General features: G+C 60.6%; 48 protein-coding genes and 1 pseudogene (1 of these 49 running past the window's edge). 21 read left to right on the top strand and 28 right to left on the bottom strand.

Going from position 1 to position 57671, the window contains the following annotated elements:
- The 3 genes in view from thiM to ETC27_RS14945 are tightly spaced (at most 43 nt apart) and all read left to right on the top strand, a layout consistent with a single transcriptional unit that may run on beyond the window.
- Nucleotides 1-298 carry the 3' portion of a hydroxyethylthiazole kinase gene (gene thiM, locus ETC27_RS14955; protein ID WP_240724939.1) on the top strand. Its footprint begins 515 nt before the window's first position, so 298 of the gene's 813 nt are visible here — the last part of the coding sequence; the start codon falls outside the window, past its left edge; the stop codon is at nt 296-298.
- The gene (gene thiE / locus ETC27_RS14950; protein ID WP_136255802.1) at nt 291-935 is read left to right on the top strand and encodes a thiamine phosphate synthase; all 645 of its coding nucleotides are present in this window, start codon (nt 291-293) and stop codon (nt 933-935) included. The genes thiM and thiE overlap by 8 nt, the downstream gene beginning before the upstream one ends.
- 43 nt (nt 936-978) lie before the next feature.
- Nucleotides 979-1449 carry a DUF4399 domain-containing protein gene (locus ETC27_RS14945; protein WP_240724938.1) on the top strand — a complete coding sequence of 157 codons (471 nt, stop codon included), beginning with the start codon at nt 979-981 and terminating at the stop codon, nt 1447-1449.
- Between the two features lie 157 nt (nt 1450-1606).
- Here the strand turns inward: ETC27_RS14945 and ETC27_RS14940 are convergent, their stop codons facing one another.
- The 4 genes from ETC27_RS14940 to ETC27_RS14925 all read right to left on the bottom strand — a co-directional run bounded on the left by ETC27_RS14940 (nt 1607) and on the right by ETC27_RS14925 (nt 5666).
- Entirely contained in the window at nt 1607-2752 is a 1146-nt protein-coding gene (locus ETC27_RS14940) for a glycosyltransferase (protein WP_240724937.1), read from the bottom strand.
- A complete protein-coding gene (locus ETC27_RS14935; protein WP_136255801.1) occupies nt 2749-4095 on the bottom strand; it encodes a UDP-glucose dehydrogenase family protein in 1347 nt (448 codons plus the stop codon). The genes ETC27_RS14940 and ETC27_RS14935 overlap by 4 nt, the downstream gene beginning before the upstream one ends.
- 364 nt (nt 4096-4459) lie before the next feature.
- Nucleotides 4460-4663, bottom strand: a complete 204-nt coding sequence (locus ETC27_RS14930; protein ID WP_092523673.1) for a cold-shock protein — start codon at nt 4661-4663, stop codon at nt 4460-4462.
- A gap of 211 nt (nt 4664-4874) precedes the next feature.
- Complete coding sequence (locus tag ETC27_RS14925; protein ID WP_205742750.1) at nt 4875-5666, bottom strand: ZIP family metal transporter; 792 nt, start codon at nt 5664-5666, stop codon at nt 4875-4877.
- A gap of 241 nt (nt 5667-5907) precedes the next feature.
- Between ETC27_RS14925 and ETC27_RS14920 the strand changes: the two genes are divergently transcribed.
- A complete protein-coding gene (locus ETC27_RS14920; RefSeq protein WP_136255800.1) occupies nt 5908-7224 on the top strand; it encodes a pyridoxal phosphate-dependent aminotransferase in 1317 nt (438 codons plus the stop codon).
- Nucleotides 7225-7232: 8 nt separating this feature from the next.
- Here ETC27_RS14920 and hrpB read toward each other — a convergent pair whose 3' ends face one another.
- A complete protein-coding gene (hrpB, locus tag ETC27_RS14915; RefSeq protein ID WP_136255799.1) occupies nt 7233-9677 on the bottom strand; it encodes an ATP-dependent helicase HrpB in 2445 nt (814 codons plus the stop codon).
- Between the two features lie 32 nt (nt 9678-9709).
- On the bottom strand, nt 9710-10750 hold the full coding sequence (gene pyrC / locus ETC27_RS14910; protein ID WP_136255798.1) for a dihydroorotase: 1041 nt from the start codon (nt 10748-10750) through the stop codon (nt 9710-9712).
- A gap of 258 nt (nt 10751-11008) precedes the next feature.
- Between pyrC and ETC27_RS14905 the strand changes: the two genes are divergently transcribed.
- A complete protein-coding gene (locus ETC27_RS14905; RefSeq protein WP_205742749.1) occupies nt 11009-11434 on the top strand; it encodes a hypothetical protein in 426 nt (141 codons plus the stop codon).
- Nucleotides 11435-11529: 95 nt separating this feature from the next.
- Complete coding sequence (locus ETC27_RS14900; protein WP_136255797.1) at nt 11530-12117, top strand: outer membrane beta-barrel protein; 588 nt, start codon at nt 11530-11532, stop codon at nt 12115-12117.
- A gap of 199 nt (nt 12118-12316) precedes the next feature.
- On the opposite strand, the gene ETC27_RS14895 is transcribed toward ETC27_RS14900, so the two are convergent.
- Together ETC27_RS14895 and ETC27_RS14890 are read right to left on the bottom strand one after the other, a co-directional pair.
- Nucleotides 12317-13018 (bottom strand): pseudouridine synthase, encoded by a 702-nt coding sequence (locus tag ETC27_RS14895; RefSeq protein WP_136255796.1) that lies wholly within the window; start codon nt 13016-13018, stop codon nt 12317-12319.
- Nucleotides 13018-13821, bottom strand: a complete 804-nt coding sequence (locus ETC27_RS14890; RefSeq protein WP_136255795.1) for an amidohydrolase — start codon at nt 13819-13821, stop codon at nt 13018-13020. Before ETC27_RS14890 ends, ETC27_RS14895 begins: the two co-directional genes overlap by 1 nt.
- A gap of 159 nt (nt 13822-13980) precedes the next feature.
- Between ETC27_RS14890 and rarD the strand changes: the two genes are divergently transcribed.
- Both rarD and ETC27_RS14880 read left to right on the top strand, forming a co-directional pair.
- Nucleotides 13981-14913: an EamA family transporter RarD gene (rarD, locus tag ETC27_RS14885; protein ID WP_136255794.1), complete on the top strand. Its 933-nt coding sequence runs from the start codon at nt 13981-13983 to the stop codon at nt 14911-14913.
- 6 nt (nt 14914-14919) lie between these two features.
- On the top strand, nt 14920-16632 hold the full coding sequence (locus tag ETC27_RS14880; RefSeq protein ID WP_136255793.1) for a SulP family inorganic anion transporter: 1713 nt from the start codon (nt 14920-14922) through the stop codon (nt 16630-16632).
- Nucleotides 16633-16785: 153 nt separating this feature from the next.
- On the opposite strand, the gene lhgD is transcribed toward ETC27_RS14880, so the two are convergent.
- Nucleotides 16786-17988 carry an L-2-hydroxyglutarate dehydrogenase gene (gene lhgD / locus ETC27_RS14875; RefSeq protein WP_136255792.1) on the bottom strand — a complete coding sequence of 401 codons (1203 nt, stop codon included), beginning with the start codon at nt 17986-17988 and terminating at the stop codon, nt 16786-16788.
- A gap of 205 nt (nt 17989-18193) precedes the next feature.
- Here lhgD and csiR point away from each other — a divergent pair, with 205 nt between their 5' ends.
- A complete protein-coding gene (gene csiR / locus ETC27_RS14870) occupies nt 18194-18928 on the top strand; it encodes a DNA-binding transcriptional regulator CsiR (protein WP_136255791.1) in 735 nt (244 codons plus the stop codon).
- 7 nt (nt 18929-18935) lie between these two features.
- Here the strand turns inward: csiR and ETC27_RS14865 are convergent, their stop codons facing one another.
- From ETC27_RS14865 to ETC27_RS14855, 3 genes are read right to left on the bottom strand one after another with little or no spacing between them, the layout of a single operon-like run.
- Nucleotides 18936-19880, bottom strand: coding sequence for a 5-oxoprolinase subunit C family protein (locus ETC27_RS14865; protein ID WP_136255790.1), 945 nt, complete (start codon nt 19878-19880; stop codon nt 18936-18938).
- Nucleotides 19877-20599 carry a 5-oxoprolinase subunit PxpB gene (pxpB, locus tag ETC27_RS14860; protein ID WP_136255789.1) on the bottom strand — a complete coding sequence of 241 codons (723 nt, stop codon included), beginning with the start codon at nt 20597-20599 and terminating at the stop codon, nt 19877-19879. Before pxpB ends, ETC27_RS14865 begins: the two co-directional genes overlap by 4 nt.
- Nucleotides 20596-21351, bottom strand: coding sequence for a 5-oxoprolinase subunit PxpA (locus ETC27_RS14855; protein WP_136255788.1), 756 nt, complete (start codon nt 21349-21351; stop codon nt 20596-20598). The genes pxpB and ETC27_RS14855 overlap by 4 nt, the downstream gene beginning before the upstream one ends.
- Nucleotides 21352-21568: 217 nt before the next feature.
- Here ETC27_RS14855 and ETC27_RS14850 point away from each other — a divergent pair, with 217 nt between their 5' ends.
- The 4 genes from ETC27_RS14850 to ETC27_RS14835 all read left to right on the top strand — a co-directional run bounded on the left by ETC27_RS14850 (nt 21569) and on the right by ETC27_RS14835 (nt 25091).
- The gene (locus ETC27_RS14850; RefSeq protein WP_136255787.1) at nt 21569-22567 is read left to right on the top strand and encodes a TRAP transporter substrate-binding protein; all 999 of its coding nucleotides are present in this window, start codon (nt 21569-21571) and stop codon (nt 22565-22567) included.
- Nucleotides 22568-22671: 104 nt separating this feature from the next.
- The gene (locus ETC27_RS14845; RefSeq protein WP_136255786.1) at nt 22672-23223 is read left to right on the top strand and encodes a TRAP transporter small permease; all 552 of its coding nucleotides are present in this window, start codon (nt 22672-22674) and stop codon (nt 23221-23223) included.
- Nucleotides 23224-23239: 16 nt separating this feature from the next.
- Complete coding sequence (locus tag ETC27_RS14840) at nt 23240-24538, top strand: TRAP transporter large permease (protein WP_136255785.1); 1299 nt, start codon at nt 23240-23242, stop codon at nt 24536-24538.
- 13 nt (nt 24539-24551) lie between these two features.
- Nucleotides 24552-25091 (top strand): winged helix DNA-binding protein, encoded by a 540-nt coding sequence (locus tag ETC27_RS14835; RefSeq protein ID WP_136255784.1) that lies wholly within the window; start codon nt 24552-24554, stop codon nt 25089-25091.
- Between the two features lie 202 nt (nt 25092-25293).
- On the opposite strand, the gene ETC27_RS14830 is transcribed toward ETC27_RS14835, so the two are convergent.
- The 12 genes and pseudogenes from ETC27_RS14830 to osmF all read right to left on the bottom strand — a co-directional run bounded on the left by ETC27_RS14830 (nt 25294) and on the right by osmF (nt 41257).
- Complete coding sequence (locus ETC27_RS14830) at nt 25294-26547, bottom strand: DUF445 domain-containing protein (RefSeq protein ID WP_136255783.1); 1254 nt, start codon at nt 26545-26547, stop codon at nt 25294-25296.
- Entirely contained in the window at nt 26544-27170 is a 627-nt protein-coding gene (locus tag ETC27_RS14825; protein ID WP_136255782.1) for a condensin complex protein MksE, read from the bottom strand. Before ETC27_RS14825 ends, ETC27_RS14830 begins: the two co-directional genes overlap by 4 nt.
- Nucleotides 27167-30859 carry an ATP-binding protein gene (locus ETC27_RS14820; RefSeq protein ID WP_136255781.1) on the bottom strand — a complete coding sequence of 1231 codons (3693 nt, stop codon included), beginning with the start codon at nt 30857-30859 and terminating at the stop codon, nt 27167-27169. Before ETC27_RS14820 ends, ETC27_RS14825 begins: the two co-directional genes overlap by 4 nt.
- Before the next feature lie 164 nt (nt 30860-31023).
- Nucleotides 31024-32901, bottom strand: a complete 1878-nt coding sequence (locus tag ETC27_RS14815) for a protein kinase domain-containing protein (RefSeq protein WP_136255780.1) — start codon at nt 32899-32901, stop codon at nt 31024-31026.
- Between the two features lie 51 nt (nt 32902-32952).
- Nucleotides 32953-34281 carry a 2-oxo acid dehydrogenase subunit E2 gene (locus tag ETC27_RS14810; RefSeq protein WP_439331813.1) on the bottom strand — a complete coding sequence of 443 codons (1329 nt, stop codon included), beginning with the start codon at nt 34279-34281 and terminating at the stop codon, nt 32953-32955.
- A 240-nt stretch (nt 34282-34521) separates the two neighbouring features.
- A pseudogene (locus ETC27_RS18440) lies at nt 34522-34671 on the bottom strand (biotin/lipoyl-containing protein); the annotation flags it as partial.
- A 40-nt stretch (nt 34672-34711) separates the two neighbouring features.
- A complete protein-coding gene (locus ETC27_RS14805) occupies nt 34712-35689 on the bottom strand; it encodes an alpha-ketoacid dehydrogenase subunit beta (protein WP_136255778.1) in 978 nt (325 codons plus the stop codon).
- A 1-nt stretch (nt 35690) separates the two neighbouring features.
- Nucleotides 35691-36929 (bottom strand): thiamine pyrophosphate-dependent dehydrogenase E1 component subunit alpha, encoded by a 1239-nt coding sequence (locus tag ETC27_RS14800; protein WP_136255777.1) that lies wholly within the window; start codon nt 36927-36929, stop codon nt 35691-35693.
- A gap of 358 nt (nt 36930-37287) precedes the next feature.
- Nucleotides 37288-38043, bottom strand: a complete 756-nt coding sequence (locus ETC27_RS14795; protein ID WP_205742748.1) for an ABC transporter permease — start codon at nt 38041-38043, stop codon at nt 37288-37290.
- Nucleotides 38033-39151 (bottom strand): ABC transporter ATP-binding protein, encoded by a 1119-nt coding sequence (locus ETC27_RS14790; RefSeq protein WP_136255776.1) that lies wholly within the window; start codon nt 39149-39151, stop codon nt 38033-38035. The genes ETC27_RS14795 and ETC27_RS14790 overlap by 11 nt, the downstream gene beginning before the upstream one ends.
- On the bottom strand, nt 39144-40316 hold the full coding sequence (locus ETC27_RS14785; RefSeq protein WP_240724936.1) for an ABC transporter permease: 1173 nt from the start codon (nt 40314-40316) through the stop codon (nt 39144-39146). The genes ETC27_RS14790 and ETC27_RS14785 overlap by 8 nt, the downstream gene beginning before the upstream one ends.
- A 44-nt stretch (nt 40317-40360) precedes the next feature.
- Complete coding sequence (gene osmF / locus ETC27_RS14780) at nt 40361-41257, bottom strand: glycine betaine ABC transporter substrate-binding protein OsmF (protein ID WP_439331812.1); 897 nt, start codon at nt 41255-41257, stop codon at nt 40361-40363.
- Nucleotides 41258-41393: 136 nt separating this feature from the next.
- Here osmF and ETC27_RS14775 point away from each other — a divergent pair, with 136 nt between their 5' ends.
- Nucleotides 41394-42455 carry a DUF1853 family protein gene (locus tag ETC27_RS14775; protein WP_240724935.1) on the top strand — a complete coding sequence of 354 codons (1062 nt, stop codon included), beginning with the start codon at nt 41394-41396 and terminating at the stop codon, nt 42453-42455.
- A 17-nt stretch (nt 42456-42472) separates the two neighbouring features.
- On the opposite strand, the gene cysS is transcribed toward ETC27_RS14775, so the two are convergent.
- Both cysS and ETC27_RS14765 read right to left on the bottom strand, forming a co-directional pair.
- Complete coding sequence (cysS, locus tag ETC27_RS14770) at nt 42473-43858, bottom strand: cysteine--tRNA ligase (protein WP_136255774.1); 1386 nt, start codon at nt 43856-43858, stop codon at nt 42473-42475.
- Between the two features lies 1 nt (nt 43859).
- The gene (locus ETC27_RS14765) at nt 43860-45539 is read right to left on the bottom strand and encodes a glutamine--tRNA ligase/YqeY domain fusion protein (RefSeq protein WP_136255773.1); all 1680 of its coding nucleotides are present in this window, start codon (nt 45537-45539) and stop codon (nt 43860-43862) included.
- 176 nt (nt 45540-45715) lie between these two features.
- Between ETC27_RS14765 and ETC27_RS14760 the strand changes: the two genes are divergently transcribed.
- The 7 genes from ETC27_RS14760 to ETC27_RS14730 all read left to right on the top strand — a co-directional run bounded on the left by ETC27_RS14760 (nt 45716) and on the right by ETC27_RS14730 (nt 53420).
- On the top strand, nt 45716-46228 hold the full coding sequence (locus tag ETC27_RS14760) for a peptidylprolyl isomerase (RefSeq protein ID WP_136255772.1): 513 nt from the start codon (nt 45716-45718) through the stop codon (nt 46226-46228).
- A gap of 146 nt (nt 46229-46374) precedes the next feature.
- The gene (locus ETC27_RS14755) at nt 46375-47151 is read left to right on the top strand and encodes a UDP-2,3-diacylglucosamine diphosphatase (protein ID WP_136255771.1); all 777 of its coding nucleotides are present in this window, start codon (nt 46375-46377) and stop codon (nt 47149-47151) included.
- Nucleotides 47152-47246: 95 nt separating this feature from the next.
- Nucleotides 47247-48173 (top strand): recombination-associated protein RdgC, encoded by a 927-nt coding sequence (locus tag ETC27_RS14750; protein WP_136255770.1) that lies wholly within the window; start codon nt 47247-47249, stop codon nt 48171-48173.
- A gap of 49 nt (nt 48174-48222) precedes the next feature.
- On the top strand, nt 48223-49383 hold the full coding sequence (locus ETC27_RS14745; protein ID WP_240724934.1) for a 1-acyl-sn-glycerol-3-phosphate acyltransferase: 1161 nt from the start codon (nt 48223-48225) through the stop codon (nt 49381-49383).
- A gap of 144 nt (nt 49384-49527) precedes the next feature.
- Nucleotides 49528-50712 (top strand): cation diffusion facilitator family transporter, encoded by a 1185-nt coding sequence (locus ETC27_RS14740; protein WP_136255768.1) that lies wholly within the window; start codon nt 49528-49530, stop codon nt 50710-50712.
- A 55-nt stretch (nt 50713-50767) separates the two neighbouring features.
- On the top strand, nt 50768-51475 hold the full coding sequence (locus ETC27_RS14735) for a transglutaminase-like cysteine peptidase (RefSeq protein WP_136255767.1): 708 nt from the start codon (nt 50768-50770) through the stop codon (nt 51473-51475).
- A gap of 40 nt (nt 51476-51515) precedes the next feature.
- On the top strand, nt 51516-53420 hold the full coding sequence (locus ETC27_RS14730; protein ID WP_136255766.1) for a bifunctional diguanylate cyclase/phosphodiesterase: 1905 nt from the start codon (nt 51516-51518) through the stop codon (nt 53418-53420).
- Nucleotides 53421-53542: 122 nt separating this feature from the next.
- Here the strand turns inward: ETC27_RS14730 and ETC27_RS14725 are convergent, their stop codons facing one another.
- Both ETC27_RS14725 and ETC27_RS14720 read right to left on the bottom strand, forming a co-directional pair.
- Nucleotides 53543-53875, bottom strand: a complete 333-nt coding sequence (locus ETC27_RS14725) for a tryptophan synthase subunit beta like protein (RefSeq protein WP_136255765.1) — start codon at nt 53873-53875, stop codon at nt 53543-53545.
- Nucleotides 53876-53956: 81 nt separating this feature from the next.
- The coding region (locus ETC27_RS14720) for an Ig-like domain-containing protein (RefSeq protein ID WP_136255764.1) at nt 53957-57671 on the bottom strand (3715 nt) is incomplete at its 5' end.

The following is a 57671-nucleotide window of genomic DNA, read 5'->3' as shown; positions in this document are numbered from 1 at the left end:
ACAGGATCTGGTCACCGATGGCCAACGCCTGGTGAGAGTCGAAGGGGGATATCCGCTGATGCCCAAGGTCACGACCCTGGGGTGCTCGTTAACCGGTGTCGTCGCCGCCTTCATCGCCGCTGCCGAGGATACCTTGACGGCCACCGTTGCCGCCCTTTGCTGCTATGCCACAGCTGGGGAACTGGCGGGCCGTGAAGCCAAGGGGCCCGGCAGTTTCGCCGTGGCCTTCATCGATGCCTTGCATGCACTTGATGCACAGGCACTGGAAGGCCGTCATCTGGACATTGAAGATGCCTGATCGTCGCCCAGCCAAGTCATTCGATCTGTCCTTGTACCTCGTCACCGATACCAGACTATGTGCCGGTACAGGCATCATAGACACGGTGCTTGCCGCTGTTCGCGGTGGCGTCACGATGGTCCAGCTGCGTGACAAAGAAGCCAGCGACACCGAGCTTATCGCTCAAGCTCAAACGCTGATGAAGGCACTTCGTGGCAGCGGCGTTCCCCTGATCATCAACGATCGACTGGAGGTCGCCCTCGCCGCCAAGGCGGATGGCTTACATATCGGCCAGGGAGACGGCGATGTCTCCGAGGCACGGCGAAAGCTGGGGCCAGACGCCATCCTGGGACTCTCAGTTGAAAATCGCACCCAACTTCGAGCCCTAAACAAGCAAGAGCTAGACTACATCGGCCTTGGCCCGGTGTTTGCCACCACCAGCAAGCAGGATCATGCACTCCCGCTAGGAGTGGAAGGCCTCACTGAACTGGTCACGGCCAGCCCCTTGCCAACGGTCGCCATCGGCGGTTTGAAGGTCGAGCATGCAGAGGCAATTTTGGCAACGGGTGCCGATGGGCTGGCGGTGATCTCGGCGATTTGCGGTCAAGTCGATCCCCAGGCGGCCGCACGCGCCTTTGGCATGAAACGACTACACTGAACTGAGTCGTGGTAGGCCTAGTCATATCCCGCAGCGAGACGTCATGATGGGCGCTCGTGAACGAAAAGGTGTTCGGATACAGAATCAAGGAGACATTGATATGAAGATGCTGACGCAAAGTACCGGCCGCTGGTTAACGGCTCTAGCGCTAACAGTGCTTGCCATGCCGGCCATGGCCATGGAGGGAGTCGGTTTTGCGGCACCGGAGGACGGTGCAGAGGTATCGAATCCGATAGAGGTCGAAATGGAGGTCATGGGCATGCAGGTCGAGCCTGCGGGCACCATGAAGGAAGGCACAGGCCATCATCATCTGATCATTGATGCCGGGCCGGTGGCCAAAGGAGAAATCATTCCCGCCGATGATAGCCATATCCACTTCGGCGGCGGTCAAACCAGCCATGAATTAAGCCTGAAACCGGGCGAACACACCCTGACGCTTCAGTTCGCCGATGGCGAGCACAAGTCCTATGGGCAAGACTGGTCACGCACCATCACGATAAACGTCGTCGAATAACCCCTTCCAGGCTCACCATTGCTATCTCTGCTGGTGAGCCTTACCCCCTAGCTTGTTTCAAAGTAAAGTAAGTGATTTCGTCGAGACCTTACTTATCTGCCTGCCTTCCAACTGTTATGCCCGTCGCATCTCGCCGACTATATATCGGTGGATGTCCTCATGATTGCCGGACGGCCAACTGATGCAGACTAGATTTGAGCTTTTTGCGTTGTTTAACGTAAGAGAATTGCTGAATATAGTGGGGTAACTCATCGGCATAATCACGCTGTGGCTTGTCTATCAAAGACCCCATACGTATCGACCACTCGCTGCTGCTAGCAGAGTGTTCCATGACCAACTCGGGATACTCAGCCGAGAACAATTCAGACGCTCCGACACGCTCTGAAACCAAGGTCGGTGTTCCACAGGCCATGGCTTCAATGACAACACGTCCAAACTCTTCTATGTGGGCCGGCAGCACAAAAAGATCCAAGGCACCATAAAGGCTTTCGACATCTGGCACAGTGGTTCGCCATATCATTCGATCAGCAATACCTACCGATGCAGCAAGGGAACTATACGGTGTCGTATCATCTTTACCGACCACCATGAAGCGGTAACGATCCGGAAAAGTACGATCCAGATCAGCGGCCATCGCAATGAACCCCATGACATTACGTTTAGCGAAATTCCCCGACGTCACAAGGCCGATCAACCTTTCATCCTCGGAAACGCCAAGCTCATCACGCTTACGAGTTCGTCCGTTACGAGCCCGCTCAAGGTTGAACTGCTCGGGGTCATAACCAGGATAACTAATTTCTATCTTGGCAGGATCAATACCATAGCGCTCCATCAGATCTCGCTCCATTAAACGCGAGTTGACGGCCACTTGACGAAAACTGCCAGTATTCAGCACATGGTCATGAATTGAGGCAACCTCATGTTTCGCAGGAAGTTCTCGCCCATTAATATAATGCTCGGCCAAATGTACACAGTTATGCAGGTAAACGGTATCTTGCGTCTCGCAGTCACCATGGCTGATCAAAAGTGCTGGACGATGACGTCGCGACCAAGCCTGGACACATCGATTGAACCAGAATCTGCGAAAAGGCCCCTTTAAGGGCCAGCGCCACAAACGTATCAATTCGGCACCATGGCTATTTGCCAATGCAGGCTTGCCACGTTCAGCAAGAATAACCACACGATAGCCTAGTTCGACCAAGGCCCCGGCTTGCTCAAAGGCATTCCGGCTGGCACCCGTGCTTTTTTCAACCTGGCGAATGGCAATTGCAGCTAGGGGCTTATCCTTATCCAATGCGCTCATTTTGCTTTGATCGCCAATGAATCACCGCGCCCAACAGCGAAGTACATTAACCCTGCGCCCTTGACGGCCTTTGGCGAGAACAGGTTGCGACCATCGACCACCACCGGCATGGCGAGCTGCGCCTTGAGCCAATCGAAATCGAGGACACGGAACTCCTTCCACTCCGTGCAAATCACCAACGCATCGGCGCCCTTCACCGCCTGAATCCGGTCGGCAACCAGCACCAGGTCATCGCGATCACCGTAAATACGACGACACTCCTTCATCGCCTCCGGGTCGTAGGCTTGTACCTTGGCACCGGCAGCCCACAGCGCTTCCATCACGTCGCGGCTCGGCGCATCGCGCATATCATCGGTGTTGGGCTTGAACGACAGCCCCCACAAGGCGATGGTCTTACCGGCCAGGTCGCCGTCAAAGGCCTGATTGAGTTTGGCAAACAGGGTGCTCTTCTGGCGACGGTTGACGGTCTCGACGGCATGGAGAAGATCCGCGGGGTAGTCGACTTCACTGGCGGTACGCGCCAGTGCCTGGACATCCTTGGGGAAGCAGGAGCCGCCGTAACCACAACCCGGGTAGATGAAGTGATAGCCAATCCGCGGGTCACTCCCGATGCCCTGGCGTACCTGCTCGACATCGGCGCCCAGCCGCTCGGCCAGATTGGCGATCTCATTCATGAAGCTGATCTTGGTCGCCAGCATGGCGTTGGCGGCGTACTTGGTCAGTTCGGCGGCCCGCACATCCATGAATATCATCTTTTCATGGTTGCGGTTATAGGGAGCGTAGCATTCACGCATCCGCGTCTTGACGTGTTCGGCGTCGGTCCCCACCACGATGCGGGCGCCGCCGCTGAAGTCCTCAATGGCCGCGCCTTCCTTGAGAAACTCCGGATTCGAGCAGACATCAAAGTCGATCTCCACGCCTCGCTCAGCCAAGGTATGGGCGACAGCGTCACGGACACGGTCGGCGGTACCCACCGGCACGGTGGACTTATCGATGATGATCTTGGACTCGTTCATGTGCTCGCCGATGGTCTTGGCCACCGACAGCACATACTTAAGATCGGCGCTGCCATCTTCGTCCGGCGGCGTGCCAACGGCAATGAACTGCAATTCCCCATGCGTCACAGCCGTCGCCGCGTCCGTGGTGAAGCGCAGCCGACCCGATGCCACGTTGGTGGATACCATCGCCTCAAGACCGGGCTCATAGATCGGAATGTCACCTTGATGGAGGCGCGCGATCTTGTCGGCATCCACGTCCATGCACATGACGTCATGGCCCACATCGGCCAGGCAGGTGCCGGTAACCAGGCCTACGTATCCTGTGCCGAAAATGGTGATCTTCATTCAATGACTCCTAACTCAAGATAACGAAAGCCCGCACACCAAAGGCAGTGTGCCTAAGCGCTGGAGGATACCGGAATGATACCTTAGGCGTCCCACTGGCTGCATTGCTGAAGGCCAAGGAACAACCAAGAGCATCAGCAAGCCAGACATGCAAAATGGCATTTTAAGGCGATGGAGCCACGGATGGGCCGTATAGACATAGGCTCTCTGGCTGGCCGAACGATCCTCAAGGCGTTACCGGGGAGAGGCGACGACACAAATAGGCAGATATAAATCGACCAGACACAACAAGGCCCGCATTGAGCGGGCCTTGTTTAGTGAGGCTTTAAGCCTCTAGCGCTTGGTTCAACCAAGCCCAGCAGCGTTACGCCGGCTGGATGTTCGAAGCCTGCAGGCCTTTCTGGCCTTGAGTTACTTCGAAAGTCACTTCTTGACCGTCTTGGAGAGACTTGAAGCCTTCCATTTTGATTTCGGAGAAGTGAGCAAAGACGTCGTCGCCGCCGTCGGACGGAGCGATGAAGCCGAAGCCTTTTGCGTCGTTGAACCACTTAACTGTGCCAGTTGCCATCTTAACGATCCTTACGCTTTTGCGCGTTGATACTATTGCCGGGTGTTACCCGTTAAACAGTGGGTAAACAAGAAAGAAATACACCAGCACGATCAAAGGGGACCGCTTACAACTGACGTTCTACTACTTGCTAACCAACTGTGTGCACTGTGAAGCTTTTGCGGAGCTGGGTCAACCCCAGTCTTGCTTGCGACTGGTTCACCCCAACGGTTTACCCTAACCAAACATCCAGGAAAAGCATTATCACCAACCCGATAGACAGCCCGGCGGTCGCCTTGTTCTGGTGACCATTGCGATGCGTCTCGGGAATGATTTCGTGACTGATGACATAGAGCATGGCCCCTGCAGCAAAAGCCAACCCCCAAGGTAATAGCAGTGACGATAGCGTCGTTATGCCGGCACCTATAAGCCCGCCCAGACACTCGACCAAGCCTGTCATGGCGGCGACCCCCCAAGCCTGGCTACGCCGATATCCCTCACCCATCAGCGCTACAGCGACGGCCAGTCCTTCCGGCATGTTCTGCAGGCCAATCCCCACGGCAAGCGGCATCCCGCCTGCCATCCCATCTGATCCAAAACCGACGCCTACTGCCAATCCTTCCGGAAAATTATGGATAGTGATCGCCATGATGAATAACCAGACCCGCCGCAGCGAGACACTTGAAGGCCCCTCTGGTCCAGTCTCGAAGTGTTCATGCGGCAAGAACTCATTGAGAAGCGCCACGCCACCAATGCCTAGAAGGATGGCTGCTGAGGCAATGGCAGCCGGTATCATGCCTGCCCCGTATTGCCCCTCTGCCGTGTCGAGAGCGGGAATGATCAAGGAGAAAAATGACGCAGAGAGCATGACGCCGGCAGCGAATCCCAGCGACAAATCACGAATACTGGGTGAGGGAATCTTTCCAAAAAGAACAGGCAAAGCGCCAACGGCCGTCATCAGGCCTGCGACCAGACTGCCAAGCGTGCCGAGCATCAGGGGAGACAGACTACTGATATCAGGCATGAGTGGGATATTCCCTTTATCTCTGGAGACGACGTGATGGCGCGCGAGAGCTCCTCGGCCAACCTCAACGCTTTAGCCTACCTACCCTTTATCCCAAAGGGTATGACAGCAACTGATACTCAATCCAAGCTAGGCTAGGGTAAGACAGAAAAATGTCGCTACCACCGGTGCGATTTCGGACAAGTGCAGTTCCCTACTTCTTCAACCCTATCCCCTAAGTACCATTACACAGGAGTTCGCTATGCCTTTGTCCTCCCACTCGTCATCCGCCAGCACGTCGACCTTGGCTGAGCGGCTGAACGCCGGCGAGGCGCCACGGGCCTCGGACACCCTGCTGATCAATGAGCAATCACGCCTGCGCGAGGCCGGCGGCGAGCGCGTGATCAAGTTCGGCTTCGGCCAGTCGCCCTTCCCGGTCTTCGCACCAGCTGTAGACGCCCTGGCCATCCATGCCGCTGACAAGGCTTATCTACCCGTACAGGGGCTGGCCACGACTCGGGAAGCGGTCGCCTCCTTTCATCGCGAGGTCGATGGGGTGGACTGGCAAGCCGATGAAATGCTGTTAGCGCCCGGCTCGAAGTTACTGCTGTTCGCCCTGATGAAGGCGCTGCCCGCCGACGCCGAGGTGCTGATTCCGGATCCGGCTTGGGTCTCCTACGCTCCTCAGGCACGCATGTGCCATCTCGCCACCCGGCGCCTGCCCTGCAGCTTCGAGAGCCGCTGGCATGTCACCGCAGCCTCCCTAGAGGCGGCGCTGGCCGATAGCAGCGAGACGGGCAACCGGGTGCGTCTTTTGATCCTCAACCAGCCTAGCAACCCTACCGGCCTGTCGATGAGCCATGCCGAGCAGGCGGAGCTCGCGGCGGTGGCCCAGCGCCACGGGCTACTGGTCCTATCCGACGAGATCTACGGCGTGCTCGACCATGACGGCAGCCACCGTGCCTTCGCCCGGGACTACCCGGCGGGCACCGTGACCACCACCGGCCTATCAAAGTGGTGCGGCGCAGGCGGATGGCGCTTCGGAGCCATGCACGTGCCCTCTGCCCTCGGCGAAGCGCTGTTTTCCCGACTGCTCGGCATCGCCTCCGAGACCTGGTCGAGCGTTGCAAGCCCCGTTCAAGAAGCCGCCTGCGTGGCCTACCAGCGTTCGCCAGCGCTGGACAGCTATATCAACCGCCAGCGCGAGATTCTCGCCGAGGTCGGTCAATGGGCCGCCGAGGAGCTCACTGCCGCGGGTATCCGCACCCATGCACCCAACGGGGGCTTCTATCTGTATCCGGATTTCGAGGCCCATCGCGAGACCCTGGCCAAACGTGGCATCACTACCGGCAGTGAACTGACGCAGGCGCTGCTCGAGGAATGCGGTGTGGCGCTGCTGCCTGGCTCCGCCTTCGGTGCCCCGACCGAACGGCTGACGGCGCGCCTGGCGTATGTGGACTTCGATGGCGATGCCCTGCTGGCCACCTCTGGGCCTGTGATGGCGCACCCGGGCCTCGAGAATGTACGGGATGGCATTCAGGCGCTTACCGAATTTTCCAGGAAGCTCGAAGGCAACTAAGGTAAAGCCTATCGCGACTTATGCTTGGTGCGGGCAGTGGCCTGCGCGGCCCAGGGGTCTTCGGGCCAGGGATGCTTGGGGTAGCGTCCACGCATGTCCTTGCGCACCTCGAAGTAGCCGTTGGCCCAGAAGCTCGCCAGATCCCTGGTGACCTGCAGGGGCCGCCCGGCGGGCGACAACAGGTGCAGCAGCACCGGCAAGCGCCCGCTGGCGATACGCGGCGTCTCGGCGAGTCCGAACAGCTCCTGCAGCTTGACTGCCAGCACCGGCTCGGCACCGGTATAGTCGAGACGGATGCTGGAGCCGCTGGGCACGGCCAGATGGGTCGGCGCCAGCTCATCCAGGGCCTGGCGCTGCGGCCAGTCGAGCCGATCCAGCAGGATCGTCGCCAGGGGCAGGCGGTCGAGTTTGTCGAGTCGTCGTACGCCCTCGAGATAGGGCGCCAGCCAGGTCTCCAGATCGGCGAGCAGGGCCGCCTGCGACCAGTCGGGCCAGGGATCACCCAGGGTCCGACGCAGCAGCGCCACGCGCGCCAGCAGCTGCTCGGCCGCCGCGTCGACGGCGAGGGCACCACGGCGACGCACCGCCGCCAGCAGCGCCTCACGGACTGCCTCGGCGGGCAGGGTCGTCAAAGGCCGGCTCTCCAGCACCAGCTCACCGAGCGAGCGCACCTCCTCGCCGATCAACCGCCCCTCCTCCTCGCTCCACTCGAGCCGAGGGCGAAACTCGCGGGTCTGGGGGAAGAGCGTTTCGAGACGCGACAGGCTGAGGGCTGCGCCACGATAGATCTTCGCCCCCTGGGCCTGACCGTCCAACTCGGCTGCGACCAGTGCCTCGGCATGCGCCAGCGGATGATCCGTCTCGATCAGTGCCAGGTTACCGGCGGCCAGCTTGAAACGCCCCGGCGACTGGTAGAGTGCCACCCGCTCGGGATAGGCCAGCGCCAGCAATTCACCGAGCGGCGTCAAAGACCCGACCTTGAGGCCACACTGAGCTATATTCGCCAGGCGCCGGGCATCGCGATACCACTGCCCCTCACCGCCCCGGGCATCGCGACCGGGCAAGCGCGCCAGCGTCACGGCCAGGTCGCGCGCCTCTCCGCCCGCGCGCGACTCGAGCAACGCCGCCAGCCAGCAGGCCAGCGCCCTGGCCTCGAACTCGCCCGCTCGCTCCAGCATCACCGCCAGCCGCGGGTGACAGGGCCAGCGAATGCAGGCCCGACCCAATGCGGTCAGCTGATGGGCGTCATCGAGTACGCCAATACGCAAGAGCAAGGCACGCCCTGCGATCAGGGGACCCGCGGGGGGCGGCGTGACCCAATCAAGAGCCGTGGCATCCTTGACGCCCCAGCGTGCCAGCTCGAAGGCCAGCGGCGCCAGGTCCGCCTGAACGATCTCGGGCTCACCGTGAGGCGGCAATGGTTGCTCTTCGGCCCATAACCGATAGCACACCCCGGCTCCCTGACGCCCGGCACGCCCGCGTCGCTGGTCGGCGCTGGCCCGGTTGAGCCGCTGGGTAGCGAGCCGCGAAAGCCCCAGGCGTGACTGAAAAACCGGCACACGCTCGAAGCCACCATCAACCACCACCCGCACCCCATCCACGGTCACGCTGGACTCGGCAATGGCGGTGGACAGCACCACCCGACGCCGCCCCTGCTCATCCCGGCTCAACGCGCGTTGCTGCTCTGCCAGTGGCAACCGCCCATGCAGTTCGAGTACCGCGACGTGATCTGCCAACCCGGACAGTGCTCGGGCCAGCCGGCGGATCTCACCGACCCCGGGCAGGAAGACAAGAATGTCGCCTTCATCGGTCGCAAGGGCCTCACGAACCACCGCGGCCTGCTGGCGTGAAACCTCGTCGCGCGAATTCACCGGCCAGTGATGGGTCGTGACGGGGTAGGCGCGGCCGGGGCAGTCGATCAGCGGGGTCGTTTCTCCCAGTGTTGCCTTGAGCGACGCCACATCCAGGGTCGCCGACATCACCAGCAGGCGCAGATCATCACGCAGTCCCTGTTGCGCATCCAGGGTCAGTGCCAGCCCCAGGTCACCCTCCAGGCTGCGTTCATGGAACTCATCGAAGATGACCCCGGCCACGCCCTCAAGCATCGGATCGTCCTGCAGAAGGCGCGTCAGCACGCCCTGGGTGATAACCTCGAGGCGGGTGTTCGGCCCCACTCGGCTCTCGCCGCGCATGCGGTAGCCGACCGTTTCGCCGAGCGACTCGCCGAGTTGCGAGGCCATGTGCCGTGCGGCGAGCCGTGCCGCCACACGACGAGGCTCCAGCAACAGCAGCTTGCCCTGACGGCTCCAGGGCTCGTCGAGCAGCGCGAGGGGCACCCGCGTGGTCTTGCCGGCGCCGGGTTCGGCGACCAGCATCACGCGGGGGTTGTCGGCCAGCGCCTGACGAATGGCCGGCAGGCGAGCCTCGATGGGTAGCGTGGGCGTACCCGTCATAAGGTTGACACCATATCGAGGGCTCGCATGGCTCAGGCGTCGACCAGCTTCCAGGAAAGTGTCTCACCGGCCATCAGCGGCACGATGACATCATCGCCGACATACTCGAGTTCGCCAGGCAGCTGCCAGTCCTCACGGCTCAGCGTCACGCTGCCCTGGTTACGCGGCAGTCCATAGAAATCCGGGCCGAAATGGCTGGCAAAGCCTTCGAGCTTATCCAGCGCTCCCGCCTGCTCGAAGGCACTCGCATAGAGTTCCAGGGCGGCAGGTGCAGTGAAGGCACCGGCACAGCCACAAGCGCTCTCCTTGGCGCCGCGAGCATGGGGTGCGCTGTCGGTCCCCAGGAAAAACTTGGGAGACCCGGATGTCGCCGCTTCGATCAGGGCCGCCCGATGGGTCTCACGCTTCAACACCGGCAGGCAGAAATAGTGCGGACGGATGCCGCCTACCAGCATGTGGTTGCGGTTGAACAAAAGATGATGCGCGGTGATGGTGGCGGCGACGTTATCCGGCGCATGCCTCACAAAGTTCACCGCATCGGCGGTAGTGATGTGCTCGAACACCACCTTGAGGGTCGGGTGGCGCTCGAGCAACGGCGCCATGACGCGCTCGATGAACACCGCCTCGCGATCGAAGATGTCGATCTCCGGCGATGTCACCTCGCCATGCACCAACAATGGCATCCCTAGGCGCGCCATGGCCTGGATGGCTGCATCGCAATGGCGAACGTCAGTCACGCCTGAGGCCGAGTTGGTCGTGGCCCCGGCGGGGTACAGCTTGACCGCCTTGACCACACCGCTATCAACCGCCCGCTCGATTTCCTCAGCCGGCGTATTATCGGTGAGATACAGCACCATCAAGGGCTCGAAGCGACTGCCTTCGGGAAGCGCAGCCAGAATCCGCTCCCGGTAGGCGAGCGCCTGCTCGGTGGTCGTCACCGGCGGCGTCAGGTTAGGCATGATGATGGCTCGAGCGAACTGGCGAGCACTGTAGGGCAAGACGGCCTCGAGCGGCTCGCCATCGCGCAAGTGAAGGTGCCAATCGTCGGGGGTGGTGAGGGTCAGCTGGTTCACGGCGTTTCCTGTGTGATGGATGGCGGGCGCCTAGTATAACGTCTCGATCTCGCCGCGTGACGGTTACGCCATCAATCGACATACGGACTTGGCTCACGACTATGCTCTTACCTCACCATCGATGCTTCGAGAGATACGGCAACAAGAGCTTGCGACAAGCCCCGCCGGGATAAGTATCATAGTGGCCTTTATTAACGGAGAGACATCATGTCTAGGGTTCGCCAGTCAGCCGATATCATTGCCGCCCTTGAGGGGGCCATGTGGCTGGCATTGGCCTGGTCGGTCAGCTTCTCGATTTGGCAAGATTCGGCGATGCCAACCGTGGGCGCATTGACCCTGGTCGCGACGGTTCTTGTGGTCAGCTGGGGCCACCGTCCGATGCGGATCACCTTGAGACGCTTCCGCGTCAGGCGCCGGCGAACCGAGATGCAGATGCACCTGTTCGCCCTCCCCTTGCTGATGGCGCTGTTCTTTGCGGTCGTGGTCGAGGGCCTTCTCACGATGCCGCTGCACGGCAGCCAAAAGATGCTGATGGTGAACATCCTGGCGTCGGCTGGCTGGGTCGTTTTTGTGCTTACGCAGGCCTTCAAGTCACTGCTTTTCACCCTGCGAAGCCGCATCAATACCAAGGCGAAAAACACGGCCAAGCTCTTGGGCGACAAAAATTTGAGTGACAAAAAATAGCGAAAGCCCATCCAGAGCACTAAGCTTGAAATCGATGAATGACGCCATCGAAATATCGATACCGACCAGGTAGTAGATGAAAAGGCGGATTACACATGACGCCCCGCACGTTGAGCCGTTTGCTTATCACCCTGACCTCGCTTTTATTGCTTGTCACAAGCACAGTGACGCTTGCTGCGAAATCGGGCGAAGGTTCGATCTATACCGGCACTCAAGATGGCGGTATTGCGCTGGAAAATGGCTTGAGTCTTGGCGGCAGCATGGTCGACTTGGCTGACGGCGTAACGACCGGCTTCCGTGTCATGGCGGGCTATTTCTTCTCTCGTCTACCGCACTTGGAATTCGGTGCAGAGCTTGCATACCTGGAAAGTGACAATGTGCCGGTCTCCCGGGAAGGCTCTCCTTCCCTTCTGGATACCACCAGCATGAACGGTAGCCTGCTTGCAGGCATGAAGCTGGGGCGCGTCGGAGTGTTCGCTAAATCGGGGCTTGCCGAATGGAAGGGCAACATCAACTCCACAGAATCACCGGGCTCGATCGGTGGTACCGCCCCCATATATGGCATGGGCGCCAACATCCGTCTCTATCGCTCACTTGTGGGGCAGCTGGAATACGAGGTCATTGATTCCAATGACCTCAATCACTTGAAGGTGGCTACCGCTTCCGTGGTTTTTCGGTTCTGAATGTCAAGATGAACGCAGCAAACCTGCTTGAGCACAGTCCATATCGCCAGGCCTTGTGCCATATCTAAAGCCCAGAGATCTCTTGGCCAACATTACCTTCTCGGCAACTCCTTCAGCTGACGGATCAACTACCCCTCCATGCTGACCATAACGCAGGAAGAAATGAGCCATTAAACGAAGAAGGTAACGGTATAAAAGTCTAGAAAGCGGCGACTTCGTCTTCGCTGAGATGACGCCACTCTCCAGGCGCCAAGTCAGCATCCAGCGCTATCGGGCCAATCGACGAGCGATGCAGATCCGTCACGTGATTGCCTAAGGCCGCGAACATGCGCTTGACCTGGTGATATTTACCTTCGACCAGCACCAGACGAGCCCGCTGAGCATCAATCATCTCAAGTTCGGCAGGTTTGGTGGGGTGCTCTTCACCATCAAGCAGCACGCCTTCCCGAAAGGCCTCGATTGCCCGGCGCGCCTCTTCACCTTCGAGCGGCTCGGCAAGCTTCACGTCATAGACCTTCTCGCAGCGACGCTTGGGCGATGTGATGCGGTGCGACCACTGACCGTCGTCAGTCATCAGCACCAAGCCTGTGGTATCGACATCCAGACGCCCCACAGGATTCAGGCGCTCGGTCTTGGGCAGTTCGATAAGCTCATGAGCCAGTGGATAGAGACCGCGGCGAGCGCTACATTCGACACCAGCGGGCTTATGTAGCATCAAGTAGCGCGTACCAACCAATTCAAGCGATTGCCCTAGCCAACTCACCCGATTAGGTGAGCCGACCTGAGTGGCCGGATTTTTGACCACAACACCATCGACCATGACTTCCTCCCGATGCATGGCCTTTTTGGCCAAGCTACGAGTCAGGTCGGTGGTATCGCTGAGAAACTTGTCCAAACGCATTAAAGAGAAACCTCAAAATCATCAGCATCCCGCCAGGCGGGAAACTTGTCGCGAAAATCTTCAAGCGCTTGTCGCTCGATAGTCGCAGTGTGAAGGAAAGCTTGATCGCGGGGAGGATCGACAAGGGGCTCGCCCTTGAAGTCCAGCAACATGGAATCACCGGCATAGGCAAGACCCTTGGCATCTTCGCCAACTCGGTTGACGCCGATCACGTAGCAGAGATTCTCGATCGCACGGGCAGCCAACAGGGTCCGCCATGGCTGGCGACGCGGGGCAGGCCAATTGGCGACACATAACATGGCGTCATACTCGAAATGCTCGCCTTCGCGGGGTTGCTGACGCATCCATACCGGGAATCGCAGGTCGTAACAGACCGACAGCAATAGCCGAAACCCTTTGAGCTCGACAATCACGCGTTCATCACCGGCACCATAACGTTCGTGCTCACCGGCCATGCGGAAAAGATGGCGCTTGTCATAGTGGGTGATGCTGCCGTCGGGCCGTGCCCAGATCAAGCGATTGTAACAGTTGTCACCGTCTTCGATGGCGACACTGCCGGTCACCACACAACCGCGCGACATGGCCTGTTGCCTGAGCCAGGCGACAGTGCTGCTCTGCGCCATGGGTTCGGCCATCTCCCGGGAGTTCATGGTGAAGCCTGTCGAGAACATCTCGGGGAGCACGATGAGATCCGTCTCGGCGTCTCCGAGGTCACCGAGCAGCTCCTCGAGCATCTCGCAGTTGGCTTGGGGGTTTTCCCAGCGCAGATCGCACTGCACCAGAGTGGTTCTTAAATCGCTCATGACGCACACTCCTCTGATCAACCCAGTGTCACCCTATCTTACCGGTCTCGACCGCATCGTGTCGTCGATTGGCCTAACTGGCGCTGCCGACATTGGCTAGGGCTCATGAAGGCGGTGTGCTAGCTTTGTACTTTTCATCGGCGAGGCAGGGACGCATCAATGGGACAGTCGGCAAATTCCTCACCCCGAGATTCAGAGGCCACCAAGGGTGTCACCTTAGGGCTTGGCGCGTATGTGATGTGGGGCTGTTTCCCGCTGTTCTTTGCCCTCTTCGATGGTGTGCCAGCCCCCGAGATCCTGCTCCATCGTATTATCTGGTCATGCCTATTCTTGGTGATACTGGTAAGCGTCCTGGGGCGCTGGTCAGCGGTGATTAGCGCTCTGCGTGAACCCAGTCGACTCGGGCGGGTACTGGGCTGCGCGGTGCTGATCGCCGTGAACTGGGGTATCTATATCTACGCGGTCGAAAGTCGGCAGGTACTGCAGGCGAGTCTCGGCTATTTCCTGACGCCCCTGGTCAATGTGGCGCTAGGCATGCTGATACTACGCGAGCGCATGCACCGCTTGCAGGGGGTGGCAGTAATACTGGCCGGCATCGCCATCGCCATTCAATTGATTGGGCTGGGAGAGCTTCCCTGGATCACGTTAGTCCTAGCCTTTTCCTTCGGCACCTATGGCCTACTGCGCAAACAAGTACCGCTGGACGGCCTTTCGGGACTATTCGTCGAGACGCTACTGCTTTTCCCGATAGCCCTCCTCTTCGCCTCCTGGCTAGGGCTCCAAGGTAGCGGTCACTTCCTGGAAGGCCCGACCACCACCGCGTTGCTCATCACCAGCGGGATCATCACTGCTCTGCCCCTTCTGGCCTTCGCCGGCGCGGCCCGTCGGCTACGCCTGGCGACGCTTGGCTTTCTGATGTACATCAATCCAAGCATCCAGTTTGGCATCGCCCTGCTGGTGTTCCATGAACCCCTGGCGCCACAGCAACTGGCGAGCTTCCTGCTGATCTGGGTAGGCCTTGCGTTATACTCTTGGTCAGCGTGGTCATCTCGCGCACGCACCAGCCCCGCCCCCGCTTCGAGCCACAAGTAGAGCCACATGTTCAAGCGCTACCTGCCCATACTGACTTGGCTACCACATTATACGAGTCGTCTGTTTGCGGCCGATCTCATGGCGGGTGTGATCGTCAGCATCATGGTCATTCCCCAATCACTGGCCTATGCGATTATCGCAGGCTTGCCGCCGGTGGTCGGGCTTTATGCCAGTATCCTGCCACTGCTGGCCTATACCCTGTTCGGAACCAGCCGCACCCTTGCGGTAGGCCCCGTCGCTATTCTCGCCCTGATGACCGGCGCCGCCCTGGCACCCATCGCGGTGGTGGGCAGTCAGGCGTATTTGCAGGCAGCCATGGTACTTGCCCTGCTATCAGGGTTGATGCTTACGTTGATGGGCATCTTCAAGCTTGGATTTTTCGCCAACTTCCTGAGCCACCCGGTGATCTCCGGCTTCCTTACCGCCTCCGGGCTATTGATTGCAACCAGCCAGGCCGCCAACCTGCTCGGTATCTCGGCATCCGGCTTTAACGTCATAGAGTTGTTGCCGGGCCTAATGTCGGGCTTGCCTAATACGCATGCCACAACGCTTGCCATCGGGGTAGGCAGCCTCGCCTTTCTGGTGCTGATGCGTCGCTGGGGCCGGCAGAGCCTGCGTGCTATCGGCCTGCCGGCCGGGGTCGCAGACCTGCTTGCCAAGGCGGGACCGGTCTTTGCCGTGATCATCACGACCCTGGTGACCTGGCACTTCGATCTCGCTAACCAGGGCGTCGCTGTCGTCGGTGATATTCCCAAGGGGCTACCACCACTCACGCTACCGGGCTTCGACTTTTCTCTATGGCATGAACTATTGGTGCCGGCCCTATTGCTTAGCGTGGTGGGATTCGTGGAGTCCGTTTCGATGGGGCAGATGCTGGCGGCCAAGCGCCGCCAGCGCATATCGCCTAATCAGGAACTGATCGGTTTGGGCACGGCCAATATTGCCGCCGCCGTTTCGGCGGGCATGCCGGTCACTGGCGGACTCTCGCGCACCGTGATCAACTTTGATGCCGGCGCCCAGACACCTGCCGCCGGCACTATCGCGGCCATCGGCATCGCCCTGGTGACCGTGGCGCTAACACCGCTGCTTTACCATCTGCCAGTCGCCAGCCTCGCCGCGACTATCACGGTATCCATTCTGACCCTTGTTGATGTGAAGATGATCCGCCAGACGTGGCGCTACTCACGCAGCGACTTCAGCGCCATGGCAGCGACCATTCTTCTGACCCTGGTCGAGGGCGTAGAAGCAGGCATTATCGCCGGGGTAACACTTTCGATCGGGCTCTTCCTGTATCGCACCAGCCGCCCGCACAGCGCTCTGGTAGGACGAGTACCGGGAACCGAGCATTTCCGTAACATGACCCGCCATGACGTTGAAAGCGAAAGCCATGTGGCCTTGCTGCGCATCGACGAGAGCCTCTACTTCGCCAATGCACGCTACCTTGAGGACACTGTCTATGCCTTGATCGCCAGTCGGCCGGAAGTCGAGCATGTGGTGCTGATCTGCTCAGCCGTCAACCTGATAGACGCCTCTGCCCTCGAGAGTATCGACGCCATCAACGAACGCTTGAAGGATTCCGAGGTCACTCTGCATCTGGCCGAGGTCAAGGGACCAGTGATGGACAAGCTCAAGCAAAGCGACCTACTGGATAACCTCTCAGGCCGAGTCTTCCTTAGTACCTATGCCGCCTGGTGCGAGCTTCGTAATCATCCTGAATGACTGCCTCGCCCTGCGTTCATAAAAGCGCCGGCTGTTAGGCGGCGGGATGACTATCAATCACGCCAAGAGTAAGAACCAGCTAAAAGGCCATGCCTCTCACTATCAATGCAGGCCTTCAAGGCGCGCCAGCGCCATCGACCTGACCCTCATGGCTCAACTCATATCCGCCAGACGCTCTTTGACTCGCGCTACAATGTGGGCACCAATCGGTATCGCCGATGTGGCGGCCGGCGACGGCGCGTTGCAGACGTTGACCGTCAGCCGGGTATCGACAAACAGAAAATCATCGATCAGCTTGCCTTCACGAGATACTGCCTGAGCCCGCACACCGGCCGGATAAGGCTCGAGATCATCGATAGAAAGGCTTGGGCAATACTTGCGAATCTCATTGAGGTAGCCGCGCTTAAAGAGTGAGTTCTTCATCTCGATCAATCCTGGGCGCAGGTTAGCCTTGAGCACCTTGAGGATCCCCGGGTGACTCAACATCTGTCCCATGTCAGCCAGTGACACATCGGTCTTGCGATAGCCCTCGCGCTTTAGCGCCAGCACGGCATTCGGCCCCACGGTGACACTGCCGTCGATCATGCGGGTCAAATGCACGCCCAGAAACGGCATGGCGGGATCGGGAATCGGGTAGATCAGGTGACTGACGATCTGACGGTGCTTCTCCGGCAGTCGATAGTACTCGCCGCGAAATGGGCAGATGATGAAGTCAGGTGCCTGGCCAAGCATCTGCACCACTCTGTCGGCCATCAGCCCGGAGCAGGTCACCAAGAACTTGGCGTGGATATCGCCACCGGGTGTTTCGACCACCACCTCACGAAAGCGCTCCTGTATACCCACCACTTCAGTGGAATACCGAACCTCGCCTCCCATGCGCTCAATCTCGCGGGCCATGGCCCGCGTCACTTCGGCGTAATCAACGATGCCGCTGGAGGGTACGAAGATGCCCCCCATGCCGGTGATATTGGGCTCCCTTTCGCGTAATGCATCGGCGTCGAGCCACTCCCGCTCCAAACCGTTGGCTGCGGTGCGCTCCCAGAGTGCCTGCATACGCGCCATTTCAAGAGCATTCGTGGCCACCAGCAGCTTGCCGCATTCGTCATAACGGATTGCCTGCGCTTCACAGAAGGCTTTGGTAGCACGATTACCCTCGAGGCAGAAGCGCGCTTTCAGACTACCTGGTGTGTAGTAGACACCTGCATGGATCACGCCGCTGTTGTGCCCGGTCTGATGCCTGGCGCAACCCGCTTCCTTCTCGACGACCAGCAGACGGCTAGCGGGATAGGCCTTGGCCAACTGCATGGCAGTGGACATCCCCAGAATGCCCCCGCCCAGAATGATGAAATCGTACATCCGCATCGCCTCGCTGTTGGTAGATGTCGTGGTTGCCACCTGCCTGCCGCGTTTCAAACGATACCTAACCCTGCCATGGCGAATATAGCGTCTTGGCGTAGGTGATCAACAAGGCATCCTTGAGGCCTATCCGAGACGATATGCCCATTCCCATCGTATTGGGTATCATGTGGCGATTATCATCACCTCGCGATGGAAAGCACTTATGGCCCCCTCCACCGACAAGGACATTGCTCCTCGTCCGAGTACTCCCCAGCAAGGCGAGCCGCGCCAGAATATGGGCGTCAGCGCCTATGCCTGGCTCAAGCAGGACATCATTCGAGGTGTCTACCAGCCGGGTGAGAAACTCTTGATGAGTGGCCTCAAGGAGCGTTACGCGCTTGGCGTCAGCCCCTTGCGCGAAGCGTTGTCACAGCTGGTAGCCGAGCACCTGGTGGTGGCTATCAGCCAACGCGGCTATCGCGTGGCGCCGATGTCGGTCGAAGAACTCAACGATATCTATGACGCACGAGCCCAGCTTGAAGCCATGCTCGTGCGCTTGGCCATCGAGCGCGGCGACGATGCCTGGGAGGCCGATATACTGGCCAAGGCCCATACGCTGGGCAAAGTGGCCGAAGTGCATAGTCGCGATGAAATGCTCGATGTCTGGGACCGCCGCCACCAGGATTTTCATAGCGCTATGGTCGCCGGCTGTGGCTCTCGCCAATTGCTGATGGCCAGAGAGAGCCTTTTTGATCAGGCCGCACGCTATCGCCATCTCTGGCTCTGCCAGACAGTGTTTTCTGATCAGGCATTGACTGCCAAACGACGGGAGCATGCGGCCCTGGTCGATGCGATCCTGGCGCGTCAGGCCGACCACGCCGTCGAGATGGTGCGGGACCACATGATGACCCCGGTACCGATCATCACCGAGATCATGCAGGCCCGCGATCTGGTCTGATGGCGTATCAGGATTGGAAGCGGCGCAGGAACCGACAATAGGCCTCCTGGGCCTCACTCAGCGCCACCGCCACCAGGTGGACCTCCTGGCCGGGCTGGCACTGGGCGAGCCGGGCGCAGGCCAGGGGCGTCAGGGTTCCCAGACGCGGGTAGCCGCCGATGGTCTGGCGGTCGTTGAGCAGCGCGATCGGCTGACCATCGGGCGGCACCTGGACGGCCCCCAGGGCGATGCCCTCGGAGATCATGCTGGGGCGATGGCAGTGCAGCACCGGGCCGGTCAGCCTGACGCCCATGCGATCGGCGCGCGCATCGACGCGCCAGGTATCGTTGAAGGCCTGGAACAAGCTCGTCCCGGTGAAGTCCTCGATCTGAGCGCCAGGCACCAGGGGCAGCCGGGGCGACTGGCCATAGTCGATGCGCTCCTGTGCCGGCACCGCGCACGCCTCTTCGCCAGGCCGGGCCTCGAGAGAAAACGTCAAGCGCTCGCCGACCACCAGGGCACGCCCCTCGCCGTCATGACCGCCCAGCCCTTCGCGGACGACACAGGCGAGGCTACCGAGCACCGGCTCGCCACGAAAGCCGCCGGGCACGGCGAGATAGGCTCGCACGCCGGCCTGAGGGGAGCCGAATGTCAGGGTTTCGCCTTGGCGCAGGGTAAAGGCCTGCCAGGGAGCCAGGGGCTCACCGGCGCGAGTCGCGCCCATGTCCGCCCCGCATAGCGCCAGCGAGGTATCCTGCTCGGCGACCAGCGAGAGTCCGCCCAGCGTGATTTCCAGCACCGCCGCGCCCCAGGCGTTGCCCAACAGCTGATTGGCCCAGGCGAAGGCATGCAGGTCAGCCGGCCCGCCCTGCGTCACGCCCAACCGCCGCACCCCGAAGCGCCCGGCATCCTGCAGGGTCGCCAGCGGCCCGGCTTTCTCCACGCGCAGGGCGCCCACGGACTGCTGACTCATCGTTGATCCTCCTCTAGCGGTGCGACCGGGGTGGTATCGCCTCCCAAACGCTCGAATTCATCGCGGCCGATCGTCTTGAAGCGCACCCGGTCGCCGACCTGCAGGTAACTGAGCCCCTCGCGCCCCTTGTCGAACAGCGTGACCGGGGTGCGCCCGATCAGGTTCCAACCCCCCGGCGACACCCTCGGGTAAGCAGAGGTCTGGCGCCCGGCCACGGCCACGCTACCGGCGGGCACGCGCTTGCGCGGCGTGGCGAGCCGAGGCATCGCGAGGCGCGGATCGACGCTGCCCATGAAGCCGAACCCGGGCGCGAAGCCCAAGGCGAAGACGCGGTATTCGTGCCCGGCATGGGCCTCGATCAGCGCCTCACGAGACAAGCCGGACGCAGCCTCCAGCCGGGCGAGTTCCGGCCCGACGCTGTCGTCGTACCAGACCGGCAGTTCCTTGACCTCGCCCGCCGCCGCCTCGTCGTCCGGGCGCAGGTCGGCGAGAATCTCGGCCAGTTGTGCTCTCGCCTGCCCGGCCGTCAAACGTAGCGGATCGTACTGGACCAGCAGGGTCGTGTAGGACGGCACCAGATCGACCAAGGCCGGACCGAACGCCTCCTCGCAGCGACGGCATAGCGCCATCAGCCAGGGCATGTTGGCTTCGTCGATGTCATCGAAGAGCCGCACCAGCCAGGCATCGACGCCAGCATTCTCGAACCGCGGCGGCTTCATGCGCCCCCCTCGAGTTCGTCGAGCGCCTGGCGGATGGCCTTGACCGCGGCGATCGACTCCGGATTGTCGCCATGCACGCATAGTGTATCGGCCTCAAGCACCAGGTCGCTGCCATCGTTGGCTATCAGCGCGGTGCCGCTGGCAATACGCCGTGCCTGATCGACGATCGTTTCGGGGTCATGATGCACCGCCCCACGCTCCCGACGACTGACCAGGCGACCCTCGCCGTCGTAGGCTCGATCGGCGAACGCCTCGAGCCAGAGAGTGACGCCCTGCTCGGCGGCCAGGGCGCGTGCCGGCGCGGGATCCCGGGTCGCCATCACCATCAGCGGCAGATCAGGGTCGAAGGCCTTCACCGCCTGCATCACCGCGGTCAGTGTCTCGGAATCATGCATCATGGCGTGGTAGAGGGCGCCGTGGGGCTTGACGTAGCCCAGGCGGGCGCCCTCGGCCCGACACAACGCCGCCAGGGCGCCGATCTGATAGAGCACCAGGTTTTCGACTTCCTCGTTCGAGCAAGCCATCGCGCGCCGGCCGAACCCAACCAGGTCAGGGTAGGCCGGGTGCGCCCCCACCGTCACGCCATGAGCGGCGGCCAGGCGAACCGTGGCACGGATGGTATCGGGGTCGGAGGCATGAAAGCCGCAGGCCACGTTGGCCAGATCGACGACCGGCATGACCTCGTGGTCAAGTCCCATCTTCCAGGGACCGAAGCTTTCTCCCATATCCGCATTGAGCAGCAATCTGGTCATCGGCTGACCTCCCATCGGGTTGTACGATCAGTTTTCATATAATTTATAGATAAATCGTAGTCATAATACTATCAAATAGTCTAAATATCGTTGACTAGGCATCCTTTCGCCACCTAGTCTTCTCTAAGTACCTTAATCCAGCGTGATCAACGTAGCGGACAATACGCTCGCTATGGCAGACCTAATAATCGTCCAACAAAAAACGAGGACACCTCTGATGACGTCGAAGACCCTTGCCAGTGCCACCCTGGCCACCCTCGGTATTGCCGCTGCCACCCTGCCGCTGGCCATCAGCGCCCAGGCTGCCACCGAATGGGACATGCCGACTCCCTACGGTGACCGCACCTTCCATACCGTGAACATTCGTGAATTCGCCGATGACGTACGCGAGTCCACCGACGGTGAGCTGGACATCACCGTGCATTCCAACGGTTCACTGATCGGCCATGCCGAGATCAAGAATTCGGTGCGCCGGGGCATCGTGCCCGCCGGGGAGCTGATCATGTCGCGCCTGGCCAATGAGAACCCGATCTTCGAGGTCGACTCGGTGCCCTATCTGGCGGCCAACTACGAGGACGCCTGGTCGCTGTGGGAAGCCTCACGCGAGATCATCGGCGAGGAGCTCGAGAAACAGGGCCTGCGTCTGCTGTTCGCCGTGCCCTGGCCGCCCCAGGGCATCTATGCCCAGCAGCCCATCGAGAAGATCGGTGACCTGCGCAACCTCAAGATGCGCGTCTACAACAGCTCCAGCGAACGACTGGCGGGGCTGGCCAATGCGGTGCCCACCCAGGTCAACAACCCCGACATTCCCACCGCCTTCAGCACCGGTCGCGTCGATGCCATGGTGACCTCACCGACCACCGGCGCCAACTCCAAAGCCTGGGACTTCCTGAGCCACTACAACCACGCCCAGCTGTGGCTGCCCAAGAACATGGTGATCGTCAGCGAACGCGCCTTCTCACGTCTGGATGAAGCCACCCAGCAGGCCGTCCTGGACGCAGCCGAGACCGCCGAGCAGCGCGGTTGGGACATGAGCCGCCAGGAAACCAAGGATGCCGTGATGGTCCTCGAGGAGAATGGCATCGCTGTCAGCGAGCCCACCCCGGAGCTGGCCAAGTCTCTTGAGGACATCGGCAGCATGATGACCGAGGAGTGGGTCGAGCGCGCCGGTCCTCAGGGCATGCAGATTCTCGAGAACTACCGCGACGCCAAGTAAGGCCCCCTCGACACCGTCCGATACCCTGAGCGAGGCGCCGGCCACGGCCGACGCCCTCCCCCTCGCCCAGAGACTGTTACAGGTACTTCAATAGGTACTTCCCCATGCAATTTCGACTCCGCCCGCTGTATGACATCGGGGCCTATGGCGCGGCCCTGTGCCTGTGCTTGATCTGCACCCTCATCACCGCCCAGATCCTCGGCCGACTCACCGACATGGCCGCAGCACAGCTGGGCTTCGACAGCCTGGGGCTGGCCATTCCCGGCCTCTCCGATATCTCCGGTTTCCTGCTGGTGGGCGCCAGCTTCCTCGGGCTCGCCTACACCTTCGTCAATGGCGGCCATATCCGCGTGACCCTGCTGATCGGCAACCTGCCGCCCAGGGTAAGGGTCTTCATCGAACTATGGTGCCTGGGCCTTGCGCTCGTGATGGCGAGCTATCTGGCCTTCTATGAGTATCGCCTGCTGGCCGACAGCATCGCCTTCAACGAGACCTCGTATGGGTTGGTGCCGATCCCGCTGTGGATTCCACAGGGCGTCATGCTGGCAGGCACCCTGCTGTTCTGCCTGGCACTGCTCGAGGCCTGGGTGTCCACCCTGGTCATTGCCCTGACGCGCCCCGCGACCTTCCAGGTCGACGATAGCGGCCACGAATAGCCCTGGAGATTTCCCCATGCTCGTCATGATGACTCTGTTACTTGTCACCCTGCTGCTGCTGCTTGGCAGCGGCGTATGGGTGGCCTTCTCGCTAATGGGGCTCGCCTGGCTCGCCATCAGCCAATTCAGCTCAGTGCCCACCGGTGACGTGATGGCCTCCGACATCTGGAGCGCCAGCCACAGCTGGGAGCTGACCGCCCTGCCAATGTTTATCTGGATGGGCGAGATCCTGTTTCGCTCACGACTCGCCGAGGACATGTTCAGCGGTCTCTCACCCTGGATGCAGCGTATCCCAGGGCGCCTTCTGCACACCAACGTGATCGGCTGTGGCTTGTTCGCCGCCGTTTCCGGCTCGTCGGCGGCCACCTGTGCCACCATGGGCAAGATGTCGATTCCCGAGCTTACTGGCCGCGGCTACGATGAGCGCCTGGTGCTCGGCACCTTGGCCGGTTCGGCGACCCTGGGGCTTTTGATTCCACCTTCGATCATCCTGATCGTCTTTGCCGTCGCCACCGACCAGTCCATCGCCCGCCTGTTCATGGCCGGCGTACTCCCGGGCATCATGTTGATCACGCTGTTCGCCGGCTATCTGATGCTGTGGTCCTGGCGCTACCCGGACAAGGTCCCGCCGGCCGATGCCCGAATCAGCTTCCGTGACAAGCTGCGGGCATCCCGTCGCCTGATTCCGCTGTTCTCACTGATCGTCGGCGTGATCGGCTCGATCTATGCTGGCATCGCTTCGCCTACCGAGGCCGCCGCCGTCGGCGTGGTGCTGTCTCTGCTGCTGGCAAAACTGCAGGGCGCCATGAACGGCAACATCTTCAAGGACGCACTATTGGGCGCGATCAAGACCTCGACCATGATTGCCTTCATCCTCGCCGGTGCCTCCTTCCTGACCGCTGCCATGGGCTTCACCGGCCTGCCCAGTGATCTCGCCGCCTGGATCGCTACCCTGGAGCTCTCCCCGATGATGCTGCTCGCCGTGCTTACGGTGTTCTTCATTATCCTGGGCTGCTTCCTCGACGGCATCTCGGTGGTGGTGTTAACCACCTCGATCATGCTGCCGATGGTCGAGGCCGCCGGTATCGACCTGATCTGGTTCGGCATTTTCCTGGTAATCGTCGTGGAAATGTCGCAGATCACCCCGCCGGTCGGCTTCAACCTCTTCGTCCTGCAGGGCATGACAGGCCGCAGCATTCTGCATATCGCCCGGGCGGCGCTGCCTTTCTTCGGCCTGATGCTGCTGGGTGTTATCCTGATCACCCTTTTCCCGCAGATCGTCACCTACCTGCCCGAGGCCATGGGGAACCGTTGATGAGGAACCGTTGATGAGCAAGGATCGCACTACCGCCCGCACTGACATGGGGCGCCTGGGACCGATAGTGTCGTCGGAGCACCTGTCACGCAGTGCCATGGAACTCTCCGAGTTTGAGTTTGGCATGAACATCTGCGGCCATGCCTTCAACCGCTGGATGGTGCGCTGCATGACGGCGGCAGGGTTCCCGGAGCTCGGCGTGCTAGACGTGCTGGTGCTGCACAGCGTCAACCACCGCGAGCGGGCCAAGCGCCAGGCGGATATCTGCCTGGTGCTCAACGTGGAAGACACCCATACCGTCACCTATGCGCTCAAGAAACTGGGCAAACACGGTTTGGTAGCAGGCGAAAAACAGGGCAAGGAAACCCTTTTTCGTACCACCGCCGAGGGACGTGCGGCCTGCCAGCGCTATGCCGAGATCCGCGAGGCCTGCCTGGTGGAATCGCTGTCGTCGCTGGGCATCGGCCGTGAGGACATGCACCAGATGGCCGGGCTACTACGTGCCATGTCGGGGCTCTACGACCAAGCGGCTCGCTCGGCGGCCTCGCTCTAGGAGCAAGCCTGACAAGATGCAGGCCATCCGGCCTGCATCTTCACCTGCTGGTCACATTTATCAGGCGCATTTCGATGCCCTACACGCCCACACGCCTCGACCTCCTTGACCCATTTGGCATCGCGCCGCTTATCCAGCGTTGGCTGTGCGCGCAGCCGGCGGTCGACTTCGTTGAGAGCGCGACGAGCCGCACCGGAGAGCGTCATGCGGAAAGCGCCAGCGTGAGCGTGACGTCATGGATCAGCCGCACATGGTTGTAGTTGCTGGCCTGACTCTCTTCCTGATGAAGACGGAAGGCACGCTGCTCGCTGCGAGGCAGGCTTTGATACTCGGCGATTACCTGGAACAGCCAAATCTCATCCTGCCATTCAAGCTCCCTGGCGTGCAGATAGCCCAAGGCGCTGATTCCGGGGGCACCGGCGGCATCCGCCTCGTCGACCACCGTAAGGTAGAAGCGCTCGACATCCTGCTTCAGGGCCTGCTGGCGCGCAGCGACGAGGGATTCCTGCTGCTGCTCGGCGGGTTGAGCGGCCTCCACGGTCTGTGGCGAATGCACCGGCACCGGTAGTTGGCGTATCAGCTCGCTGAGCACAGCGGTATCCTGGTGACGGTCCAGCGCAGGCGCCGCCGCTGCAACAAGGGGCGTGGCACGGTTGACCAGTGCCGGGACCTCGCTACGACGGGCATAGTTGCCGGGCACGAAGCCTGGGTGCTCGCGCAGGAATGCGGCCATACCGGCCACCAGGCGACTTTGCGACTGCTGCTGACGAAAGCGTGCCATCAGCTCGGTCAAGCGTCGCTGCACCTCCCGCAGGCTGGTGTAGTGTTGGCTGAGTTGCTGCTGCAACTGGCTGATCAACAACTTGCGCAGGGTGCCATCGCTGCCGACCAGATCGATCAGCTCGTCGAAGTCGATCAGCGTCAGGCCATCCAGAAGGCGCTCGATCTGCTTTTGGGCGCGATGATTCTCGCGAATCTTGTCGTTCAAACGACTGACGAACCCAAAATCGCTGTTGAGGCGCTGCCAGAGGCTATCGATGGCATCGGCGAAGCGACCGTTGAGATCGTCCAACTCCTGGCGCAGGCGCAACAGCTGCTGCTCCTGCTGCCAGTATTCACCGCGACTCCGTGCCTCGCGGTAGCTCTGCACCAGGCTGCGGATAAGCTCCAGGGTCTCGGCGACATCGGCATTGACGTGTCGCCGGGTCTCGTCGGCCAGCATCTCGGCGATCAGATCCCGAACCTTGGGAGACAGCTTCACACCGCTCTGCTCATCCGGGCGCCACAGAATCCGAGCCGCGAGCAACTTGCGCAGCGCTGCATCCGTCAGTGCCTCCAGCGGCACCTCATCGCGGGTATAGCCCTGCATCAGTGCATCGGCGTGCTTGCCCAGCAGCGCGAGCCGTTCGGTACCGGTGGCCAACAGTCGGCTTTCCAGGGTGTGAACCTCGCTCACAGCAGAGCCTCCTGAGTCGTCGGCGCCTCCTCGTCGATGGGCAGGTTCTCCTCGTCACGAATGAAACGCACCAGATCGATCAGATAATCGACCTTGCCGGTCACCAGGTAGACCTGCCGGTCGGCATGCGGCTGAAGCAGATAACCATGCTCCTTAAGGCGCTTGAAGACCTGCTTCAACTGCGCGTCTAGCTGCTCGCTCTGGGAGCCGAAGAAGCTATCGGTGGCAAGCCTCTCCAGCCGCTCGCGAAGGCTTTGGTTATCCTCACACTTGGCGCTGAACTCAGCTGGTTTGAGGACATCGCCAGGCGCCACCAGGGCGTCACGCCCCAGCGCTTCCTGCACCAGCCGCAGCCACTCAAGCAAGGGCAAGAGACTGTGAAGCGTGTCGCCCAACTGTTGGGAGAGTTGTTCCCGGGCCTCATCGTTCAGGTTTCGCCAGGCGAGGAAATAGACGCTGCCTTCGGGGTTGGCGGCCAGCCGCCGATTAAGCGGTCGCAGGTAGGTATCGAGCTGCTCGCGGGTCTGCTCGTCCTGCAGGCGACGAAAGGCGCTCTCGTCGCTCACCGCACAGACGAAATCGCCAGCCAACAAGCGCTCGATCAATGGGCCATGTTCGATCATCCTGCGACCTCCTCGGTAGCGCGGGCCTGCAGCCGCTCGGCCAGGCGACTCAGTCGCGGTTCGATCCGTTTCAGACAACGACGGTTGGCGCGGCTATCGTCGCGATCGATCAGATAGCGGTTATGGAACAGCATCAGCACGTCCGACTCGGGGTTGGGAAAGGCGCCCACGATATGGATGCGGTTGCTGTCGCAGGCATCGAAGAGTTTTTCAACATTGTGATAGGCCAAGGTACCGATCTCATCGATGGGCCAGTGAATGGCGATATCCGCCTGGCCACGCAGCAAGCGAGTGAAGGCAAGCAGAAACTTGCACAGGATCAGGTAGGCCATGCCGTGGCTAGATGACTCCAGAAGCTGGCGATCGTTCTTGATCACCAAGTCGTTGCCACCCTCGTTCAAGTAAAGCTCGAGGCGCAGCAGGCTCTCGAAGCTGTATTGCTGATCGCTGCGCAGCAGGTCCACCACATCAGCCAGCGCATTGAGATAGTCATCGCTGGGCAGGCCGTCACCGCGCCAAGCCCTGAAGTGCTCGGCAAACAGCTTCAACGGCTCCCAGAAACCCAGCTCATCGATGGTCGACTGGATGCGCACCTCGGCCTTGCTGATACCCTCGAGGCGCAGATCGTCGGCGACCTCTTCGGACAAACGACGACTCTGGGCACTGATGCGCCGATTGAGGTCACGGAACACGGTGAAGAACTTGTCCAGGTCATCGCCCAGGTTGCGCCCCTCCTGGATCAACTGCTGCTGCTGATCCTCCAGCAGCTGGAGCATGCCACGCAGTAGCGGTAGCTGACGTCGAGGGTTGCCGGCCTGCTCGGGATCATCTTCCACAAGCTTGGCCCGCTCGGCGTCGAGGGTCTCGACGAAGCCTGCGCTGGCACCCTTGATCAACTCGCTTTCCACCTGCTCGCAGCCCTTGCGCAGGGTATCCAGCTCATGACTGCGACTGGACAGGGCTTGTCGCGCCCGCTCCATGCGTTCATGCACGTCGCCGGGCGCCTCGCTGATCGGCTGAGTCGAGGCGCCAAGCCCCAGGCTGTCCAATTGGCTCAGCAGCGGTTTGAGGGCGTCGATCACCTGCTGCTGTGAGTCGCGTTGGGCCTTGAGTGTCTTGATCGTATCCTGATGTGCCGACTTGGCCGCCTGGAAATCCTGCCTGCATTGCTCGAGTTCGCGCTTGACCGCCTGGAGGTCACGCGACAACACCGCTTCCTTGTCGACCAGCTGTGGCTTGCGCTCGCCCCACTCAACACGCATGAAGCGGGTATAGGCGTCGAGCTCTTCCCGACGCCGAGCCGTGGCCCGGATACGTTCATCGAGCGCTGTCAATCGCGCGCGGGTGTCTCGCAGCGTAACGGGGTCAACGCCCTGCTCCTGCAGCTCACGATCATAGGCGGCTTCAAGTTCCTCGCGTTGACGCCGGTGTTCCTCCTTCAAGTCAACGAGCCGCTGCCTATGCTGGCGAATCTGTTCGTCCAGACCATCCAGGCGGCTCTGCCCATCGGCCTTCAGCTCCAAAAGCTGCGCCTGGTGAGATTCCGCCAATGCCTTAAGCTGCTCATGCTTTTCGTCGCGCAACGCCTGCTGAGCGGCCTCCTGAGCCGCTAGCGCTTCTTCACCCGACAGACGACGCTCTTTCTGCTGCCGGGCATGCCTTTCCTGCTGGTGGCTGCGCGCCTCAAACGCATACTTCACTTCCTCGTCGGCGCGCCTGAGCGCGATCCGCCCCTGCCCCAGGCGCTTATCGGCCTCCCGAACGCGCTCGTGGTCTGACTTGAGCTGCTTCTCGGCTGACTGGAGCTCGGCCTCCGCCCGCTGTCGAGTGTCCTCGGCCGCCTCGATAGCGGCCATCAGGCTGGCTTCGTCCTGGGCGTAATCGGGCAGGTCAATCGCCGCCAGATCCAGCGTCACACCGAAAAGGTCACGCAGTTCTGCTTCCTGCACCTCCTCCGAGAGTTGCGGCGATAAATCGCGACGCTCGAGCAATTCGGGCGCAATCACCTTGCCCAGTTGCTGCTCCCAGCCGGGGCGGTGGTAGCGCAGGAAATGTCGCAGGCTGCCTTGGGCCGGGTCACGTTGCTGATGCAGCGCATAGCCGTGGCGCTCGGCCTCCGATAGCCGCTGTCTGGCCGCTTCGCGCTCACGCTCGGCGGCGTCACGTTCGCGCTTAAGGGTATCGTGCTCGTGGCGCACGCCATCCAGGCTCTCGGATGCTGCATTGCGATCGCTCTGCGCCTGATCCAGGCGTGCCTGGGCCAGTTCGGCCTCCTGGGCCTCTTCCGCGGTCTGGGCGGTGGATGCTAGCTGCGCCTTGAGTTCGGCCAATCGCTCTACACCCTGGGCGAGACGCGCCTGATAACTGTCGTCGAGGGTCGAACGCGCGTCCTGATACCGCGACTCGATGCTGCGCTCGGCCTCCCACTGCTGCTCGCGACTCGCGGTTTTTTCATCGCCCAGCGCATCGACGATCCCCTGGGTTTCCTCTGTCTGCCGTGCCAGCACATCGGCCAGCTCGCGCAGCCGTCCATCCAACTGCGCTTGGCTGGCCTGCACGGCCTCCTGCATGTGGTTCAGGTGTTCGCGAAGCTGCTGGCACTGCTCACGCCACTGGGGCAAGGCCTCCAGATCACGCTCCAGGGCCGGCATATCCGCCTCGGCGAAACGCTCGTACTGCCGCTGAAGGTCGGTCAGCTCGTTTTGGGTACGTTCAAGCTCGCTGTTCAACTCACTGAGGCGGTCGTTAAGGGCATCCCGGCTCTGTTCGTAGTCGCACTCGCGGGCCTGGAAGTCACGCTGATGCACGCCGAGCTGCTCATCGCTATCGGCCAGGCTGCGCTCGGCACGATGTCGGTCGGCTTCCAACTGCGGCTTGAGCTGCCATAGTGTGGCTTCCAGGTCAGCGATATCGCGATCCACCTCGCCAAGCCGCGTCACCAACGTCTGCATAGGCTCCAGGCGCATCGACTGACGCATCTGCGCGATCCAGTCGCGGGCCTTGGTATTGCGAATCCGGGTCACCGGCAGTTCGACGCCATCTTCCTCGAAGATCGCCGCCAGCATGGTCTTGAGGGTATCCATCTTGCCCTCTTTGGCATGCACTGCCGAGATCAACTTCTCCATGTGGCGAATGCGATGCTCGGGCTTCACCAAGCTGAACTGAGCGGCTATCTGGCGTAGCTTGAGGCCATCACGACTGTTGCCATGCAGCTGGGTGAAATCATTCTGGATCACCGAGCGGTATTCGGAGGTAGCGCCCAGCTTGGCCGATACGCTCACCCCATTGCGGCGCAATTCGCTTGCCCACTGACTGTAATCGAGGGCTGCCACACCGGCCTCGCTCTCCACCAGATAGTCTTGTGGGCGATAAGGCGCACCCACGAAGCGATATTCGACGCCGCCATCGCTCTTGCGCGTCAACACGGCCTGGCAGACATTGCCCGCCTCGCGTCGATACTCATATACCAGGTAGCTGTTGCGATGCGGCAGATAGAAGGCATCGAACTTCATGCGCGTCTTGGGCACTACCTTGTTGGGCAGTTCGCCGTAAAACACCGGCACCAGGCGCTGCAGGGTGGTCTTGCCCGAGGCGTTGGTCCCGCAAATATTGGTGTGACCATCGACGTTCAGCTCGACCACACCATCAAGGTGGCCGTGAATCATCACGATGCGTAAAAGATGGGCCATGCCTCGTCCTTATTCATTACTGACATCCATACCCCCTATCTTGCCAGAGGCGGCGCCTGGATGTAGCCCGAACAGGCATCCCGATAGCGGTCTCATCGGCATCTGGCTCGAGCACGGTCGGGCCTTTAGACGGCCAGTGCGATGGGCGCGGTTGGCAGACGACCTTATGAGGCCGAAGAGTTCTTGGGGTTCTTGGAAAGGTGCTTGGGAGAGTCCTTGGGAGAGTCCTTGGGGTTTTTGGGATAGTAGCGCTCCGGCATGCGCTCGATGTGGGCAAAGAACTTGGTGTCCTTGTAGGGCATCTTCATGAAGCCCGACACCCCAAGCCCCTCGATCAGCCCCACTGCAGCCAAAATGTCATCCAATCGCTTGCGAAACTCGTCCTCACGCTCGGGATCCAGTAGCCGGTAGTAGCTATGAATTTTCAGGTGGGTGGGCAGCGCCTCGAAGATGATCATGCCGGTATGGTGGATGGCATTGAGAGCCTCCAGGGAAGTGATGATCTCGTCGGGCAGCACCAGGAATTCTTCCGGGTCGGGACCATCCTCGAAATAGGAATGCACCCTAGTGTGGTCCTCGAGCTCGGGGACCGCGCTGACCTCGTAAGGCAGGCGCATGTCCGGGGTGAGAATAAAAGGCCGATCCGGCCCCAGCCGGTCGACGTGCAGGGTCTCACGCGCATTGAACAGGCAGCTCTTGAAGATCCCACGGCGGTAGATGGCCCTCGCCAGATTAATCATGTTGTTGACGGCGCTGACGAAGGCTTCTTTCAACTCGGGATCATGCAGGTTGAGCGAGATATCGACATAAATACCGTCGGTTTCCCAGCGAATCGCCAGGCCGCCGACCACGGGATAGCGACCAAGCCGGCTGACCGCCGCCAGAAAGGCCTTCTCGGTATCCCCCATGCCCTGCATGAAGTTCTTGTAATAGCGGTCGAGCTGAATGTCATTGACTTCGCTCATCTGCTCCGGCGCCCCTTCCTCTCGCAGGAAGGCCTTGCGCGAGCTGTAGACCACGGTATCGATCTCCCGCTCGGCAGGACGCACCCATACCGGTAGCAGCGGCGTCTCGGGAGGCTCGTCGAGGTCGATCATCACGGTGCGTGCCAGTCGCGGCATCTCGGCAAGGAAGTAGTCGCCGGCTTGCAGGCGCAGTGCCGGGTCCGGCGAGAGCATGGCGTCGAGCAGGCGGGCAAATTCCATGGGCAGGCCAAGCGACGTCGCCGGTATCGCCCGGTGGCCGAAACGACAGGACTGCCCCGACGCCAACGCATAGAGGGTACCGGCCGCGCCCTGCTCATCGAAACGCGGCGAGGAAAGCGCGCCACTGAGCTGCGCTTCACCGATGAAATAGACATCGCCCAGACGGGCGTTGGTCTGCTGCAGGTTATCGGACATCAGCTCCATGACGTTAGTGGCCACGTGCTGCAGTCGCTCGTCGAGCTGCGCGAACACCGACGAGCCCCAGTCGATCAACGCGATGCGCTCGTTGGCAGCATCGAAGACCAGATTCGAGGGCTTGATGTCGCCGTGCACCAGCGGCTTATGCCGCCCAGACTCCTGGCGCAGATGGCCCAGGATATCCGCCAACTGGGCGGCGATGCGCACTACCAGCCGGGGCGCCAGCCGCCCGTGGCGTAATGATACCTCCTCAAGGTTTTCGCCAGGTGCTCGCTCCATGACCAGGATCGACTGGTTACGCACCCGCTGATAGGCAATCAACCGGGGCACCCGTGGGTGATCGACCTGCTCGAGCATAAAGGCCTCTTCCTCGAGCCGATCCTGCAGCTGCTGAGGAAGCGTGATCCGAGTGAACTTGAAGACGTGCTCGACCTCGCCATCGAGATGCCCTGCTCGCCCCGCGAAGACGAAGCCGTAGGCGCCCTTGCCGATCAGCGCGATGTCTCGGTAGCCGAGTTGCTCGAGCTGGGTCTGGCAGAGAGCGACCCAGTCCTTGAGCTTCTTGGCATCATCATGGCTGAGCAGATAGATCGACTGCTCTTCCGGGATATAGAACTGCTGGAGCGATGTTGCCGTCATGAACTCATCCCGTCAGCCTGCGATCCCGGCATGATCCTGAAACAAAGAGTCCTAGCCAAGATGAAGCAGCATGGACTGCGGGGACTCCAGATAGCCCTTCCAGCAATTGACGAAGCGGGCAATGGTACCGCCGTCGATGAGGCGGTGATCACCCGACCAGGTGGCCGTCATGATCGCCCGACTCACCACCTGGCCCTCGGCATCGAAACGCGGCAGTCGCTGCGTCTTACCGATGGCAACGATAGCCACCTCCGGGGCATTGATGATCGGTGTGGCGTAGGTGCCACCCAAAGCACCGATATTAGAGATGCTAATGGTGCCGCCCTTCAGATCCGCAGGCGGTACACGCCCCTCGCGGGCGGCCTGAGTCAAGCGTTCGATCTCGCCGGCGATGGCCAGCAGACTCTTGTCCTCGACACCCTTCACATTGGGTACCATCAGGCCGGCCCGGCTATCCACCGCCATGCCAATGTTGCAAGCACGCTGGTAGTGAATTTCGGTGGCCTCATCATTGAGCCGGCTGTTGAGGATCGGGAATTCCTGTACCGCAAGTGCCAGCGCCTTCATGAAGAAGGGCATCAATGTCAGCCTTGCCCCCAACGCCTCGGCCTGAGGCTTGAGACGCTCGCGCAGCTCCAGCAACTCGGTGACATCGATTTCGTCGCCATAGGCAAAATGCGGAATGGTGCTGGCTGACGCCGCCATGCGCCGAGCCATTACCGCCTGGATCCCCTTGAGCGGCTCGACACGCTCGCCACCTTCGACTCCGGCCATGGTATCACTAGCTTGCGTCGAGCAAACGGAGTGCCCTGCAGCCCGCTCGGGGTCGAGGTGGCGATCTTCTGACGGGGCGTCTTTTCCCTGCTCAAGATAACGCAACACGTCGTCCTTGAGCACCCGACCGTCCTTGCCCGAGCCAGAAATGGCAGATAGGCTCAACTCGTACTCGCGCACCAACCGGCGTACCGCCGGGCTCGCCGGAATGCGTCCGAAGGCGCCGCGGCCGCCACCTGAAGTGGCCTGACTCTCATTTACGTCGCGGCGGTCTTCATTGGCGGTGTTGTTTCCTGTCCGTGGGGCAGTATTCTCGCTTGTTTCGTGTTTCAGACTAACTGGCCTGTCTCCCGTGGGCTCAGCGGCAGTGGCCGTTGCCGGTGCCTCGGGCAAGTAAGCGAATAGTGGCGAATGTACGCGGGCATGCTCACCCTGCTGGTAGTAAAGCCGGCTTACGCGGCCGGCCTCCGGCGCAGTGATCTCCACCAGCGCCTTGTCGGTCATCACATCGACCACCGGCTGGTCTTCGGCGATCTCATCACCCTCCTGGATACGCCACTCGACGATCTCGCACTCGACGATACCCTCGCCGATATCCGGCAGGATAAAGTCGACAGCGTCGGCCTCAAGCGTTGCTGCCGGAGTGTCCGGCTGTGGCGCTGGCGTCTCACCGGAGTCCCTTCGTTGCCCTGTGTGCGGGGAATCCGCTGCTGCCCTTTCCGCCTTCGGTGCCCCTTGGCTTGCCTTTTCGGCTTGGTCGGTCTGGCTGGCCTCGTCTCCCACCAGGGCAAAGAGCGGCGCATGCACCTTGGCGATCTCGCCCTCCTGGTAGTACAACCGAGTCACCCGGCCATGATAAGGCGCGGGAATTTCCACCAGCGCCTTGTCGGTCATCACCTCGGCGACGGGCTGATCTTCCTCGATCACGTCGCCCTCGCCGACCAGCCACTTGACCACTTCGCACTCCACGATACCTTCACCGATATCGGGCAGCATAAAATCGCTCATCGTTGCTCTCCTGTCCGGATATCGGAACCTAGTACGCCATGCTCGCCTTGATCGCCTCGAAGACCTTGAGGCGATCGGGCAGGTATTCCTTCTCCAGCGTCAGCGGGAAGGGCGTATCCAGGCCGGTGACCCGGCTGATCGGCGACTCCAGGTACAGGAAACAGCGTTCCTGGATGGTGGCGGCGATCTCGCCGGCGAAGCCGCCGGTCAGCGGGGCCTCGTGGCTGATCACCAGTCGGCCGGTCTTGAGCACCGAGGTCGCCACGGTATCGACGTCCCAGGGCAGGATGCTGCGCAAATCGATGATCTCGCAGGAGATGCCTTCTTTCTCGGCGAGCTCGGCGGCCTCCTCGATGACCTCCATCTGAGCGCCCCAAGCCAGCAGGGTGATATCGCTGCCCTCCTTGATCACCTCGGCCTCGCCGAGCGGCAGCTCATAATCGCTCTCCGGCACCTCGCCGGTCGAGGCCCGATAGAGCCGCTTGGGCTCGAAGAACAGCACAGGGTTGGGGTCACGGATGGCCGCTAGCAGCAGGCCCTTGGCCTGATGCGGGTTGCGGGGCACCACGACCTTGAGGCCAGGGGTGTGCGCGAAGTAGGCCTCCGGCGACTGGGAATGATAGAGGCCGCCGGCAATGCCGCCACCATAGGGGGCACGGATGGTCAGGCCACCGACATTGAACAGACTGCCCGAGCGATAACGAAACTTGGCCGATTCGTTAACGATCTGATCGAAGGCCGGAAAGATGTAATCGGCGAACTGGATCTCCGCCACTGGTGTCGAGCCCTGGGCGGCCAAGCCGTTGGCGAAGCCGATGATGCCCTGCTCAACCAGCGGGGTATTGAAACAGCGCGCCTTGCCGTATTTGTCCTGCAGATGGCTGGTGGCTCGAAAGACGCCACCGAAGCCACCGACGTCTTCACCGAAGCACAGCACCCGCTCATTGTCGGCCATGGCGATATCCAGCGCCTGGTTGATCGCCTGCAGCAGATTCAGGGTCGCCATCTCAGTACCCTCCCTGGCCGGTCACGGCACCCGAAGATGTCGACGAGCCTTGGGGAGAATGCTCGGAAGCACTCTTGTGGGCACTCTTGGGATAAGCTTCGGGATAACGACGAATATGTGTTTCCAGGGCGGCCAGCTGTTCCTTCAATTGCGGCGTGGGCGTGTCATAGACATCGGTAATAAGGCTCTCCAAAGGCGGCGCCGGGCGCTTCTGGGCAACTTTCATGGTCTCCAAGACTTCGCGGCGCAGGCGCTCCTGCAAGGCCTTCTCTTCGTCGTCGCTCCACCACTCACGATCTTCCAGCCAGCGGCGCAGACGCAGGATGGGGTCCTTCTCTCGCCAGGCTTCCTCCTCTTTTTTGCTGCGATAGCCTGAGGGGTCATCGGAAGACGAGTGGGCCGCCAGGCGATAGGTCATGGCCTCAATCAGCACCGGCTGGTTCTGCTCGACGGCCAGCCGACGCGCCTCAAGCGTAGCCTGATAGACCGCCAGCACGTCGTTGCCGTCGACCCGAATGACACGCATCTTGTAGCCGAAGGCCCGCGGGGCCACGCCGTCGGCGGCAAATTGCTCGACCGCCGGAGTGGAGATCGCATAGCCATTGTTGCGACAGAAGAAGATCACCGGCACCTTGTGCACCGCTGCCATGTTCAGCGCCGCATGGAAATCGCCCTCCGAGGCGGCGCCCTCGCCAAAGTAGGTGATGGTGCAGTGGCCGTCACCGGCAAGCTTCTGACCATAGGCATAGCCGGTGGCCTGAGGAATCTGGGTAGCCAACGGTGAGGAGATGGTCATGTAATGCAGCTTGGCCGAGCCATAGTGGATCGGCATCTGGCGGCCCTTGCCGTAGTCATGCTCATTGCCGAACATCTGATTCATGAATTCATCGCAGCTGAAGCCGCGATAGGCCAGTGCTCCCTGCTCGCGATACTGAGCCATGATCATGTCGGCATCATCCAGGGCCGCGGTGCTGCCGATCACTGCGGCCTCCTCACCGGTGCACTGCATATAGAAGCTCAATCGGCCCTGGCGCTGGGCGGCCAGCATGCGTTCGTCGAGCACCCGGGTGAAGACCATGGCGTGGTAGATACGCAATGCCTTATCGCGATCGAGATCTGGCACTGTGGCGCCTTCGTATAGGCTGCCGTCCTGCTTGAGTAACGCAAAGGTGTCGATCGAAAACTCATCGCCTTCAAGGAAGTGCGGAGAGTGGACGAGCGAGGAAGTGGCTCTTGTCATGATGCTCTTCCCTGGGGTGGTGGTGAAAAGCCTCACGCCCCTTGTGGGAGCATGATTATTCAGAAGATAGTCATAAACCACGGCCGCAGCATAACCGGATAGAAGGCAACCCGCCGGCACAAGTTTACGTTAACGTAAGATAGAATCTTTCCAAGGGGACTGTATAGCCATACTGCCTGATACCTTGGTCGCAGAGGTTGTATCGAGATAGGGCTGAAACCAAACCCACATCGCCGACCTGCTGGTTGAGCCGTAAGTGTGAGGAAAGATCTTGGACGGTAGGCATGACGGTCGCGAAAAGCACCATGGGGCAAAACCAAGGAGAACTCGGGAGGGATTATGTCTGAGAAGGGAGATGTCAGTGGCGAGACGGCAGCAGACGCGCGAACACACTATCAATGGAAAGCGCTAGCACTCCGATCAGGATGGCCCCCTGCAGAATGTAGGCGGTGTTTCCGTTGATGATGCCGGCGATGATTGGATCACCAAGGGTCTTGGCGCCGATGGTCGAGCCAATGGCAGCGGTGGCGATGCCGACAGTGACCGAGGTGCGGATGCCGGCCAGGATGATAGGCGCGGCTAGGGGAAGCTCAAGCTGAAACAGTACCTGGCTTGGCGACATGCCCATGCCGCGGGCAGCCTCACGGGTCGCAGGATCTACCTCACCGATACCGACAAGCGTATTACGCACGATCGGCAGCAGACCATAGAGCACCAGGGCCACCACGGTGGGCAGGCCACCAAACCCCAGCCACGGGACCGCCAGGGCCAACACTGCCACCGGGGGAAAGGTCTGCCCAATGGAGGCCAGCTGGCTGACCAACGGCAGGAAGTCGCGCCCCCAGGGCCGGGTGACCATGATGGCGGCACTCACCCCACAGACGATGGCAATGGTCGAGGCAACGGCGACCAGCAGCAGATGATTGGTCAGCAGATCGACGAAGGCATCGCGACGATAGATGGGCTCTCGCGCCTCAGGATCGATGGCGGCAAACAGCGGCCCCAGATGCGGCATCACGATCAACAAGCCCGCCAGCGCCGAAAACCATGCAAAAGGCGCAGCCCAGCGCCGCCAGGGAAATTCACTCACACCGGGTAACGTTTCAGCGCTCATCACGACGCTCCTGAGGCGTGGCAGGCGCCGTGTCATTGTCTGCAGCATCTGCATCAACCGCATCGCCTTTGCGAGCATCTGTGCCGGGAGCATCGGTCGCGTCGTCGCTGGCCTCGAGACTGGTCTGAACCTTATCCGTCTTGTCAGCGGGCACACTCTTGCGCTGCATGATGTCATCCACGCCCAGCGTCCCTACCGTGCGATCGCGTTCATCTACCACGGTCAGGCTCGATAGCCGGTGCAGCAGCATCACCGATAGTGCCTGTCGCAAGTCATCATCGGCCCCTACCGCCGCTGCAGTGGTCTGACGCCGCGCGCCGGTTGGATGCATCACATCACGCACCCGTATCAGACCAGCCTGCTTGAGGCCCCGGTCGCGTCCACCAAGCAATGACTCGACGAACGCATCAGCCGGTGCCGACAAAAGCTCTTTGGGGCTGCCCTGCTGCACGATCTGTCCGCGATTCATGACCACGATGCGATCCGCAAGCTTCAGGGCCTCTTCCATGTCGTGGGTCACGAAGACGATGGTCTTGCTCAAGCGGGCCTGAAGTCTGAGCAGTTCATCCTGCAAGGCTTCACGGGTGATGGGGTCGAGGGCACCGAAAGGTTCATCCATCAGCAGGATGTCAGGGTCAGCCGCTAGTGCACGGGCCACGCCGACGCGCTGTGCCTGACCGCCAGATAGCTGATGAGGATACTTTCCATTGAACTCGGATTCCTTGAGTCCGAGTAAGGCCATAAGTTCGCGAGTTCGCTTCTCGATACGTTCGGCGGGCCATTTCAATAGCCGCGGCACCAGGCCGATGTTGCGCGCCACCGTCCAGTGCGGGAAGAGCCCAGTACTCTGGATGGCATAACCGATACGCCGACGCAGCGCTTGCTCGTTGATTTCGCGAATGGGCTGACCATCGATATGGATCTCGCCATCGCTGTGCTCGATCAGGCGATTGATCATGCGCAGGGTCGTGGACTTGCCGCAGCCCGAGGTACCCACCAGCACGCACAACTCGCCAGTGGCGATGGCCAGTGAAAGATCATCAACGGCGGTATCGCCGCCAAAGCGCTTGGAGACATTTTTAAGCTCGATACGCACTTGCTCAGTCATCACGAGCTCCTTGTCGCAGCGCCCCGGCAAGGGCCGTCAGTAAACCGTCAACCACGACCGCCATGACGATGATCGGCAAAGCGCCGAGCAACACAAGATCCATGGCGGCCTGCCCAAGCCCCTGGAAGACGAAGGTGCCAAGCCCGCCGGCACCGATCAGGGCGGCCACCGCCGCTAGACCGATCGCCTGGACGCTGGTAATGCGCACCCCTTCGATCAATACCGGCAATGCCAACGGCAAGCGCACTTGCAGAAAGACCTGACGCGGACTCATGCCCATACCACGAGCCGATTCGATCACACCGGGATCGACATCCGCGAGTGCCACGAAGGTGTTGCGTGTCATCGGCAAGAGGCTGTACCCCACCAGCGCGATCAGGGCAGGCGCGGCGCCAATTCCCTGCACACCGATTGCCGCCAGCCAGTCGAAACGGTCGGCGAGCCAGGCCAGTGGGGCCAGCAGCAGGCCAAACAAGGCCAGGCTGGGGATCGTCTGAATCAGGCTCAGGACACCATTGATGCCTCGCTCAAGCCGTGACCAGCGGCGCATGGCCAAGGCCAGGCAAAAGCCCAACATCAGGCTCACCCCCACGGCCGAGGCTACCAAGAGGCTGTGATAGGCAAGCGCGTCGATAAACTTATCGCTGCGCCCCAGGTATTCCTGCATCAGGGAAAGTTTATCCAGCACCCCACTGGCAAGCGCCAAGGCCCAGGACCCCAGCATCAGCCCCCCTAGAACCCACCAGCTGCCAGGCGGCAGCCGCAGGCGTCCCTTGAGTTCGATCAGGGCCAACATGAATACGAACAACACGACCCAGAAGCCAGCCGCTAGCCCCGCCCGGGCATAGGGCGCGTCCGGGTCGATGAAGACATGACAGAACCCGGCAAGCGCCCAGGGCATGCCGAGCATGGCAAGAAGGGTCAGACCCAGCGCCCAGAGAAGCCTTTCTGACGATGCCCGCCAGGCCAGACCGCCAACGCCCAGCGGCAGTAAGACCAGAAGCAGACTGGCAGGCCCCATGATCGCCCATAGGCTCATGCCTTGCCCCGGCACGATGCGATTGGGTTGAACGCTGGCGAGATCCAGCAACAGCAGTGCGACCAGCGCTGCCGGCATCAGTGCCAGCAGCACCCGGTTAGGAGGCGCCGAATGCGGCTGAGACAATGACGAGGAAGCCGACACGCTTGCGAGAGCCCGCCCAGAGATGCTTATTGCTCGAGCTGGTCGAGGAAGTTCGCCGCGACCTTGGCGGGGTCGGCGCCGTTGACGGCCACTTCACCGTTCAGACGCTGCAATGTCTCAAGATCCAGGGCATCGAAGACCGGTGAGAGCAGTTCAGGGATCTTCGGATAGGCCTTGAGGACGTCTTCGCGTACCAGGGGGGCGGGCTGATAGACAGGCTGTACGCCGAGCGTATCATCGAGCACGCGCAGGCCCAGAGCATTCAGGCCACCATCGGTGCCGTAGGCCATGGCAGCGTTGACGCCATTGGTCTGCAGGGCAGCCGCGCGCAGGGTCGCGGCAGTGTTGCCACCGGAGAGCACCACCAGCTGATCGGAGTCAAGCTCAAAACCGTAGGCTTCCTGGAATGCCGGCAGTGCTGCCTCGGATTCAACGAACTCGGCGCTGGCGGCAAACTTGAACTCGCCTCCATCGGCCAAATACTGCGACAGATCTTCGAGCGACTCGAGGCCATGCTCACTTGCCAGGTCGTCGCGCACACTGATCGCCCAGGTGTTGTTGGCCTCTGCTGGTGTCAGCCACACCAGATCATTGGCCTCACGATCGAGCTCGCTGACCTTGTCATGCGCCTTGTCAGCATTCTTCCAGACTGGGCTATCCGCCATGTCGAAGAAGAAGGCGCCATTGCCGGTGTACTCAGGGTAGATATCGATTTCGCCGGCGATGATCGCCTCGCGCACGATGCTGGTGCCACCCAACTGGAGCCGGTTCTCGGTCTCGATCCCGCCAGCCTCTAGCGACTGCAGGATCAATTCGCCGAGTACCGAGCCCTCAGTGTCAATTTTAGAGGACACAACCACCGGCTCCGCCGCCTGTGCCTGTCCGATTACGGCAGTGGCTGCCAATGCTGCAATCCATGTCATTGTCTGCTTCATTGCGCTTACCCCAGTCGGTGGTGTGACAAGTTTCACATCAGTATAAGGAACTGACGTTACAATGTCAGGAAGGCCCCATCGGCACGATATCAACGCTAAGCCACTGCCCTGGCTTGAGGAATCAATGGACGACGATAAAGAGACAGATCCCGATAGCATGCTGGGCGCCTGGCGCCACCCGCTGGTGCGTGACCTGGGGTGGCTGTGCCTGGCACCCGACCTGTTGGCAATGCCCTGCCTGGGACGGCCAAGCCTTGGCGAGCTTGGACTCGAGAATGGCGGCTGGCGAAACTACCTGGATCGGCTGGAAGGCGACCCAGCGTTACTCGAAGCCTGGGTAGGCAATGCCGTTAGCGCCCGGCTGGGTCACTATCACGAAAAACTCTGGCAATTCCTCCTTGAGACCGCCCCCAACACCAGGCTTGTGACCCACAACCTGCCGATCATGCGCGAACGCCGCACGCTGGGTGAGCTGGATATGCTGTACCAGCAAAAGACCAGGTCTCGACGTGCGGCTGGGCAGGAACAGCAAGCAGAATCTGTACCCGTCCATCTGGAAGTGGCGATCAAGTTCTATCTGGGCATACACGAAGGACCACAGGGAGCAGACAGTCAGGCGCGCTGGATAGGCCCCGGCTGCGCCGATAGCCTTGCCGGCAAACGCAGCCACCTCTTCCACCATCAGCTACCGCTGCTCGATACCCCTGAGGCACGGCTCGCCCTCGGAGAGTTCATGCATCAAGGGAAGAACGCATCGGTGGAACTGGAACAAGAAGAACGACGGGATCATCAGCGGACGGCGATGCCTGGGGTGCTCTTTTATCCATGGGAGACTGACTCTGATCGGCCGCCGCTACCCTCACCCACCGACGCCACTGTCGACCACCTGCGCGGCCATTGGCTTTTTTGGCACGATTGGCCGACCTTCCGCGCTCACTTGAGCGCCGGCACCCGAGGAGCATGGCTGCACAAGCCTCACTGGTTGGCCCCGCCCCTCCCCGAGCAGCTAAAGCCACTCGAGAAGATAGACGCTTACCTGACCATGCGTTTCAGCAACAGCTGGGGCGCGCCGCTGCCGCTGGTGTTGCAGAGTGAAGACGGCATCTGGCAGCGACTGTTTGTGGTCGGGGACGACTGGCCACGAAAGATTCCGTTGCCACCCGCCCCGGTGGCCATCACCCGTTGACAGAGTGAAGGCCTGGCTTAGTCGCGATCAACCACCCAGGTAGTGCCTTCGCGGGAATCCTTGAGGGTGATCCCCAGAGAGGAAAGCTCGTCGCGGATACGATCAGCCTCAGAGAAATTCTTGGCCTTCTTCGCCGCGGCGCGTGCCTCGATACGTGCCTGGATTTCCTCTTCGCCGATGGCAAGCGCCTTGGCACCGGCCTGCAGGAAAGCGGCTGGATCCTGATCGAAGAGACCCAACACCTCGCCGAGACGCTTGAGCTCGAAGGCCAGCGCCGGGACGGTCTCGGGCGCATCCTTCTTGGCCACGTTGAGTTCACGGGCCAGGTCGAAGAGAGCCGCCAGAGCCTCTGGGGTATTGAAGTCGTCATCCATGGCCGCACAGAAACGCTCATCAAAGCGGGGGTCAACCGCACCCTCAATGGCCTCGACATCGTTAAGCGCATTGTAGAAACGCTCAAGTGAGCGGCGGGCATCATCCAGAGCATCCGGCGCATAGTTGATCGGGCTGCGGTAGTGACTGGCGACCAAGAGGTAGCGCACCACTTCCGCGTCGTGGACCTCGAGCACTTCGCGAATGGTGAAGAAGTTGCCCAGCGACTTGGACATCTTCTCACTGTCGACCCGCACCGCCCCGGCATGCATCCAGGTATTCACGTAGCGCGCGCCGGTGGCCGCTTCGCTCTGCGCGATCTCGTTCTCATGATGCGGAAAGGTCAGGTCCGGTCCTCCACCGTGGATATCGAAGGTATCACCCAGGCAGCAGGTCGACATGGCCGAGCACTCGATGTGCCAGCCCGGACGCCCTTCGCCCCAGGGCGAGGGCCAGCTGGCCTCACCAGGCTTGGCAGCCTTCCACAGCACGAAGTCCAGCGGGTCTTCCTTGTGCTCTCCTACATCGATACGCGCCCCGGAGCGCATCTCATCCGGGTCGCGGTTGTTGAGCTTGCCGTAATCGGCAAACTTGCGAACCCGATAGTAGACGTCACCGTTATCGGCGGCGTAGGCATACTCCTTGGCGATCAAGGTCTCGATCATCGCGACGATGTCGTCGATATGGCGGGTTGCGCGAGGCTCATGGTCCGGGCGCAACACCTTGAGACGATCCTCATCCTCGTGCATGGCGGCGATCATGCGCTCGGTGAGTGCATCGATGGCCTCTCCATTCTCCTCGGCCCGCTTGAGGATCTTGTCGTCGATATCCGTGATATTGCGCACGTAATTGACGTCGTAGCCCCGGGCGCGCAGGTAACGGGTAATGACATCGAAGGCCACCATTACCCGAGCATGTCCGATGTGGCAGAAGTCGTAGACGGTGATACCGCAGACATACATGCGCAGCTTCCCGGGCTCGATCGGCGCCAACGGCTCCTTGCGACGGGTCAGGGTGTTGTAGATCTGCATATCAGCCCTTCTTCTGTGCCTTGGCCCAACCATCTTTCAGTCCCACCGTGCGGTTGAATACCCGCTTGCCCTCGGCGCAGGCATGACGGTCGGCGCAGAAATAGCCGACCCGCTCAAACTGGTAACGCGCTTCGGGGGCGGCGTCACGAATCGACGGCTCGGCAATACCTTCAACGATGACCAGTGACTCGGGATTCAGGTGATCCAGGAAGTCGGCGTCCTTGTCCTTGTCGGGGACCTCGACCTGGAAAAGGTTGTCGTACTGGCGCACCTCGATCGGCACACCGTGCTCAGCGCTGACCCAGTGAATGACGCCTTTGACCTTCCGGCCTTCCGGGTTCTTGCCCAGGGTGTCGAAATCCACCGAGCAGCGCAGCTCACTGACGTCGCCGTCGGCCCCCTTGACCACCTCATCGCAGCGGATCACGTAGCCATTGCGCAGGCGCACTTCCTTCTCGGGCGCCAGGCGGAAAAACTTCTTCGGCGGCTCCTCCATGAAGTCGTCTTGGTCGATCCAGATCTCACGAGTGAACGGCAGTTTGCGCGTACCCATGTCGTCGCGAGCCGGGTGACCAGCGGCCTCAAAGACCTCCTCGTGTCCCTCGGGGACATTGGTCAGGACTACCTTGAGCGGCTTCATCACGCACATGGCACGCGGCGCGTTGTCCTCAAGATCCGAGCGAATGGCATGATAGAGCATGCCGATTTCGACCAAGCCACCGTCGGCGCGGGTCACGCCAATCATGTCGCAGAACTTGCGAAGCGAAGCCGGGGTGTAACCACGGCGACGCATCCCGGAAATCGTCGGCAGGCGCGGGTCGTCCCAGCCGTCAACGATCCCCTGATCGACCAGCAGCTTTAGCTTGCGCTTGGAGGTCAGGGTGTAACTCAGGTTCAAGCGCGCGAATTCGATCTGGCGCGGCTTGGCCGGTACCGGCAGGTTATCGAGGAACCACTCATAGAGCGGGCGATGATCCTCGAACTCCAGGGTGCAGACCGAATGCGTCACCCCTTCAATGGCATCCGACTGGCCATGGGCAAAATCGTAGGAAGGATAAATCTTCCACTTATCGCCAGTCTGATGGTGATTGGCCTGGCGAATGCGGTAGAGGATCGGGTCACGCAGGTTGATATTCGGCGACGCCATGTCGATCTTGGCCCGCAGCACTTTTTCGCTCTCGGCGAACTCGCCCTGCTTCATGCGCTCGAGCAAATCGAGGCTTTCGTCGGCACTGCGCTCGCGATAAGGGCTCGGCCGACCGGCTTCGGTCAAGGTGCCGCGGTACTCACGAATTTCGTCCGGTGACAGGTCATCAACATAGGCCTTGCCCTCACGGATCAAGTGCTGAGCCCAGGCATAGAGCTGATCGAAGTAATCGGATGCATAACGCACATCGCCAGCCCACTCGAAGCCCATCCAGTGAAGGTCTTCCTTGATGGCATCAATGTAGGCCTGTTCTTCCTTGGCCGGGTTGGTGTCATCAAAGCGCAGGTGACAGTCGCCACCAAACTGTTCGGCCAACCCAAAATTCAAACAGATCGACTTGGCATGGCCGATATGCAGAAAGCCATTGGGCTCCGGCGGAAAACGGGTAACGATCTTATCGACCTTGCCAGCCTCGATCTCTTCGCTAATCTGATTGCGAATGAAGTTCGGGGCGCTGGTGCTTTCATTGCTCATGGGGCGTCTGAGAACCTCTTGATGGAGTACGCTGGCGACGGATCGGCTCCTGGCCCACCCTAATCAACTCGAGTGGATGGCAGATACCGACTTCGCGCGTCGATGCAAAACAGCTATTATAGCGCGACGCAGATGCGCAACGCCAAGACGCCCCACACGACTTCCGGGAAACTGACATGATTGTTCTCCAGACCAATTACGGCGATATCACCATCGAGCTTGATTTCGACAAGGCTCCCAAGACCGCCGAGAATTTCCAGCAGTACGTGACTGACGGCCACTATGACGACACGCTGTTCCACCGCGTCATTGATGGCTTCATGGTGCAGGGCGGCGGCTTCGACCTTGACTTCAACCAGAAGCCGACGCGTGAAGCGATCGAGAACGAAGCGGATAACGGCCTGAAGAACCTCAAGGGCACGCTTGCCATGGCACGCACTCAGGACCCGCACTCGGCCACCGCTCAGTTCTTCATCAACATTGCCGACAATGACTTCCTCAATCACAGCGGCAAGAACCTGCAGGGCTGGGGTTACTGCGTATTCGGCAAGGTGGTTGATGGCATGGACGTGGTCGACAAGATCCGTGCGGTGCCCACTACCCGTCGCGGCATGCACGCCGACGTTCCGGCTGATGACGTGGTGATCCAACAGGCCTACATCAAGGATGAGGCCGCAGGCAACGCCTGACATCGAGCGCTCTCCACCGACACGCCCGCCCTTGTGCGGGCGTGTGTCGTTGTACTGCCCTTCCCTTGGCCCCTTTATTGGACAATACGACGACACACTGAGACGGCCAGCACTAAACGAATAGCACCCACTAGAACAGGCTTGCCATGACGACTCTGCTGATTTCCGATCTGCACCTGCACCCGGGAGCCCCCGAGGTCACCGATGGCTTTGTAACCTATCTGGAGCACACCGCCAGCAAGGCAGATGCTCTCTACATCCTCGGCGATTTCTTCGAGGCATGGGTCGGTGACGACATCCTCGACCTGCCAGAGGCTGAACCCAGCGGCAATGCGGCTCTCGTTAACCGTGTCGTCGAGGCCCTGCGTACGCTGAGTAGCGCAGGCACAGCCATATATCTGATGCACGGCAACCGAGACTTCCTGATAGGCAAGCGCTTTGCAGACGCCTGCGGTGCCACGCTTCTCGACGACCCGACGCGACTCAATAGCGCCGATGAACCCGTTTTGCTGATGCATGGCGACAGCCTTTGCACCCGTGACGACGCCTACATGGCATTTCGTGCCAAGGCCCGAGACCCGCAGTGGCAAGCGCAGATTCTCGCTATGTCGATCCCTGAGCGGCTGGCTCTGGCCAAGCAAATTCGCGAGCAGTCCGGCGATGCCAACTCCAATAAGGCCGAAGACATCATGGACGTGACACCGGATGAGGTGATCAAGGAAATGACGGCCCACGGCGTGACCACACTGATTCACGGCCATACTCACCGCCCTGCCGTGCACCAGGTCACGCTTGATGATCAGCCGGCCGCGCGCATCGTGCTGGGCGACTGGCAGCCGGATCAAGGCTGGGATATTCGTCTCGTGAGCGGCCAGGCCCCGGAGCTGCGTGATTTCCCGCTAGACGCACCACCAAGCGCCTGACGCTGCACCTGACGTTACGTGTGTCGCCGGCCGAGCGCTGGCACCGAAGGCCCCGTTTGGCCATAATACTGCTCCTTTTTTGTCAGAGACTTGCCATGTGGTTTAAGCACCTGCATCTCTATCGCCTGCATGATGCCCCGCAGATCACCCATGACGACCTGGAAGATCAGCTCGCCGAACAGGCCTTCCGTCCACTAGGGGGTAGTGAAGCCACCCGTCTGGGTTGGCGGACGCCGGGCGGTCGCAGTAGTGAGCGTCATCTCCATGAAATCCAGGGGCACCGTCTTCTATCAGCGCTGCGTCAAGAGCGGGTGCTGCCAGCAAGCGTGGTTCGGGAGGAAGTCGAGGAGCGCTGCGCCGACCGTGAAGTCGCGGAAGGTCGGCCACTGCCTCGCAAGGAAAAGCAGGTGATCAAGGAGCAGGTCTACGAGGAGCTGCTGCCACGCGCCTTCATCAAGAGTCAGAAAATAGACCTCTGGTGGGACACGCGCCGCGACCTGATCGCCGTCAACGCCAGTAGCCGTGCCCGTGCCGAGGAAATTCTCGACCTGTTGCGACAGACGCTGGGCAGCCTAAAAGTCACCCCACTTGCCACCCAGACCTTGCCGATCAAGGCCATGACCGCCTGGCTCAAAGAGGCGGACAGCCGTCCAACTGGGCTGATACTGGGCGATCAGGTTGAGCTCAAGGCACAAGGAGACGATGGCGTGTTGCGTGCTCGTGCCGTGGATCTGGATAGCGACGAGATCCAGACCCTGCTCGAAGGCGGACGACAGGCGCACAAACTGGCCCTTGAGGTCGAAGGGCAGCTATCACTGGTGCTGCACGATGACCTGGCCCTCAAGTCGTTACGCTTTTCCGATGCATTGCTTGATGAAGCCAGCCAGACTAACGACGGCGATGACGCCATCCTGCGCATGGAGGCCGATTTCGTGCTGATGGCGCAGACACTTGCCGAGGTCGTGGAACGCATGATCGGCTGGCTGGACGGTGAAGCCTCTACCGCGCCGCCTAGCCCATGATGATTAACGTCTGCACCTTTCAAGCCTTCAACCTGGTGATTTCTTCATCGTGACTCAAGAATCCGCCACAACAAACGACCCTTTTGCCAGCATTCGCCCCTACCAGGACGACGAGGTGGCCGACGTCATCGTGCGGCTGGCCAACAATGCCGAGCTGCTCGATGCACTAACCCAGTTCAAATTGCCAAGGCTTGCGCGGATCGCGCCTCGCTTGGCGCGCGCCATTGCCAGTTTTGGCATCCGGCGTGAGATGCGCGGAGTCAATTGCGTCTATGACTTCCAGATGCGCATCGCGAGCTACATGGATCGCATGATTCGCACCACCACCGAGACCTTCGAAGTCGAAGGCCTCGACCGGCTGAAACACGATCAGGCTTACCTGTTCATCGGCAATCATCGCGATATCGCGCTCGACCCGGCCTTCGTCAACTATGCGCTCTATCAGGCTGGTCGCAGCACGGTGCGTATCGCCATTGGCGACAACTTGCTGCAGAAACCCTATGTGTCGGACCTGATGCGACTCAACAAGAGTTTCATCGTCCCCCGCTCGGCCAAGGGCAAGCGTGCCATGCTGGCGGCTTATCAGCTGCTGTCGAGTTACATTCGCCACTCGATCGGCGCAGACAATCATTCCATCTGGATGGCCCAGCGCGAAGGCCGCGCCAAGGACGGCATCGACCGTGCCGACCCGGCCATCATCAAGATGCTGACCATGGCCGGCCGCCAGGCTGACAAGCAGGCCAAGCTCGGTGATGTCATTGGCGAGTTGCGAATGGTCCCGGTGTCGATCAGCTATGAGTACGATCCCTGTGATCTTCAGAAGGCTCGAGAACTCTATGCGATGCATACCGAGGGCGCCTATCAGAAAATCGAATTCGAGGATATTCGCTCCATCGTGGCCGGCATTACCGGCGCCAAGGGCCGGATCAAGCTGACCTTCGGTACGCCGCTGTCCGGGGACTTCGACAGTCCTGAATCCGTCGCACAAGAGATCGATAAGCAAGTACTGAATGGCTATCATCTTTTCCCGAGCCACCAACTGGCACTCGAAGCCAGTGGCCTGGCACCGGATCTCGTCGATCTCAGCGAGGTCACCGAGACGGATCGTCAGCGCTTTCGTGCGCGCCTGGCAGAGGTTCCCACTCACTTGCGTGATTGGTGGCTTGCCCAGTACGCCAACCCAGTCCTGAACCGCGCCGGACGACTCTAGCGCCTCAGGAGCCACGACCTGCCGCCGGCCCCTGACACCCTGACAGCGACCACCGGACGTCCGACGGTGGTCGATGCCCGCCGGACCGACCACCCTTAGCCCAGGCCCTCCTCCGATGGGCCACCCTCTCGAGGAGATCGCCCCATGGGCCATTCGCACTCCCCAAGCGCGACCGCCGATCACCATGCCGCCCACACACGAGAGGCCCATCGCGTCACCCTGATCGGTGCCGGCATCGACTTCGTGGTCGGCGTATTCAAACTGGTCGCAGGGTTATTGGTCGGCTCCGCGGCGCTGGTGGCCGATGGCATTCACTCCTTCTCGGACATCCTCACAGACGTCTTCGTGATCGGCGCCACCCACTTCGGCCGCCAGGCGCCCGATAGGGGCCACCCCTATGGTCACGGCCGCATCGAGACCCTGGCTACACTATGGCTGGGCAGCATCTTGATCTTCGTCGCCGGGGCCATTGCCTGGGGTAGCCTGGAGCGGTTGTTTTCCGGCACGCCGGTCCTCGCGCCGGGCCCCTGGGCGATCGGTATCGCGGTACTGGCACTACTCGCCAAGGAATGGATCTTTCGCTACACCCTCAAGGTTGCCAAGAAAGTCGGCTCCAAGCTCCTGGAGGCCAATGCCTGGCACTCCCGCTCTGATGCCCTCTCCACGGTGGTGGTGCTGGTCGGCCTGCTCGGCGCCCAGTTCGGGGCCGGCTGGCTGGATGGGGTTGCCGCCGTCGTGGTCGCCATCATGGTCGGCAAGATCGGAGGCGAGCTCTTGTGGGAGGCGAGCCAGGAACTGATCGACACCGCGCTTCCCGAGGCCGAGCAACAGAAGATGCACCATACCGCTCGCCAGGTTCCCGGCGTACGTGGCGTCCACGATCTGCGCACTCGCACCGTCGGCGGCCATGTGCTGCTCGACCTGCACCTGGTGGTACGGCCACGGGTGACCGTTTCGGAGGCCCATGAGGTCGGCAACGAGGTCTGTCGTCGCCTGTATCAGGCCTTCCCCAAGCTGAGTGACGTGACCTTCCATATTGACCCGGAAGACGATCAGGACGCTCCTCCTCAGCATCCTCTGCATGTGCTGCCACTTCGTGAGGAAGTCGAAGCCGAGCTTGCCACCGCCTGGGCTGGCCTCCCTGCCTGGGAGTCTCGTCTTACTCTTGACCTGCATTACCTGGACCAGCACATCGACGTCTCCCTCTACGTTCAGCAATTGACGCCCGAAATCAGCCTTGATGAGGCCGCCGAAAACCTGCGCCTGCATGCCGCCCGCCTGCCCTGGATCGGCCGCCTGCGAATCTGGCAGGGGCCAGGCAAGGCCTGATATATTCATTGGGCCTTAACTTCCTTCTTCAGACCCTTCGGGCAGGGAAACGTAGATGAAGCGACCCATTGCCAGCCCCGCCTTTCAACCTCAGCGCCGCCGTCTGCTGATGGGGTTGGGAGCCGTGCTGGCAGGTGCCTGCTTGGGGCTGTCGTTTCCTGTCAGTGCAACTCTTGACCAGCCTCGGCTGCGTCGCATCATGCAATCCCGCTACGGCGCCGAGAGAGTCGCGTCTTTAGATGCTTGGCTGGCATTGATAGACCGCCTGCAGCCACTGGGAGTCGCTGAGCAACTATCGGGCATCAACGAGTTTTTCAATCAGCGAATCCGCTGGCTGGATGATCGAGCCGTCTGGCAGCAGGAAGATTACTGGGCCACACCACTAGAGACGCTGGGAAAAGGTGCTGGCGATTGCGAGGATTTTACGATCGCCAAATACATAAGCCTCATGCAGTTGGGCATTCCCACTGAACGATTAAGACTGATCTACGTACGTGCAAGCATGGGACGTGGTGGGCTTTCCCAGGCTCACATGGTGTTGGGCTACTACCGCTTACCAGGAGCCGAGCCTCTGGTACTCGACAACTTGGTGGAAAGTATCCGGCCTGCCAGCAAACGACTGGACTTGACCCCCGTATTCAGTTTCAACAGTGACGGCCTTTGGACTGGGGGCTCCAGCCGTTCGCGAGCCGATCCCGTCCAGCGACTGTCGCGGTGGCGCAACGTGCTGGCCAGAATGCAGGAGCAAGGATTCCTATCATGATCGCAAACATAGCCGATGGGCAGCACAGGGAGTGTTCCGTATGTCTCTGATCAAACAGCTATGGCTCGCCATCGCAGCAGTACTGTTACTCGCCTTCGGTGGCAGCCTGATCGTGGGCCTATCAACGAGCCGGCACTATATCGAGCAGGAAGTCCGCATCAAGAATGCCGACAATGCCAACGCTCTCGCCCTTTCCATGAGTCAGCTCGACAAGGACCCTGTCACCATTGAGCTCCTGCTGGCCGCTCAGTTCGATACCGGCCACTATCGGCGCATAGAATTGCGGGCTCCCGATGGCGAACTTATTCTCGAGCGTGAGGCTCCACCGTTCATTGGCGATGTGCCTGCCTGGTTTGTCGACCTGGCCCACATCTCGGTTCCCCCCGGCCAGGCAGTGGTTCAGGATGGCTGGCGGCAATACGGGACCCTGACAATAGAGAGTCAACATAGCTACGCCTACCGCTCTCTTTGGCAGAGCAGTCAGAAGCTGGTGATGTGGTTTTCCCTTGCCGCCATCATCAGCGCCCTGATTGCTTGGCTTATCGTACGCCGCATCCGCCACCCCTTATCCGCAGTGATTGCCCAGGCCAATGACATCGGCAACCGGCGCTTCACCACCTCCCCAGAACCCAAGACGCGGGAACTGCGCGATGTTGTCACGGCCATGAACCGGCTATCCGGCAGCGTAAGAGAGATGCTGACCCGAGAAAGTGGCCAGCTGGAAGATCTAAGGCGCAAACTCCAGCAGGATGACACCACCGGCATTGCCAATCGCGCCTACTTCATGACGCGTCTCCAGAACGCGTTGGACAGCGAGGCCGAATTTCATCACGGCTGTTTAGCGATAGTGCGTGTTTCTGACCTAGAGAGTGTCAATGAGGGGCTGGGGCGGCCTGAGACAGATCGTTTCCTGCACGATTTGGCATCTGCAATGCATCTGCTGGCCCTTGAGCATCCAGGTAGCCAGGTGGGCAGGCTGAACGGCAGCGACTTTGCTATCCTGCTACCGGACGACCTTTCACCGGAAGATCTCGCCACCCAGCTCAGAGAACGGCTCCATCCGATTGCCGACCGGCAACCCGTACTACTAAGCCTACCCATCGGCATTGTGGGATTCTCACACCACGAACGCCGCGATGCCCTACTTAGCCAGCTGGATGGCGAGCTTGCGAAGGCAGAATTCCAAGGCGGCCGCACGATCAGTCTTGCCGACCAGACACAGCATCACCTGCTGTATACCAGCCATGCTGAGTGGCGCTCCGCCTTGGAGTCTGCTCTCGATCACGGCGTACAGTTGGCTCGCTACCCAGTGCTAGACGCGGTTGGCAACCTGCTGCACCTCGAGTGCCCTTCGCGCCTGTTGCTGGCCGGCGAATGGCAGCCCGCAGGGGCTTATCTAGGATGGGTTTCGCGGTTCGGGATGAACGATGCCCTGGACTTGGCCAGTATCAAAAGTGCCCTTCTCTCTCAGCAAGAAGATAATACGCCACTGGCGCTTAATCTCTCGTCCATGGCCCTCACACGCCCTGGCTTCCGTAAGCGCTTGACCGCATTGCTGATGGCTCACCCCATGGCGGCCAAGCGATTGTGGCTGGAACTCCCCGAGACAGTGGCCATCGACCATCTAGAGGACTTCAAGTCACTGTGCCATGACCTTCGCCGTTTCGGCTGCCGTATCGGGCTTGAGCACGTGGGTCAGCAGTTCACGCGTTTGGCCGACCTGCAGGACAGCGGCCTGAGCTATCTCAAGTTTGATGCCTCGCTGACCCGCGACATCGACCAACAGCATGCTCAACAGACCTTGCTACGCGGGATGGCCACACTCAGCCACTCGTTGGGTATACTGGCCATCGCCGAGGGCGTAAGCACCCCGAGCGAACATCACATGCTCTTGGAACTGGGTATGGATGGCGTAACCGGGCCAGCGATCAAGCTCGAAAGCTAAGGCATCAGCGAGCAGTTCACTACCCACGACACATACCATGACGAATAAGCCGGATTGGCCAATGACCAATCCGGCTTAGAAGGCTCAGGCAACAAAGTGGGTAAATTTCCCCAAGTTACCCACTAAATAGAATCTTCCTCGTCTTGCTCACTTAGCAGACTCACGCTGTTACGGCGCTGACGAAGGGTCTGGCGAGTCATCAGCTTTTCTCGCGCCGCCTCTGGCAGATCGGTAAAGCTAATCAAGTTGCGCTCAATCAACACGTCCACCACGTCTTCGATCACGCGAACCAGCCCCAGATCAGACTGGGCAAGCCTGGCCTCACTTTCGTTGTCTTCACGCCCCAGAAAAACATCCAGCTCCGGGGCGTCGATATCGATTTTCTCCCGACACTCGTCTGTCGCTACGCGACTGAGCTGATCGATCTCTCCCGCCTTATTCCGCTTGATGTACATGGTCCTGTTCCTGAAACGGTGCATTCCTTGCCAAGCACATGACAATGCCACCCTCTGAGGGGCGGTATGTCATAACAGGGCTCACTGGTCGATGGTCAAATTACCATTGGTCATCAGCTGATCGAGAAAATCTCTAGACGACTGGCCGTCATTCATGGCCACCCCCTCCAAAGTAATCGTCTGATCTTCCTGCCCGGCATTAGCGGCATAGTCGCCTGCAAAACCTCCGTCAGTACTGACATGCAGGATGGTATCTTCCCCATTCTCACTGAGCTCGGCATGCAGGTAGTCGTCGATTGAGCCCGCTTGCTCATCCACTAACAGCTCGGCAAGGTCAAGGGAATCTCCTTCTGCAAGCGAGAAGTCGCCTACGATATCTTGGGCTGGATCACCAACACTGCCTTCGTCACCCAGTTCCCAGGCAAAGACATCAGCACCTTCTTGGCCATAGAGGATGTCGTTGCCTGCACCACCAACTAGCGTGTCATCGCCACCTTCTCTTCCGCCAGGCGCACGCTGCCCCAGCTCATCAAGGTGGCCTTCGATGTACTCGAGGGTATCGGCCCGGCTCCAGCTTGAGTCATCAGACTCGAGTTTACGGAAAACCTCCCAGCCAGAACCAGCCGGCAGATCCAGTCCCTTGTCCAAGGCTAGTTGATCGGTATTGGGCGCGTCACCCAGGATAATATCGTCGCCCTCTCCCCCTCTCAGCACATCATCACCGGCATCGGCTAGCTCTTCACTTTCCGAGCTACCTTGAAGTGCCGCGTCCAGATCAACGTCAGTGTTGACGATTTCAACTTCGCCGACCGGGCCAGTGACGATTTCAGGCACCGACAGTTCGACACTACCGATGGTCAACTGATCCTGCTGGCCGGATCCGTTTTCCACCCCGAATCCTAGGCGATACACCCCGGTTTCAAGGGCGTCTAATTCGACTTTAGACCAGTTACGAGATGATTCAACGAGGTCTTGTGACTCAACTGACTGCCAAGTTCCACTCTCACTCTTCTTTTCAAGCAGTACAGTTGCACTGTCTTGACCTCCAAACCTATCCGTAAGATACCAGAAACTCAATTCGGAACCACCTACGGAAACAGTGAACTCAGGGCTAGTCACTGTAGTGGGAGTTCCGTCGGCCCGCTCATCGGTCAATGTTATGTATTGGTCTAAGCCATCAATGGTTTCGGTTGAGTAGTTTCCAAAAGTTACCGAATCCGTACCATTTTCAGCGGTATTATCGAAGAACTTTAGGTATTCATCATTGATACCACCGCCGATACCAATCCCCTTCACCACACTGATATCAGACAAAGGCGCAAAAGCATTGACAGAATTCTGCATCACTTCGTAGCTAGTAGAGTTGCCTGGACCCTGTCTATTGCCATCATCGTCCAAGTAGTATGTTGGATCACCATCGGTCAAGAAATAAGTGAGGTTCTGATAACCTTCCGCAACGCTATCCAGCCAATCAGTAGCCTGATTGAAACCTGCCTCGTAGTTCGTGCCACCGCCTGCAGCCAACTCGTCGATAGCCGCTTCGATACCGGACAGCGCATCGTCATTGTTGGTGATATCGAGGAAGACAGTTGATGTCGCCCCACTATCAAAATCAACCAGCTGCAGATTGATTTGACCATCATGATCGACCAGTTGAGTTGCCAGATTCTTCAAGGCGTTCTGTGCCAACGCCATGCGCGACATACCAGAGCCGGATGCATTAGCCATGCTGCCCGAGGTATCGACTATGAGGGAAACATTGTAGTTAGTGCCTGGCTGGACAATGGTCTTGGCTCCGCCAGTATCACCGAACAAGTTATCGTCACCACTACCTGACTCAATAGAGTTATTAGCATTGTTGCCAACTTGGAGATCATCGAAGATTGCAGTATCACCGGCCGACGCTTGGTTGCCGGCCTGATCTTCGACCGTGGCGGTCACGCTCAGGTCGCCGTCGGCCAAGCTGCTCAGGTCGGCGGTGGTTGCGTAGCTGCCGTCCGCTTGCACCATCGCAGTGGTGGTCACGGTGGTCGTGCCGTCGGTGATCGCCAGATTGACGGTCTGCCCGGCTTCGACGTCGGTGGTGTCGCCGCCGATGGGGGCACTGCCCGCGGTGGCGGTGTTCACGTCCGCCAGGCTCACGGTGATGCCCGCCTCCAGATCTACGCCATGCGTGGAGCTGCCGGTGCTATCAACGCTGTTTCCAGCTTCATCCGTGGAGCTTACGACCACGTCGAACACGGTGTCCGCCGCCAGATCACTGCCCTCAACGCCCACGCTCCACTCGCCGTTGCCATCTACGGTAGTGGCGTAGTCGGTGCCATTGATGGTCATGGCCACGCTATCGCCTGCGGAGATGTCGCCGCCGGTTGCGGTACCGGTGACCAAGATGGTCTGACCGGCCTCGCTAGCGTTGATCACGTCATCGTCGGTAATGGTAGCCACATTGACGGTGCCGGCCACGGCATTGGTGTCGCGGGTTGCGGTGTCATCGTTGGTCGCCTGATTTCCTGCCTGGTCTTCGACGGTGGCGGTCACGCTAAGGCCGCCGTCAGTGAGGCTACTCAGATCGGCCGTAGCGGTATAGCTGCCATCGGCCTCGACCACAGCGCTGACTGTCACATCGGCGGTAGTGGTATGTTCGTCGCGAATGACTAGGGTCACGACCTGTCCGGCTTCCACGCCGTTCGTCGTGCCGTTGATCGGGGTGGTTGCCACGTTGGCGCTATTGACGTCATCCAGGCTGACGGTGATATCCGCAGCCAGATCCACACTATGCTCGGAGCTGCCGGTGCTATCGACGTCATTGCCGGCCTCATCCGTGGAGCTCACCACCACATCGAACGCAGTGTCCAGCACCAAGTCGCTGCCCTCAACGTCCACGCTCCAATCGCCGTTCTCCCCGACGGTGGTGGCGTAGTCTTGGCCGTTGATGGTCATGGTCACGCTATCGCCTTCGGCGATGTCGCCGCCGGTCGCGGTGCCGGTGACCGTGATGGTCTCGCCCGCTTCCTGGGCGTTGATCACGTCATCGCTGGTGATGTTATTCACGATGACCGTGCCGGCCTCGGCACTGGTGTCCAGCGTCACGGTGTCGGTGCGCTCGACGCTGTTGCCGTCGTTGTCGGTGCTATTGGCGGTCACGGTGAGTTCGCCGTCGGCCAGGCCGCTGACGTCAACGCCGGTCACGGTGTAGTCGCCGTTGGTGCCCACGGTGACGGTGGCGGGATCGAGGGTGAGCTCGCCGCCCTGACCGTCGGTGATCACCAGGCTGTCGAGGCTGTCGCCACCTTCGCCGATGGTGCCGGTGATGGTGGCGGTCTCGTTTTCATTGATGACGTCATCACCGCTGTTATCACCGTCGCCGGCGTCGGTGATGGTGACGCTGGCATTCGTGATGCTGCCGTCGTCGTTGTCATCGTCGCCGTAGGTGAAGTCCTTGGCCACGGTGTCGGTGCGCGTGACGCTGTTGCCGTCGTTGTCGGTGCTATTGGCGGTCACGGTGAGTTCGCCGTCGGCCAGGCCGCTGACGTCGACGTCGGTCACTTCGTAGTTGCCGGTGGTGGCGTCGACGGTAATGTCGTCCACATTCAGCACGAGGTCGTCCGTGCTGTCGTCGCCGTCGCTGATCACCAGGCTGTCGAGGCTGTCGCCACCTTCGCCGATGGTGCCGGTGATGGTGGCGGTCTCGTTTTCATTGATGACGTCATCACCGCTGTTATCACCGTCGCCGGCGTCGGTGATGGTGACGCTGGCATTCGTGATGCTGCCGTCGTCGTTGTCATCGTCGCCGTAG

This window comes from Onishia niordana (assembly GCF_004798965.1).
Lineage (GTDB): Bacteria > Pseudomonadota > Gammaproteobacteria > Pseudomonadales > Halomonadaceae > Onishia > Onishia niordana.
The sequence above is the reverse complement of the archived record's forward strand: the minus strand, read 5'-3'. Positions and strand labels throughout refer to the sequence as shown.

Bases quoted from the DNA above. Each gene is read 5' to 3' on its own strand.
- ETC27_RS14905 (WP_205742749.1), top strand. From the start codon at position 11,009: ATGTGGCTGGCATTGGCCTGGTCGGTCAGCTTCTCGATTTGGCAAGAT.
- ETC27_RS14930 (WP_092523673.1), bottom strand. From the start codon at position 4,663: ATGGCAACTGGCACAGTTAAGTGGTTCAACGACGCAAAAGGCTTCGGC.
- hrpB (WP_136255799.1), bottom strand. From the start codon at position 9,677: ATGACGGGTACGCCCACGCTACCCATCGAGGCTCGCCTGCCGGCCATT.
- ETC27_RS14805 (WP_136255778.1), bottom strand. From the start codon at position 35,689: ATGGCGACCCTGAATCTGCTGCAGGCGATCAACCAGGCGCTGGATATC.
- ETC27_RS14760 (WP_136255772.1), top strand. From the start codon at position 45,716: ATGATTGTTCTCCAGACCAATTACGGCGATATCACCATCGAGCTTGAT.
- ETC27_RS14825 (WP_136255782.1), bottom strand. From the start codon at position 27,170: ATGATCGAACATGGCCCATTGATCGAGCGCTTGTTGGCTGGCGATTTC.
- ETC27_RS14820 (WP_136255781.1), bottom strand. From the start codon at position 30,859: ATGGCCCATCTTTTACGCATCGTGATGATTCACGGCCACCTTGATGGT.
- ETC27_RS14920 (WP_136255800.1), top strand. From the start codon at position 5,908: ATGCCTTTGTCCTCCCACTCGTCATCCGCCAGCACGTCGACCTTGGCT.
- ETC27_RS14730 (WP_136255766.1), top strand. From the start codon at position 51,516: ATGTCTCTGATCAAACAGCTATGGCTCGCCATCGCAGCAGTACTGTTA.
- cysS (WP_136255774.1), bottom strand. From the start codon at position 43,858: ATGCAGATCTACAACACCCTGACCCGTCGCAAGGAGCCGTTGGCGCCG.
- pxpB (WP_136255789.1), bottom strand. From the start codon at position 20,599: ATGAAGCCGCCGCGGTTCGAGAATGCTGGCGTCGATGCCTGGCTGGTG.
- ETC27_RS14935 (WP_136255801.1), bottom strand. From the start codon at position 4,095: ATGAAGATCACCATTTTCGGCACAGGATACGTAGGCCTGGTTACCGGC.
- ETC27_RS14855 (WP_136255788.1), bottom strand. From the start codon at position 21,351: ATGACCAGATTGCTGCTCAATGCGGATATGGGAGAAAGCTTCGGTCCC.
- ETC27_RS14790 (WP_136255776.1), bottom strand. From the start codon at position 39,151: ATGACTGAGCAAGTGCGTATCGAGCTTAAAAATGTCTCCAAGCGCTTT.
- ETC27_RS14765 (WP_136255773.1), bottom strand. From the start codon at position 45,539: ATGAGCAATGAAAGCACCAGCGCCCCGAACTTCATTCGCAATCAGATT.
- ETC27_RS14750 (WP_136255770.1), top strand. From the start codon at position 47,247: ATGTGGTTTAAGCACCTGCATCTCTATCGCCTGCATGATGCCCCGCAG.
- rarD (WP_136255794.1), top strand. From the start codon at position 13,981: ATGGGACAGTCGGCAAATTCCTCACCCCGAGATTCAGAGGCCACCAAG.
- ETC27_RS14795 (WP_205742748.1), bottom strand. From the start codon at position 38,043: ATGAGCGCTGAAACGTTACCCGGTGTGAGTGAATTTCCCTGGCGGCGC.
- ETC27_RS14725 (WP_136255765.1), bottom strand. From the start codon at position 53,875: ATGTACATCAAGCGGAATAAGGCGGGAGAGATCGATCAGCTCAGTCGC.
- ETC27_RS14945 (WP_240724938.1), top strand. From the start codon at position 979: ATGATGGGCGCTCGTGAACGAAAAGGTGTTCGGATACAGAATCAAGGA.
- ETC27_RS14840 (WP_136255785.1), top strand. From the start codon at position 23,240: ATGCTCGTCATGATGACTCTGTTACTTGTCACCCTGCTGCTGCTGCTT.
- ETC27_RS14800 (WP_136255777.1), bottom strand. From the start codon at position 36,929: ATGACAAGAGCCACTTCCTCGCTCGTCCACTCTCCGCACTTCCTTGAA.
- ETC27_RS14895 (WP_136255796.1), bottom strand. From the start codon at position 13,018: ATGCGTTTGGACAAGTTTCTCAGCGATACCACCGACCTGACTCGTAGC.
- ETC27_RS14845 (WP_136255786.1), top strand. From the start codon at position 22,672: ATGCAATTTCGACTCCGCCCGCTGTATGACATCGGGGCCTATGGCGCG.
- ETC27_RS14940 (WP_240724937.1), bottom strand. From the start codon at position 2,752: ATGAGCGCATTGGATAAGGATAAGCCCCTAGCTGCAATTGCCATTCGC.
- ETC27_RS14850 (WP_136255787.1), top strand. From the start codon at position 21,569: ATGACGTCGAAGACCCTTGCCAGTGCCACCCTGGCCACCCTCGGTATT.
- ETC27_RS14900 (WP_136255797.1), top strand. From the start codon at position 11,530: ATGACGCCCCGCACGTTGAGCCGTTTGCTTATCACCCTGACCTCGCTT.
- ETC27_RS14815 (WP_136255780.1), bottom strand. From the start codon at position 32,901: ATGACGGCAACATCGCTCCAGCAGTTCTATATCCCGGAAGAGCAGTCG.
- lhgD (WP_136255792.1), bottom strand. From the start codon at position 17,988: ATGTACGATTTCATCATTCTGGGCGGGGGCATTCTGGGGATGTCCACT.
- ETC27_RS14735 (WP_136255767.1), top strand. From the start codon at position 50,768: ATGAAGCGACCCATTGCCAGCCCCGCCTTTCAACCTCAGCGCCGCCGT.
- ETC27_RS14775 (WP_240724935.1), top strand. From the start codon at position 41,394: ATGGACGACGATAAAGAGACAGATCCCGATAGCATGCTGGGCGCCTGG.
- ETC27_RS14890 (WP_136255795.1), bottom strand. From the start codon at position 13,821: ATGAGCGATTTAAGAACCACTCTGGTGCAGTGCGATCTGCGCTGGGAA.
- ETC27_RS14755 (WP_136255771.1), top strand. From the start codon at position 46,375: ATGACGACTCTGCTGATTTCCGATCTGCACCTGCACCCGGGAGCCCCC.
- ETC27_RS14880 (WP_136255793.1), top strand. From the start codon at position 14,920: ATGTTCAAGCGCTACCTGCCCATACTGACTTGGCTACCACATTATACG.
- ETC27_RS14835 (WP_136255784.1), top strand. From the start codon at position 24,552: ATGAGCAAGGATCGCACTACCGCCCGCACTGACATGGGGCGCCTGGGA.
- ETC27_RS14925 (WP_205742750.1), bottom strand. From the start codon at position 5,666: ATGCCTGATATCAGTAGTCTGTCTCCCCTGATGCTCGGCACGCTTGGC.
- ETC27_RS14865 (WP_136255790.1), bottom strand. From the start codon at position 19,880: ATGAGTCAGCAGTCCGTGGGCGCCCTGCGCGTGGAGAAAGCCGGGCCG.
- csiR (WP_136255791.1), top strand. From the start codon at position 18,194: ATGGCCCCCTCCACCGACAAGGACATTGCTCCTCGTCCGAGTACTCCC.
- ETC27_RS14740 (WP_136255768.1), top strand. From the start codon at position 49,528: ATGGGCCATTCGCACTCCCCAAGCGCGACCGCCGATCACCATGCCGCC.
- osmF (WP_439331812.1), bottom strand. From the start codon at position 41,257: ATGACATGGATTGCAGCATTGGCAGCCACTGCCGTAATCGGACAGGCA.
- thiE (WP_136255802.1), top strand. From the start codon at position 291: ATGCCTGATCGTCGCCCAGCCAAGTCATTCGATCTGTCCTTGTACCTC.